Source organism: Actinomyces sp. oral taxon 180 str. F0310, assembly GCF_000185285.1.
In the GTDB taxonomy this organism is placed as follows: Bacteria; Actinomycetota; Actinomycetes; order Actinomycetales; family Actinomycetaceae; genus Pauljensenia.
In genome coordinates this window covers 1065015-1122164 of sequence record NZ_GL622194.1, presented here as the reverse complement: position 1 = coordinate 1122164, position 57150 = coordinate 1065015, and the positions used below count along the sequence as shown (strand labels likewise).

50 protein-coding genes and 5 tRNA genes (1 of these 55 cut by a window edge) are annotated in these 57150 nt (G+C 66.7%); 48 read left to right on the top strand and 7 right to left on the bottom strand.

The window, feature by feature from the left end; translation table 11 throughout:
* On the top strand, positions 1 to 1388 hold the 3' portion of the coding sequence (locus HMPREF9006_RS04870; RefSeq protein WP_009212444.1) for an FAD-dependent oxidoreductase. Its footprint begins 124 nt before the window's first position; the window shows 1388 of its 1512 coding nt (coding positions 125–1512); its start codon lies off the left edge, out of view; its stop codon occupies positions 1386 to 1388.
* Positions 1389 to 1526: 138 nt separating this feature from the next.
* Positions 1527 to 2402, top strand: coding sequence for a zinc metalloprotease HtpX (htpX, locus tag HMPREF9006_RS04865; protein ID WP_009212443.1), 876 nt, complete (start codon positions 1527 to 1529; stop codon positions 2400 to 2402).
* A 44-nt stretch (positions 2403 to 2446) separates the two neighbouring features.
* Here the strand turns inward: htpX and HMPREF9006_RS04860 are convergent, their stop codons facing one another.
* On the bottom strand, positions 2447 to 2950 hold the full coding sequence (locus tag HMPREF9006_RS04860; RefSeq protein WP_009212442.1) for a YajQ family cyclic di-GMP-binding protein: 504 nt from the start codon (positions 2948 to 2950) through the stop codon (positions 2447 to 2449).
* 99 nt (positions 2951 to 3049) lie between these two features.
* On the opposite strand from HMPREF9006_RS04860, the gene HMPREF9006_RS04855 reads away from it, so the two are divergent.
* From HMPREF9006_RS04855 to HMPREF9006_RS04835, 5 genes are all read left to right on the top strand, one after another.
* Positions 3050 to 3131 (top strand) — tRNA-Tyr (locus tag HMPREF9006_RS04855).
* A 95-nt stretch (positions 3132 to 3226) separates the two neighbouring features.
* A tRNA-Thr gene (locus HMPREF9006_RS04850) sits at positions 3227 to 3299 on the top strand.
* 27 nt (positions 3300 to 3326) lie between these two features.
* Positions 3327 to 3403: transfer RNA gene (locus HMPREF9006_RS04845), tRNA-Met, on the top strand.
* Between the two features lie 52 nt (positions 3404 to 3455).
* Positions 3456 to 3626 carry a 50S ribosomal protein L33 gene (gene rpmG / locus HMPREF9006_RS04840; RefSeq protein WP_003792256.1) on the top strand — a complete coding sequence of 57 codons (171 nt, stop codon included), beginning with the start codon at positions 3456 to 3458 and terminating at the stop codon, positions 3624 to 3626.
* 87 nt (positions 3627 to 3713) lie between these two features.
* The gene (locus HMPREF9006_RS04835) at positions 3714 to 4748 is read left to right on the top strand and encodes a sialidase family protein (RefSeq protein WP_009212441.1); all 1035 of its coding nucleotides are present in this window, start codon (positions 3714 to 3716) and stop codon (positions 4746 to 4748) included.
* A gap of 15 nt (positions 4749 to 4763) precedes the next feature.
* Here the strand turns inward: HMPREF9006_RS04835 and HMPREF9006_RS04830 are convergent, their stop codons facing one another.
* Positions 4764 to 5423 (bottom strand): FadR/GntR family transcriptional regulator, encoded by a 660-nt coding sequence (locus HMPREF9006_RS04830; RefSeq protein ID WP_232209831.1) that lies wholly within the window; start codon positions 5421 to 5423, stop codon positions 4764 to 4766.
* Positions 5424 to 5595: 172 nt separating this feature from the next.
* Between HMPREF9006_RS04830 and HMPREF9006_RS04825 the strand changes: the two genes are divergently transcribed.
* From HMPREF9006_RS04825 to HMPREF9006_RS10570, 10 genes are all read left to right on the top strand, one after another.
* Positions 5596 to 7164 (top strand): ABC transporter substrate-binding protein, encoded by a 1569-nt coding sequence (locus HMPREF9006_RS04825; RefSeq protein WP_009212439.1) that lies wholly within the window; start codon positions 5596 to 5598, stop codon positions 7162 to 7164.
* 118 nt (positions 7165 to 7282) lie between these two features.
* Complete coding sequence (locus HMPREF9006_RS04820; RefSeq protein WP_009212438.1) at positions 7283 to 8236, top strand: ABC transporter permease; 954 nt, start codon at positions 7283 to 7285, stop codon at positions 8234 to 8236.
* Between the two features lie 3 nt (positions 8237 to 8239).
* On the top strand, positions 8240 to 10297 hold the full coding sequence (locus HMPREF9006_RS04815; protein WP_009212437.1) for a dipeptide/oligopeptide/nickel ABC transporter permease/ATP-binding protein: 2058 nt from the start codon (positions 8240 to 8242) through the stop codon (positions 10295 to 10297).
* Positions 10294 to 11112 (top strand): ABC transporter ATP-binding protein, encoded by an 819-nt coding sequence (locus HMPREF9006_RS04810; RefSeq protein ID WP_009212436.1) that lies wholly within the window; start codon positions 10294 to 10296, stop codon positions 11110 to 11112. Before HMPREF9006_RS04815 ends, HMPREF9006_RS04810 begins: the two co-directional genes overlap by 4 nt.
* Before the next feature lie 2 nt (positions 11113 to 11114).
* Entirely contained in the window at positions 11115 to 12032 is a 918-nt protein-coding gene (locus HMPREF9006_RS04805) for a dihydrodipicolinate synthase family protein (RefSeq protein ID WP_009212435.1), read from the top strand.
* Between the two features lie 105 nt (positions 12033 to 12137).
* On the top strand, positions 12138 to 13058 hold the full coding sequence (locus HMPREF9006_RS04800; protein ID WP_009212434.1) for an ROK family protein: 921 nt from the start codon (positions 12138 to 12140) through the stop codon (positions 13056 to 13058).
* A 9-nt stretch (positions 13059 to 13067) separates the two neighbouring features.
* Positions 13068 to 13742 carry an N-acetylmannosamine-6-phosphate 2-epimerase gene (locus HMPREF9006_RS04795; protein WP_009212433.1) on the top strand — a complete coding sequence of 225 codons (675 nt, stop codon included), beginning with the start codon at positions 13068 to 13070 and terminating at the stop codon, positions 13740 to 13742.
* A gap of 93 nt (positions 13743 to 13835) precedes the next feature.
* Positions 13836 to 15077 carry an MFS transporter gene (locus HMPREF9006_RS04790; RefSeq protein ID WP_009212432.1) on the top strand — a complete coding sequence of 414 codons (1242 nt, stop codon included), beginning with the start codon at positions 13836 to 13838 and terminating at the stop codon, positions 15075 to 15077.
* Between the two features lie 10 nt (positions 15078 to 15087).
* Positions 15088 to 16176 (top strand): UDP-N-acetylmuramate dehydrogenase, encoded by a 1089-nt coding sequence (locus HMPREF9006_RS04785; RefSeq protein ID WP_009212431.1) that lies wholly within the window; start codon positions 15088 to 15090, stop codon positions 16174 to 16176.
* Between the two features lie 369 nt (positions 16177 to 16545).
* Positions 16546 to 16719, top strand: coding sequence for a hypothetical protein (locus tag HMPREF9006_RS10570; RefSeq protein ID WP_009212430.1), 174 nt, complete (start codon positions 16546 to 16548; stop codon positions 16717 to 16719).
* Between the two features lie 574 nt (positions 16720 to 17293).
* On the opposite strand, the gene HMPREF9006_RS04775 is transcribed toward HMPREF9006_RS10570, so the two are convergent.
* The 3 genes from HMPREF9006_RS04775 to HMPREF9006_RS04765 are packed head-to-tail and all read right to left on the bottom strand — an operon-like array spanning position 17294 to position 20388.
* Positions 17294 to 18373, bottom strand: coding sequence for an adenosine deaminase (locus HMPREF9006_RS04775; protein WP_034231120.1), 1080 nt, complete (start codon positions 18371 to 18373; stop codon positions 17294 to 17296).
* Between the two features lie 3 nt (positions 18374 to 18376).
* Positions 18377 to 19183: an alpha/beta hydrolase gene (locus HMPREF9006_RS04770; protein ID WP_009212428.1), complete on the bottom strand. Its 807-nt coding sequence runs from the start codon at positions 19181 to 19183 to the stop codon at positions 18377 to 18379.
* Entirely contained in the window at positions 19183 to 20388 is a 1206-nt protein-coding gene (locus HMPREF9006_RS04765) for a pyridoxal phosphate-dependent aminotransferase (protein WP_009212427.1), read from the bottom strand. Before HMPREF9006_RS04765 ends, HMPREF9006_RS04770 begins: the two co-directional genes overlap by 1 nt.
* Before the next feature lie 180 nt (positions 20389 to 20568).
* Here HMPREF9006_RS04765 and HMPREF9006_RS04760 point away from each other — a divergent pair.
* The 31 genes from HMPREF9006_RS04760 to HMPREF9006_RS04610 all read left to right on the top strand — a co-directional run bounded on the left by HMPREF9006_RS04760 (position 20569) and on the right by HMPREF9006_RS04610 (position 55127).
* A tRNA-Trp gene (locus tag HMPREF9006_RS04760) sits at positions 20569 to 20641 on the top strand.
* A gap of 34 nt (positions 20642 to 20675) precedes the next feature.
* Positions 20676 to 20972 (top strand): preprotein translocase subunit SecE, encoded by a 297-nt coding sequence (secE, locus tag HMPREF9006_RS04755; RefSeq protein WP_009212426.1) that lies wholly within the window; start codon positions 20676 to 20678, stop codon positions 20970 to 20972.
* 76 nt (positions 20973 to 21048) lie between these two features.
* Entirely contained in the window at positions 21049 to 21843 is a 795-nt protein-coding gene (gene nusG, locus HMPREF9006_RS04750; RefSeq protein WP_009212425.1) for a transcription termination/antitermination protein NusG, read from the top strand.
* Positions 21844 to 22004: 161 nt separating this feature from the next.
* Complete coding sequence (rplK, locus tag HMPREF9006_RS04745; RefSeq protein ID WP_009212424.1) at positions 22005 to 22436, top strand: 50S ribosomal protein L11; 432 nt, start codon at positions 22005 to 22007, stop codon at positions 22434 to 22436.
* Between the two features lie 68 nt (positions 22437 to 22504).
* The gene (gene rplA, locus HMPREF9006_RS04740; RefSeq protein ID WP_009212423.1) at positions 22505 to 23212 is read left to right on the top strand and encodes a 50S ribosomal protein L1; all 708 of its coding nucleotides are present in this window, start codon (positions 22505 to 22507) and stop codon (positions 23210 to 23212) included.
* A gap of 195 nt (positions 23213 to 23407) precedes the next feature.
* Positions 23408 to 24007 carry an MptD family putative ECF transporter S component gene (locus HMPREF9006_RS04735; RefSeq protein WP_009212422.1) on the top strand — a complete coding sequence of 200 codons (600 nt, stop codon included), beginning with the start codon at positions 23408 to 23410 and terminating at the stop codon, positions 24005 to 24007.
* Positions 24000 to 24776, top strand: a complete 777-nt coding sequence (locus HMPREF9006_RS04730) for an energy-coupling factor transporter transmembrane component T family protein (RefSeq protein ID WP_009212421.1) — start codon at positions 24000 to 24002, stop codon at positions 24774 to 24776. The genes HMPREF9006_RS04735 and HMPREF9006_RS04730 overlap by 8 nt, the downstream gene beginning before the upstream one ends.
* Positions 24773 to 26230, top strand: coding sequence for an ABC transporter ATP-binding protein (locus tag HMPREF9006_RS04725; RefSeq protein ID WP_009212420.1), 1458 nt, complete (start codon positions 24773 to 24775; stop codon positions 26228 to 26230). The genes HMPREF9006_RS04730 and HMPREF9006_RS04725 overlap by 4 nt, the downstream gene beginning before the upstream one ends.
* Positions 26227 to 28047, top strand: a complete 1821-nt coding sequence (locus HMPREF9006_RS04720) for an ABC transporter ATP-binding protein (RefSeq protein ID WP_009212419.1) — start codon at positions 26227 to 26229, stop codon at positions 28045 to 28047. Before HMPREF9006_RS04725 ends, HMPREF9006_RS04720 begins: the two co-directional genes overlap by 4 nt.
* Before the next feature lies 1 nt (position 28048).
* Complete coding sequence (locus HMPREF9006_RS04715; RefSeq protein WP_009212418.1) at positions 28049 to 29812, top strand: ABC transporter ATP-binding protein; 1764 nt, start codon at positions 28049 to 28051, stop codon at positions 29810 to 29812.
* Positions 29813 to 30097: 285 nt separating this feature from the next.
* Positions 30098 to 30619, top strand: coding sequence for a 50S ribosomal protein L10 (rplJ, locus tag HMPREF9006_RS04710; protein WP_009212417.1), 522 nt, complete (start codon positions 30098 to 30100; stop codon positions 30617 to 30619).
* Positions 30620 to 30711: 92 nt separating this feature from the next.
* On the top strand, positions 30712 to 31092 hold the full coding sequence (gene rplL, locus HMPREF9006_RS04705; protein ID WP_003792291.1) for a 50S ribosomal protein L7/L12: 381 nt from the start codon (positions 30712 to 30714) through the stop codon (positions 31090 to 31092).
* A gap of 873 nt (positions 31093 to 31965) precedes the next feature.
* The gene (locus tag HMPREF9006_RS04700; protein WP_009212414.1) at positions 31966 to 32760 is read left to right on the top strand and encodes a MerR family transcriptional regulator; all 795 of its coding nucleotides are present in this window, start codon (positions 31966 to 31968) and stop codon (positions 32758 to 32760) included.
* 232 nt (positions 32761 to 32992) lie between these two features.
* Positions 32993 to 33064, top strand: a tRNA-Asn gene (locus HMPREF9006_RS04695).
* 443 nt (positions 33065 to 33507) lie between these two features.
* Positions 33508 to 34458: a glycerophosphodiester phosphodiesterase gene (locus tag HMPREF9006_RS04690; RefSeq protein WP_009212413.1), complete on the top strand. Its 951-nt coding sequence runs from the start codon at positions 33508 to 33510 to the stop codon at positions 34456 to 34458.
* Between the two features lie 22 nt (positions 34459 to 34480).
* The gene (locus HMPREF9006_RS04685) at positions 34481 to 34837 is read left to right on the top strand and encodes an MGMT family protein (protein ID WP_009212412.1); all 357 of its coding nucleotides are present in this window, start codon (positions 34481 to 34483) and stop codon (positions 34835 to 34837) included.
* Positions 34838 to 35025: 188 nt separating this feature from the next.
* Positions 35026 to 36543: a sugar ABC transporter ATP-binding protein gene (locus HMPREF9006_RS04680; protein ID WP_009212411.1), complete on the top strand. Its 1518-nt coding sequence runs from the start codon at positions 35026 to 35028 to the stop codon at positions 36541 to 36543.
* Entirely contained in the window at positions 36540 to 37550 is a 1011-nt protein-coding gene (locus HMPREF9006_RS04675) for an ABC transporter permease (protein WP_009212410.1), read from the top strand. The genes HMPREF9006_RS04680 and HMPREF9006_RS04675 overlap by 4 nt, the downstream gene beginning before the upstream one ends.
* Positions 37551 to 37643: 93 nt before the next feature.
* On the top strand, positions 37644 to 38708 hold the full coding sequence (locus tag HMPREF9006_RS04670) for an ABC transporter substrate-binding protein (RefSeq protein WP_009212409.1): 1065 nt from the start codon (positions 37644 to 37646) through the stop codon (positions 38706 to 38708).
* A gap of 184 nt (positions 38709 to 38892) precedes the next feature.
* Positions 38893 to 40656 (top strand): L-fucose isomerase, encoded by a 1764-nt coding sequence (locus tag HMPREF9006_RS04665; RefSeq protein ID WP_009212408.1) that lies wholly within the window; start codon positions 38893 to 38895, stop codon positions 40654 to 40656.
* Between the two features lie 163 nt (positions 40657 to 40819).
* Positions 40820 to 42229: a rhamnulokinase gene (locus HMPREF9006_RS04660; RefSeq protein WP_009212407.1), complete on the top strand. Its 1410-nt coding sequence runs from the start codon at positions 40820 to 40822 to the stop codon at positions 42227 to 42229.
* On the top strand, positions 42204 to 43199 hold the full coding sequence (locus tag HMPREF9006_RS04655; protein WP_009212406.1) for a LacI family DNA-binding transcriptional regulator: 996 nt from the start codon (positions 42204 to 42206) through the stop codon (positions 43197 to 43199). Before HMPREF9006_RS04660 ends, HMPREF9006_RS04655 begins: the two co-directional genes overlap by 26 nt.
* 12 nt (positions 43200 to 43211) lie before the next feature.
* Positions 43212 to 43643, top strand: coding sequence for an RbsD/FucU family protein (locus tag HMPREF9006_RS04650; RefSeq protein ID WP_009212405.1), 432 nt, complete (start codon positions 43212 to 43214; stop codon positions 43641 to 43643).
* A gap of 330 nt (positions 43644 to 43973) precedes the next feature.
* Complete coding sequence (locus tag HMPREF9006_RS04645) at positions 43974 to 44723, top strand: DeoR/GlpR family DNA-binding transcription regulator (protein ID WP_009212404.1); 750 nt, start codon at positions 43974 to 43976, stop codon at positions 44721 to 44723.
* A gap of 10 nt (positions 44724 to 44733) precedes the next feature.
* Positions 44734 to 46083 (top strand): dihydrolipoamide acetyltransferase family protein, encoded by a 1350-nt coding sequence (locus tag HMPREF9006_RS04640; protein WP_009212403.1) that lies wholly within the window; start codon positions 44734 to 44736, stop codon positions 46081 to 46083.
* 15 nt (positions 46084 to 46098) lie between these two features.
* A complete protein-coding gene (gene lpdA, locus HMPREF9006_RS04635) occupies positions 46099 to 47466 on the top strand; it encodes a dihydrolipoyl dehydrogenase (RefSeq protein WP_009212402.1) in 1368 nt (455 codons plus the stop codon).
* A 31-nt stretch (positions 47467 to 47497) separates the two neighbouring features.
* Positions 47498 to 49951 (top strand): alpha-ketoacid dehydrogenase subunit alpha/beta, encoded by a 2454-nt coding sequence (locus tag HMPREF9006_RS04630; protein WP_009212401.1) that lies wholly within the window; start codon positions 47498 to 47500, stop codon positions 49949 to 49951.
* Between the two features lie 171 nt (positions 49952 to 50122).
* The gene (locus HMPREF9006_RS04625) at positions 50123 to 51430 is read left to right on the top strand and encodes a PHP domain-containing protein (protein WP_232209830.1); all 1308 of its coding nucleotides are present in this window, start codon (positions 50123 to 50125) and stop codon (positions 51428 to 51430) included.
* 27 nt (positions 51431 to 51457) lie between these two features.
* Positions 51458 to 52480: an SDR family NAD(P)-dependent oxidoreductase gene (locus HMPREF9006_RS04620; protein WP_009212399.1), complete on the top strand. Its 1023-nt coding sequence runs from the start codon at positions 51458 to 51460 to the stop codon at positions 52478 to 52480.
* 102 nt (positions 52481 to 52582) lie between these two features.
* Positions 52583 to 54184 (top strand): alcohol dehydrogenase catalytic domain-containing protein, encoded by a 1602-nt coding sequence (locus tag HMPREF9006_RS04615; RefSeq protein ID WP_009212398.1) that lies wholly within the window; start codon positions 52583 to 52585, stop codon positions 54182 to 54184.
* A 115-nt stretch (positions 54185 to 54299) separates the two neighbouring features.
* Entirely contained in the window at positions 54300 to 55127 is an 828-nt protein-coding gene (locus tag HMPREF9006_RS04610) for a hypothetical protein (RefSeq protein ID WP_009212397.1), read from the top strand.
* A gap of 93 nt (positions 55128 to 55220) precedes the next feature.
* Here the strand turns inward: HMPREF9006_RS04610 and HMPREF9006_RS04605 are convergent, their stop codons facing one another.
* Together HMPREF9006_RS04605 and HMPREF9006_RS10825 are read right to left on the bottom strand one after the other, a co-directional pair.
* Positions 55221 to 56690, bottom strand: a complete 1470-nt coding sequence (locus tag HMPREF9006_RS04605; protein WP_009212396.1) for an alanine/glycine:cation symporter family protein — start codon at positions 56688 to 56690, stop codon at positions 55221 to 55223.
* Between the two features lie 256 nt (positions 56691 to 56946).
* The coding region (locus tag HMPREF9006_RS10825) for a hypothetical protein (protein WP_232209829.1) at positions 56947 to 57150 on the bottom strand (204 nt) is incomplete at its 5' end.

Genomic DNA, 57150 nt, shown 5'->3' with positions numbered 1-57150 from the left:
GGCTGGTGCGCTACGGCGTCGCGCCGGATCACCCGCGCATTAAGCAGATCATCGTCGCGCTCTACAAGATCTTGCAACGCGGTGACATTCGGCTGCTCGGCAACGTTGAGGTGGGCCGAGACGTGAGCCTTGACGACCTGCGCGACCACTACGACGCGATTGTGATCGCGACCGGTGCCGATCGCGATCATCCCCTGGATATTCCGGGCGTGGATCTGCCGGAGTCCTACGGTGCGGCGGACTTCGTGTCCTGGTACGACGGAAACCCGGACTATCCGCGCACGTGGCCGCTTCAGGCCCGGCAGGTGGCCGTCATCGGCGTGGGCAACGTGGCGCTGGACGTGTCGCGCGTGCTCGCCAAGCACGCCGAGGACATGCTCAAGACGGAGGTCCCCGCCAACGTCGCCCGCGCCCTGGCGGAGAACCCGATCACGGATGTTCACGTCTTTGGTCGGCGCGGCCCGGCGCAGGTGAAGTTCACGCCGCTGGAGCTGCGCGAGCTGGGCAAGGTGCCCGACGTGGACGTCATCGTGTCGGAGGAGGACTTCGACTTCGACGAGGGGTCCGAGGAGGCCCTGCGCGCCTCGAATCAGCAGCGTCAGGTCGTCAAGACCCTGACGAACTATGCGATGGCCGACGAGGAGGAGCACACCGCGTCGCGGCGCATCCACATTCACCTGTTCCAGTCGCCGGTCGAGATCGTCGCCGACGAGCGCGGGCACGTCAAGGCGCTGCGCACCGAGCGAACGGCCCTCAACGGCGACGGCAGCGTCTCGGGTACGGGCGTCATCACGACGTGGCCGGTGCAGGCCGTGTATCGCGCGGTTGGCTACTACTCCTCCCCGATCCCCGGACTTCCTTTCGACAGGCGAGCGGGCGTGGTGCCCAACGTCGAGGGGCGCGTCATTGAGGGAGAGACGACGAAGGACGAGTCCGCGGCCGTTGTTCCCGGCGTGTACGCCACCGGATGGATCAAGCGCGGTCCCGTCGGGCTGATCGGCTCGACCAAATCGGATGCGCAGCAGACGATCACGCACCTGGTGGAGGATGCGACGGCTGGTCGCCTGCACGCCAAGACCACGGCGGTCGGTCACGAGGCCATGGTCGCCCTGCTGGAGGAGCGCGGCGTGGAGTACACGACCTGGGAGGGGTGGGAGCTTCTGGACGCCTACGAGCAGGCGCTGGGGGAGAGCTTCGGCGAGCTTCCCGGCGGTCGCGGCAGGCGGGAGCGCATCAAGGTGGTCTCGCGCCGTGTCATGACCGACATTTCGCGTGGTGTTCCGGTAGACCCGGCCACCGCGGACCACATCGGGCAGATGGGTGAGATGGGAGTCCCCACGGCTCCCGAGCGCTTCGACGACTACACGGGACCCGGGCGCCGTATCTAGGGCGCGCACGCTGGCGGAGGGGGCGGGCGGAAATTGGCCGCCCCCTCGTGGCCGCCCGACAGTGCGTCGCCGCGCACTCACACCCGACCTTGTGCTCTCTCCCAGGAGGCTTCCAGGTGATCCCCGTAGGATCCTCCCATGGTGCATAGGAACTACCACAACGGTCTGAAGACGACGCTCCTGCTCGGAGGCATGTGGGCGCTTCTCTTGCTGATCGGCTCGCTGGTCGCAACGAGCACGGGTCGTGTCGTGTGGATCCTTGTCTTTGCGGGTCTCGGGCTGGCGCAGACCGCCTATGTGTTCTGGAACTCGGCGACCCTCGCGCTGCGGTCGATGGGCGCCTATCAGGTCAGCGAGGAGGAGCAGCCGGAACTGTATCGGATTGTTCGGGAGCTGGCGCAGCGGGCCGATCAGCCGATGCCGACCATATGGGTCGCGCCCTCGCTGACGCCCAATGCCTTCGCCACGGGCCGCGACCCCAGCAACGCCGCCGTGTGCTGCACCGAGGGGATCCTCGCGATCCTGGGCGAGAGGGAGTTGCGCGGCGTCCTTGGGCACGAGCTGATGCACGTCTACAACCGGGACATTCTCACCACGTCGGTCGCGGCGGCGATGGGTGGCCTCATCACGGCTATCGCCCAGGTGATGCTCTTCGTCGGCGGCGGTTCCCGTCGCGAGGGAGGGGCCCTGGGTTTTCTCGGAATGATCGCGATGAGCCTGCTGGCCCCGATCGCGTCGACCCTCATCCAGCTGTCCCTGTCGCGCACCCGAGAGTTCGACGCGGACGAGGACGGCGCGATGCTGACTCAGGATCCCCTCGCGCTCGCCTCGGCCCTGCGCAAGCTCGAGATGGCGACGGATCGGCACCCGATGGAAGACACGCCGCGCACGCGCAACGTCGCCGCGATGATGATTGCCAACCCCTTCCGCGGCGCCTCCGTTGCGCGGGTCCTCTCGACGCACCCGCCGATCGAGGAACGCATCGCGCGGCTCGAGAAGATCGCCGGCTACTAGGGGCGGCGCCCCCGCACGGTTCTCCCGGTCTGGGCGCCTCGTCTCTAGCGGTAGTTGACGAATTGAAGGGCGACGTCCAGCTCCTCGCCCTTGGGGCCCTTAAGGAGCGCGATGACGGCCTGGAGGTCGTCGCGCGACTTGGAGGACACGCGCAGTTCGTCGCCCTGGATCTGGGCCTTGACTCCCTTGGGTCCCTCCTCGCGGATGAGCTTGGAGATCTTCTTGGCGCTCTCCTGCGGGATGCCCTCCTTGAGGGGGCAGGCGAGCTTGTAGAGCTTTCCGGATGCCTTGGGTTCGCGGTCCTTGTAGTCGAGGACCTTCAGGGAGAGGCCGCGTCGGATCAGCTTGGACTGCAGCACGTCGAGGATCGCGAGAACGCGCGAGGCCGAGTTCGCCTCCATGGTGATCGTGTCCCCGCTGAGGGTGATCGCCGCGTCGACGCCTCGAAAGTCGTAGCGGTTGGCGATCTCCTTGGCGGTCTGGTTGACGGCGTTGTCGACCTCTTGGCGGTCGAGCTTGGAGACGACGTCGAAGGAGGAGTCGGCCATGAGAGTCACCTTTCGTTGATATTTCGCCAGTCGGCCTTCCGATTGGCGTTGGAAGCTATTTTAGTGCTATTCTTTCACGGCACCGCGAGAGCGGCGCGCGGCAGGTTACCAAAGCGGCCAAATGGATCTGACTGTAAATCAGACGCTTCGTGCTTCGGGGGTTCGAATCCCTCACCTGCCACAGACTCGCTGGTTCCAGTGAGTGACGCCTGTGATGTCATTCTCAGGCTCCGGGATTGCCTCGGCACGCGGAGATGGGATAGGCTTTCCGGCGTTGCCCCGATAGCTCAGTAGGCAGAGCGTCTCCATGGTAAGGAGAAGGTCAAGGGTTCGATTCCCTTTCGGGGCTCCGGTTGCGGACTCGTCCGCTTCCGGCGGCGGGGTAGCTCAGCTGGTCAGAGCGCACGACTCATAATCGTGAGGTCGCGGGTTCGAGCCCCGCCCCCGCTACCAACTCTTTATCCGACAGGTCGCATAGCGACGAAACTAAGCGAGGGAAACAACCGTGGCAAGCAAGTCCCAGGACGTTCGCCCCAAGATCACTCTGGCCTGCTCGGAGTGCAAGGAGCGCAACTACATCACCAAGAAGAACCGTCGTAACACGCCGGATCGTCTCGAGCTGGCGAAGTACTGCCCGCGCTGCCACAAGTCGACGGCGCACCGCGAGACCCGCTGACCGCTTCTCGTCTCAAGACCCCGAGGAACTGTTGTTCCCCGGGGTTCTTTGTCTGTGCGCCGTCCCGCCCTGTCCTATCATGGTCGAATGATCGCACGTGTTGAAGCCCGCAGGATCGTCGCTCCCCTCGGCGAGGGCGAGGCGCGCATCCCCGCTCTGGCTCGCCTGGGGGACGCAAGGACGGTGCTGTTCTACGACGAGCGGCCCGCTCCCGCCAGCGGAGAGGGTTCCGACTTCAACGGGCTGACCATGGCCTCGGACCTGCCCAACCCGAACCGGATCAGGTGGATGGAGCGCCGCGGGAGCGGGCTGTGGTCTGAGGCGCGCCCGCTGCCGCAGGGGGCGCCCCCGGTGTCCTCGGACGCGTGCGTGGGCGTGGACGGTGACGGGCTCGTACACCTCGCCTTCGCCTCGTCGGAGGGTGCCGTGGGCTACATGGACTCGCGCCGCCGCGGTGAGCGCCTGCGCGCCTGGTGGGCGTGGGGGAGGGGGCCGGAGGAGCTGGCCTACGCTGACGTGACCAATGCGCTCTACGAGGCGACGGGCGCGGACGCCCTCTTTGCGACGTCGGGGGCAACCGCGACGGTTGACGGGGCGGTCGCCCTACCCTATGTCGTGCGCGTCGGAAGCGAGACGCACGTGCGCGTCGTTGGCGCGCGCGGCGGCCGGTTGGAGTGGGTGTCGGATCCGCTCGCGGGTGGGGACGGTGTCCTCCTGGATGAGACGACCGTGAGCGTGTGGGACGGGCGTCTCGTTGCCTGCTGCCGGATTCAGGGCTTCGAGGGGCGCGGCTCGGGAGCGCGCTACCTCGCGTGGGGTGACGGGCAGAGCTGGGAGGGTGGGCGCCTGTGGGAGCTCGAGGACCCGGGGTGCAACGCGCGCCTCGTCCGTGACCTCCTCGTGCATCCGCATTCGCGTCGCGCCCGCCGCGCCGGCGCCCTCGTGCGGCTCGCGCCCCCGTGGGAGGAGGGCATGAGCGCCGAGGTGCTCGCCTCCTTCGGCGAGGGCGGCTTCGGCTATAGCGACATGGCCCTGGCCGGGCGCGAGCTGCTCGTGGTCTTCGAGCGCGACCGGGGCCTGTGGGAGGCGACGCTGCCGACCTCCGGCGTGCTCGGTGAGTGAGCCCGGCGGGAGGGGTCAGCGGCCCTCGATGATTGCCAAGAGCGGGGCGTAGTGCGCGTTGACCGCCTCGACGTAGGCGCCGACCTCGCCGGCCTCGCAGGCGCGCAGGATCGCGGCGTGTGCGTCGGCGGCGTCCTCCATCTCCTGGCGCGACGCGGCCGCCAGCTGCGGGGTGACGTTTTGATGCACCAGCCACATGGCGGCGACCAGCTGATGCATGAGGTCGTTGTTCAGGTAGGCCAGCAGGCCCGAGTGGAAGGCAATGTCCTGATCCAGGTAGGTGGCGCCCTCGCGCGCCTGCGAGGTCATGACGTCCACGAGCTCCCACAGGTGCGGGTTCGTGGTTCCTTTCATGGCGCGCGTGAGGGGCAGGGCGATCCCCAGGTCGAGGGCGTGGCGCGTTTCGACGATGGAGTGCAGGGATTGGATGCCGTTGGCCGCGTCGAGGGAGGCGCGCAGGATGAGGGTTTCGACCAGCGGCTGCATCGACATGTTGCCCACGTAGGATCCGGATCCCTGGCGGACCGTCACGATGTCGAGCGCCTCGAGCCGGCGTAGAGCCTCGCGCACTGAGGAACGTGACACACCCAGGTCGGTGCACAGGGCGGACTCGGTCGGGAGACGGTCTCCGGAGTGTAGCCCGTGGCGCAGCATGTAGGACTTGATTGCGTCCATCGTTACCGAGGATCGCGTATCAATTGGTGTTGGTTCGATCTTATTGCGATCGGACGTTGCGGAATATTGAGCTGTTATCGCTTGCACAGATTTGTCTGACAACATATGATCAGTATAGCGAGCGGAACAAAAGAACCGCACGTCCCAATTCTCGAAGATGAGGAGCGAGAACATGCGAATGAGCAAACACTTCGCAACCGGCGCCGCGCTGACCGCGGCCGCCGCCATGGTCCTGACCGCGTGCGGCGGCGGGTCCTCCACCTCGAACGGCTCCGGCGGTGCCGATGCCTCCGGCGGTCCCAAGGGGACCGTCACGGCCGGCGTCGCCTACGAGACCACCGACTACGGGCCGATCACCACCTCGGCGCTCGGCATGGGAGCGAACTGGCAGGTCCTCGAGGGCCTGTACCGCTTCAACATGGCCGACTACTCCGTCAGCCCCGCGCTGGCCGCCGGCGACCCCGTGAAGGTCTCCGACACCGAGTACGAGGTGAGCCTGCGCGAGGGCGCGAAGTTCTCCGACGGCACCCCCGTGACCGCCGCCGACGTCGTCAGCTCCTACGAGCGCGCCACCTCCGAAAAGTCCATCTACCGCCAGTTCTTCACCTTCGTCGACTCCGTGAGCGCGAAGGACGACACGACGGTCACCATCACCCTCAAGCACCCCTTCGCCAACCTCAAGGAGCGCTTCGTCAACGTCCGCGTTGTCCCCTCCTCCATGGACGAGGACTCCCTGAAGGCCAAGCCGGTCGGCTCGGGCCCCTACAAGTACGAGACGATCACGGCCACCGAGATCACCGCCGTCCCCAACGAGAACTACACCGGTAACGAGCCGGCCAAGGTTGCCACCCTGAAGTGGCAGGCCCTCAAGGACGACTCGGCCCGCCTCGCCGCCGCGATCGGCGGAACGATCGACGTCATGGAGGCCGTGCCCGCCTCGACTCAGGACCAGCTCAAGAACGTCGGCTGGAACGTCGAGTCCAAGCCCGGCTACGGCAACCCCTTCATGATGTTCAACACGCGCAAGGCCCCCTTCGACAAGCCCGAGGTGCGCCGCGCGTTCCTGAAGGCCATCGACAAGCAGAAGCTGATCAGCTCCGCGCTCGACGGCCAGGCCGTCGAGGCCACCTCCTTCCTGCCCGAGGCCAACCCCGCCTACAAGAAGCCCGCAACCGACCTGTCCTACGACAAGGCGGCCGCGACCAAGCTCCTGAGCGACGCCGGCGTCTCCGGCCTGGAGATCAACCTCGTGACGACGGACCACCCGTGGGTCCTCAACCTGGTTCCCCAGATCAAGTCCGACCTCGAGGCGCTCGGCGTGAAGGTCAACCACACGCAGATGGCTTCCTCCGACCTGTACTCCAACGTCGCCGACGTGGACAGCCCCACCTACGACGTCATCCTCGCCCCCGGTGATCCCTCGGTCTTCGGCGTGGATCCGGGCATCATCATCTCCTGGTGGAACGGCGACAACGTGTGGACCAAGAAGCGCGACGGCTGGCAGGAGTCCGATCCCGAGTCCTTCGCCAAGCTGCAGTCCATCATGGACGAGGCCGTCCAGCTCGAGGGCGACGCCGCCAAGGCCAAGTGGGGCGAGGCACAGGACCTTCTCGCCGAGAAGACCGTCCTGTACCCCCTCGTCTTCCGCAACATGATCACCGGATCCAACCCGAAGAAGGTGGATGGTTTCCAGGCGATCTCCTCCACCGGCCTGCAGCTGCTCGGTGTGAGCGCAAAGTAAGGCCCGCAGGGCCCGGATCGAAAGGAGGGGTGGAGCGCCCACCCGTGAGGCAGACGCCACAGTGGGGCGCCACCCCTCCTTTCCCTTTGCCAAAATCCGCTGAAATGGAGGTCTCGCAGTGAATAACCTTCTGCGTCTCATCGGACGACGACTGGTGGCCCTGCCGATCATGGTGGTCGGCGTGTCCTTCCTCGTCTTCTTCATCATGTCGCTGTCTCCCATCGACCCGGCCTACTCGGCCCTCGGCGAGACCGCGACCCCCGAAGCCCTCGAAGAGTACCGGGCACAGCACGGACTCAACGACTCCTTCTTCGTTCAATACGGCCGCTACCTGTGGAACATGCTCCACGGCGACCTCGGCACCTACGGTGTCGGAACTTCCAACCACGTCAGTGATCTGGTCGCGCAGGCCCTGCCCGTCACCCTTCAGCTGACCTTCCTGGGCCTGCTCTTCGCGGTCCTGCTCTCCTTCCCCCTCGGCGTCCTCGCCGCCCTGTACCGCGACCGCTGGCCCGACCAGGTCATCCGCGTCATCTCGGTCATCGGCATCGGTACCCCCTCCTTCTGGCTGGCAGCCCTGCTGGTCCTCGGGTTCGTCGGCACCCTGCCCGTTTCGGGCCCGCTGCCCGCACTCACCGAAGACCCCGGCGGATGGTTCCTGCGCATGCTCCTTCCCTCCATCGCTCTGGCGGTGCCCGTCGTCGGTCAGATGACCCGCGTCGTGCGCACGTCGATGGTCGAGGAACTGGACCGCGACTACGTGCGCACCGCCATCGGTGGGGGCATCCCGAAGCGAGTCGTCGTCGCGCGCAACGTCCTGCGTAACGCGCTCATCACCCCCGTCACCGTGCTCGGCCTGCGCATCGGCTACCTGATGGGCGGCGCGGTCGTCATCGAAATCATCTTCTCCATTGATGGAATGGGCAAGGCGGTCCTCCTGAAGGGCATCCAGGAGAACTGGGTGACCCTCGTTCAGGGCGGGGCGCTCGTCGTCGCCATCGCCTTCATCGTCGTCAACATCATCGTCGACATGCTCTACCTGCTCATCAATCCGCGAATTAGGTCGGTGTGAGGCATGAATCAGAAAGAAAAGCTCACTCGGGTCACCGCGAAGGGCGCGCGCTTCTCTCGCATCGCCGCCATGTCGCTGGGCTCCAAGATTGCGATGGTCATCCTGGCGCTCGTCGTCCTCGTCTCGATCCTGGCACCCCTGATCTCCCCCTATGCTCCCGATGACATCTCGGACAAGTGGCTCTCTCCCTCCGCCGCCCACCTCTTCGGCACCGACCACGTCGGCCGCGACATCCTTGCCCGCGTCCTGTACGGCGGCCGCTTCTCGCTGCTGATCGGCCTGTGCTCCACCATCGTCGCCCTGTTCTTCGGCGCGATCATCGGCTCTATCGCCGCGGTCGTGCGCAAGAGCCTTTCCGAGGCGATCATGCGAGTCATGGACATCGTCATGGCGGTGCCCGGCATCGCCATGGCGGCCGTCTCCGTGCTGGTCTTCGGCCGCACGCTGTCCAAGTCGGGAAATACGACCGGCCTCGTGTTCGTCATCATCTGCTCGATTGCCTTCGTCTACATCCCGCAGCTGTCGCGCGTCGTGCGCGCGAACGTGATGGCGGCGTACGGCGAGGACTACGTGCGCGCGGTCATCGTCTCCGGCGCGCGCGCCCCGTGGATCCTCATCAAGCACGTCATGCGCAACACGGCGGCCCCCGTCCTCGTGTTCGCCACCGTCCTCGTCGCCGACGCGATCATCCTCGAGGCGTCCCTGACCTTCATCGGCTCGGGCCTCCAGGCAACCACGGTCGCCACGTGGGGCAACGTCCTGTCCGAGGCATCCTCGAACCTGTCGATTCTGGGAGGCAAGTGGTGGACGGCCTTCTTCCCGGGCCTGTTCATCATGATCACGGTCCTGTGCCTGAACATCCTCTCCGAGGGCATCACCGACGCCATGGTCGCAGCCCCCTCCTCGGGTGCCGTCGCCCAAGTCGACAAGGACTCCGACCGCGAGGCCGACAAGCTCCTGCTTGACCCGCGCCGCGCCTACGCTGAGCAGGCCGAGTCCCTGCAGGCGCGCCTCGACGACCTCCAGGCCGTCGAAGGCAAGCGGATGGACCGATTCGAAGCCGCCTTCGACGAGGCCCCGCTGCTGGAGGTCAAGGACCTGTGCATCGAGTTTGAGCGTCACGGTGAGGTCAACGTCGTCGATCACGTGTCCTTCAAGGTTCGCCCGGGCGAGACGATGGGCCTCGTCGGAGAATCCGGCTGCGGTAAGTCGATCACCGCGCTGACCATCATGGGCCTCATCGACCCGAAGGCCACGATCACCGGCGAGATCCTCTACCAGGGCGAGGACCTCCTGTCCAAGTCCATCGAGGAACGCCGTGCGATGCTGGGCCACGAGATGGCGATGATCTACCAGGACGCCCTGTCGTCCCTGAACCCCGCGATGCTGATCAAGGCGCAGATGAAGCAGCTGACCAGCAGGGGAGGCACGCGCAGCGCGGAGGAACTCCTGGACCTCGTGGGCCTGGATCCCAAGCGCACCCTGGAGTCCTACCCGCACGAACTCTCGGGCGGCCAGCGTCAGCGCGTTCTCATCGCCATGGCCCTGACCCGCGACCCGAAGCTCATCATCGCGGACGAGCCGACCACCGCCCTGGACGTCACCGTCCAGAAGCAGGTCATCGCCCTGCTCAACGAGCTGCGCGAGAAGCTGGGCTTCGCGATGATCTTCGTATCCCACGACCTGGCGCTCGTCGCCGAGGTCGCCCACCACATCACCGTGATGTACGCCGGTCAGGTCATCGAGCAGGCGCCCACCAAGGAGCTGCTCACCCACCCGACGCACGAGTACACGCGCGGCCTGCTGGGCGCCGTGCTCTCCATCGAGTCTGGTTCCGGGCGGCTCCACCAGGTTCCCGGTACGGTGCCTTCGCCGCGTGACTTCCCCAAGGGAGACCGCTTCGCCCCCAGGTCCTCGCATCCCGACTACGGATTGGACATCCGGCCGGTCCTCACACCCGTGGGTCCCGAGCACGTCTACGCGGCCCTGCCGCCCCGCGACCAGGACGGCGAGAGCGCCGAGGCCGCGAAGGAAACGAACGGTCAGGAGGAAACCCGATGAGCGCCGACACCCCGATCATCGAACTCAAGGACGTTGAGGTGACCTTCACCTCGAGGACCGGTTCCCTGTTCAAGCCCAACAAGGTCCACGCCGTGCGCGGCGTCAACATGCGCATCGAGCGCGGGCAGACGCTCGGCATCGTCGGAGAGTCCGGCTGCGGCAAGTCCACGACCGCGAACGTCATGTGCGGCCTGCAGATGCCGACGAAGGGCCAGGTGTTCTTCGCCGGCGAGGAGGTCACGAAGCGAAGCGCGGACGCCCGCAAGCGCATCGGACGAGTGGTCTCCGTGGTCTTCCAGGACCCGGCGACCGCCCTGAACCCGCGCATGCACGTGCAGGATCAGCTGGCCGACCCGCTGCGCGTCCACGGCATCGGCGACGAGGCCTCGCGTGCCAAGCGCGTGCGCGAGCTCATCGCCCTGGTCGGCCTGCCCTCCAGCGCCCTCGATGCGCTGCCCGGCCAGCTCTCGGGCGGCCAGCGCCAGCGCGTGGCGATCGCCCGCGCGCTGTCCATCGGTCCCGACGCGATCATCGCCGACGAACCCACCAGCGCACTCGACGTGTCGGTGCGCGCACAGATCCTGAACCTGCTGACGGACCTGAAGAAGGACCTCGGCCTGGCGATGGTGTTCATCTCGCACGACATCCAGACGGTTCGCTACGTGTCGGATCGCATCGCCGTCATGAATGGCGGAAAGGTCGTGGAGGAAGGCCCTGCCGCGCAGCTGCTCGCCGACCCGAAAGATCCATACACCCGCAAGCTCCTGGGCGCCGCGCCCTCGCTGCTGCATCCCACCCTCGAAGGAGAGAAGTAATTATGTCCTCGAAGATCCGTGGCGTCGTCCCGCCCCTGGCCATTCCGCTCAAGGACGGCGAACTCGACGTCCCCTCGCTCGAGCGCCACATCAACCGCTTGATCGAGGCCGGCCTCGACGGGTTGTTCGTGTCCGGCTCCACCGGCGAGGTCGCCTTCTCGACCGCGGCTCGTCGCGCCCAGATCCAGCGCGAAGCCGTGCGCATCGTCGACGGCCGCATCCCGCTCCTCGTCGGCGTCATCGACACCGAGACCGAGCGCGTCATCGAGAACATCAAGGCCGTGGAAGAGATCGGCGGCGCCACCGGCGTCGTCGCGACCGCCCCGTTCTACGCCCTCGGCGGCGAGACCGAGGTCGAGCGCCACTTCCGTCTCCTCAAAGAGAACACCAGCCTCGAGCTGTGGGCGTACGACATCCCCGTGTGCGTGCACACGAAGCTCTCGCCCGACCTGCTCATGCGCCTGGGACGCGACGGCATCATCGACGGCGTCAAGGACTCCTCCGGCGACGACGTCGCGTTCCGCTGGCTGTGCCTGGCGAACGAGGCCGCCGGGCACCCCCTCCAGCTGCTCACCGGCCACGAGGTCGTCGTCGACGGCGCCTACATGTCCGGCGCGGACGGAAGCGTGCCCGGCCTGGCCAACGTGGACCCCGAGGGCTACGTGCGCCAGTGGCAGGCCTACGAGCGCCGCGACTGGGAGACCGTGCGCACAGAGCAGGACCGCCTCGCGGACCTCATGCGCATCGTCCAGGTGAAGGGCGTGGTGGGCTTCGGCGCCGGCGTCGGTGCCTTCAAGGCCGCCCTGCACCTGCTCGGCGTCTTCGATTCGCCCGAGATGCCGCGCCCGGTTGCCGCCCTCAAGGGTGACAACGTCGAGCACGTTGCCTCCGTCCTGCGCGGAGTCGGCCTGCTCTCCTGATACGTCGACGAGGCCGGGGATCTCCGTTCCGCACCCCTGGCGCCTTCGGGCGCGCCCCCGGCCTCGTCGGCTTCTTTCTTCCCCTGACTTTTCGTAAGGATCCTCATGACTACGCTCCTTGCCCTCGACATCGGTGGAACCAAGGTCGGGTGGGGCATCGTCGAGGCCGGTGACACCTACGAGGTCACCGAGCGCGGATCGATCCCCACCGACGCGATGCGCGGCGGAGAGGACGTGGCGGCGCGTGTCTGCCAGCTCGCCTCGTCCGTGGCCGCCTCTCACCCCCGCGTCACGGGCGTCGCCGTCGCCAGCGCCGGCGTCGTCGACCCGGCCGCCGGCGCCATCGTCTCCGCGACCGGAACCATGCCCGGGTGGGGAGGCACCCCCCTCGGCGCAATGCTCGCGGAGGCAACCGGCCTGAACGTGCGCGTCCTCAACGACGTGCACGCCCACGGCCTCGGGGAGGCGACGCTGGGAGCCGGACGCCCCTACCGCAGCGTCCTCTCCATCGCGGTCGGCACCGGGATCGGCGGAGCCTTCGTCGAAGACGGCCGCGTCGCCTTCGGGGCGAGGGGCATCGCCGGGCACGTCGGCCACATCCACCACCACTTCGCCCCCGACATGACGTGCTCGTGCGGGCGCAAGGGCCACATTGAGTCCTTCTGCTCCGGCTCGGGCATCACCGCCTGGTACGGCTCGCTGCGCGGCGAGTCCGACCCCGCGGTCGACGGCGGGCGCGCCCTGCAAGAACTCGCCGACGGCGGCAACGCTCTCGCCGCCTCGTGCTTCGCGCGCTCTGCATACGCCCTCGGCGAGGCGACGGCGTCGCTTGTCAACTGCACGGATCCGGCCGCCGTCATCCTCTCGGGGTCGATGACCCGCTCCGGGGACATCTGGTGGGACGCCCTGCGCGAAGGCTTCGCCGCTAGCGCGATGACGCCCGTCGCCGACACACCCATCCTCGTTGGCTCCCTCGGCGGCGACGCGCCGCTGCTCGGGGCCGTTTCGTTCTTTCTGCACGCATAGGAGTTCACCATGCACCCGCTCATTGCTTCCCTGAAGGGCAAGCTCGTCGTCTCCGTCCAGGCCTACCCGGGCGAGCCCATGCGCCACCCCGAGACGATGGCGCAGATCGCGCGCGCCGCCGAGATCGGCGGCGCCGCGGCCATCCGCTGCCAGGGCCTGTCCGACATTTCCGCCATCAAGGGCCGCGTCGACGTTCCCGTCATCGGCCTGTGGAAGGAAGGTCACGAGGGCGTGTACATCACCCCCTCGCTGCGCCACGCGCGCGCGTGCGTCATGGCCGGGGCCGACATCGTTGCCCTGGATGCAACGGGCCGTCCCCGTCTCGATGGCCTGAGCTTCGCGCAGACCGTTGCCGCCCTGCGCCAGGACGGCACGCTCGTCATGGCCGACTGCGGTTCCTTCGAGGACGCCCAGCGCGCCGTCGACGCGGGCGTGGACATCGTCTCCACGACCCTGGCCGGCTACACGGGCGACCGCGTCAAGACCGACGGCCCCGACCTGGAACTCCTGCGCGAGGTCGTCGCCGCGTTCGGCGACGTTCCCGTGATCTGCGAGGGCCGCGTCCACACGCCCGAGCAGGCCGCCGCCGCCGTTGAGGCCGGCGCCTTCGCCGTCATCGTGGGCACCGCGATCACGCACCCCACGTCGATCACGACCTGGTTTAAGGCGGCCGTGGAGGGCTGATTCCTCTCCTGGTGCGATAGTGCGCGGGCGGGGTGACGAACACCCGCCCGCGCACCGTTTTGCGCGCCACGCGGGGAGCGTATATTACCCAGCATGCCTGTCTCAACCGCCCGCGCTCACGCCTCCCTGCGCGCCACCTGCGTCGTCTACGTGTGCCTTGGTTTCGGCACCTCCGCGTGGCTCTCGCGCCTGCCCGACGTGCGCGATAACCTCGGGCTGACCCCGGCGACGATCGGGACGATGCTGCTCATCGCCTCCCTCGGCTCGCTGCTGACACTGCCAACCTCCGGCCCGATCGTCACCACGATCGGCGCGCGTGCCTCCGGGCGCATCGGCGTGGCGATCTGGGCGATGGGCATTGGCTGCGCGGGTGTGGGCGCGCTCAACGTGTCGATCCTGCTGGCCACCGCCGGCCTCGTCATGATTGCGGCCGGCAACGGCCTGTGGGGGGCGACCATGAACATTGAGGCCGGCCTCGTTCAGGCGGCCGTGCGCCGCACCGTCGTTCCCGTCATCCAGGCGATGTACGCGGTCGGCATGCTCGGCGGTGCCCTGCTCGGGGCGCTTGCCGCCCAGCTGGGTCTGCCTCTGGGTGCCCACCTCTTCGGCCTGGCCGTCCTCGAGCTGATCGCCTGCGGCAGCGCCGTCGGCTTCTACCTGACGAAGGAGGAGGTCGCGGCCCTCGCGCCCGTTCAGGACAGCGGCGAGGGGGAGAAGGCCTCGTCCGAGAAGCCGAAGGGCCTGACCCGGATCGCGTGGCGCGAGAAGCAGACCGTCCTCATTGCCCTCATGGTCATGAGCGCGGGTCTCATGGAGGGCGCGCCCAACGATTGGCTCAACCTGTCCATGGTGGACGGCTACGGCTACTCGACGGCGGCGGCCTCGGCGGCCTTCGCGTTCTTCCTCCTCATGATGACGATCGTTCGCTTCGCCTCCCCACGCCTCGAGGCGCGCCTGGGATCGCCGAGGCTGCTGCGCATCACCTTCAGCGCCGCTGTTGTCGGCCTGCTGCTCGTGGCTTTCGCGCCTCACCACGGCCTCGCGCTCGCGGGCATCGCGCTGTGGGGTATCGGCTCGGCCCTCGGCTTCCCGTTGGGCATTTCCGCGCTGTCCGTCGACCCCGTGATGACACCCGCGCGTGTTTCCGTCCTCTCGACGGTCAACTACGGCGCGGCTCTCATCGGCCCGCCCCTGCTGGGCCTCATCGCCGACCACGTCGGCTACCATCGGGCGCTGGCCTTCGTCGCTGTGCCCGTCCTCCTCGCGATCGTCCTGGCCGGGCAGGTGCCCGACCGGCGCGGAATCAAGCGCACGGACCTGGTGTTTGGTGACTAGGCTTGGGGGTATGACGACCCTTGCTGACCTGACGACCCTGCGCGTGGGCGGGCGCATCTCCCGTCTCGTGACCGCGACCTCCCCCGACGAGCTGGTTGAAGCGGTGCGCGGCGCCGACGAAGCCGGTGCACGCCTCCTCGTGGTGGGGGGCGGGTCGAACCTGCTGGCCTCAGATGACCCCTTCGAGGGCACGGTTCTCACCGTGCGCCGCGCCGGAGAGGTTGCGTCCATCGTGCACGAGGCCTCGGACGGCTCCGTCATCGTTCGCGCGGCCGCGGGCGTGGTCTGGGACGAGTTCGTGTCCTGGACCCTGGCCGAGGGTCTTTCCGGCATTGAGGCGCTGTCCGGCATCCCTGGGACCGTGGGAGCCTCGCCCGTGCAGAACGTGGGAGCCTACGGCCACGAGGTCGCCGAAACCATCGAGAGCGTCGAAGCCTACGACCGGCGGACGGGCATTGTCGTGCGTCTCCTGCCCGGCGACCTCGGCTTCGCATACCGTTCCTCGGCCATCAAGCGCAGCGTCGGCGAGGAGGGCTTGAATGGTCGCCCGTGGGGTCCCACCGGCCGCTGGGTGGTCCTTTCCGTGGACTTCCGCCTCGAGCGCTCGCCCCTGAGCGCCCCCGTCATGTACGCCGAGCTGGCGCGTCGCCTCGGTGTCGAGGCCGGGTCACGCGGCGACGCGTCCCTGGTCCGCTCGACCGTCCTGGAGCTGCGCCGCGGCAAGGGCATGGTCCTGGACCCGGGCGACCACGACACGTGGAGCGCCGGTTCCTTCTTCACGAACCCGATCCTTCCCGAGGCCGTCGCCGCCTCCCTCCCCGAGGACGCGCCCCGTTTTAGTGCGGGGGAGGGCCTGGTCAAGACGAGTGCCGCCTGGCTCATCGACCACGCGGGCTGCGCTCGCGGCTTCCACCTGCCCGAGGCCGGGGACCCGCCGCGCGCGTCCCTGTCCACCAAGCACGTCCTGGCCCTGACGAACAGGGGCGGCGCGAGCGCCGCCGACATCGAGGCCCTGGCCCGCGCCGTGCGCGAGCGGGTAAGTGACGCGTTCGGCGTGACCCTGGTGCCCGAGCCGGTCGCGGTCGGCATCACCTGGTAGCTCCTCGGCGCACCCGCCTGTCGGTGCATGGGCCTACTTGCGCGGTGTTCCGGAGCGTGGGTCTACTTGCGCGGTGTTCCGGAGCGTGGGTGTGTCCGCCGGAGCTCTCTGCGAGCCGACAGAGGCTCCCCGCACGCACGTTAACCCACGAGGTGGCGGTGTGGGCCCACTTACTGCGCACGTTAACCCATTAGGTGGCACTTCGGCGCGGGTGCCCAGGCTCCACGAGGTGGGTTAAACTGCGCAGAGGTGGGTTAACGTGCCAGTCGCCGGGCAGTCACCGAGGGCTTGCGGATATAAACGAGCCGACCGTACGTTCGCGACAACCCGCGCGAAGCGATCCGGAGACTCGCGAGGCTCAGAGGCGACGTGAGCGACTACGTCAGAAGGTCGGTGGGCAACGCGCTTCGGGACATCGGTAGGAAGTTCCCCGAGATGATCGCAGCCGAACTGGAGACCTGGGACCTCGCAGGCGAGGGCGTCAGGCAGGTGCATCGTTTGGCGAGCAAGTTCATCGAACGTCCGGCTGGCGCGGAGGGGTAGCTTTCGTGGCGGGGCATGCGGGCAAGCCCGACGTGCAGGTAGCAATGCCGTTTCGCCGGCGTTCGCGGGGAGCGGGCAATGGGACGAGGCCGCGGCGACAGTGACGTGCCAGCCGTTCGCCGACGTTCGTGGGGAGGCAGCAGTTGTGCAACGGCCGCCGCGCCCAGCGCTCGCGGATAGGTTGACTCAGGTCCCGCAGGCAACCGCCCGCTTCTGCGCTGTCTCCGCCCTCGCGGATAGGTTGTCGCCATGCGGATAGGTTATTCGCATGCGGATAGCCTAATATCCTATCCGCGTGTTCATTACCTATCCGTGAGTGCATTTCCTATCCGCGTGGGGAACGGCCGCAGGAATCGGTTACGGTCCTCGTGCGGCATGAGTGTTTCCTAACTCGCTTGAGGGCTGACCTCCGCCGACGCGACGGCGCCAACAACCCGGCTGCCGCGTCCGGTAGGCCGCCGCATGCGGAGGAGCAGGCTCGCCGACGCCAGCAGGGGCTCGGTGGCGTTGGCCCAGGAGTGACGCGGGCACGCTCCACCGCAAGGCGAACACCCTCGTGCGCCCCGAGAACCACCTACGCCGCAGGCGCCGCGAGCCACGCGTCGATGTCGGCCTTCCAAGCCGCCTTGCGCGAGGGCGAGGCCAGCGACGCTTCGATAGAAGACCGCGCCAGGTCTGCCAGGGCCTCGTCGGACAGGCCGAACACGTCGCGCGCCACCTCGTACTGGGCGACCAGGCGCGAGCGGAACAGCAGCGGGTCGTCGGACGACAGGGCGACCATGGCACCTGCCGACAGCAGCGTGGGCAGCGGCACCTGAGAGAAATCCGTGTACACGCCCAGGTGCACGTTCGACGTGGGACATACCTCCAGGGCGATGCCCTCGTCGATGACGGCGCGCAGGAGCGCCGGATCTTCGCTGGTGCGCACCCCGTGCCCGAGGCGGGCCGGGGCCAGGGAGGCCACGACCTCGCGCACGGAGGAAGGCCCCAGGAGCTCGCCGCCGTGTGGGACACCGACGAGCCCAGCACGGCGCGCAATGCGGAACGCGGGAGCGAAGGAGGCCGTGGAACCCACGCGCTCGTCGTTTGAGAGGCCAAAGCCCACGACGTCTCCAGGGCCGTCGCCCGCGAACGACGCGGCCAGGCGCGCGAGGGTGCGCGCGTCCAACGGGTGCTTCATGCGCGACGCGGCGACGATCACCCCGATATCCACGCCGGTATCGTGCGAGGCCGAGCGGGCCTCGTCGATGATGATCTCGAGCGCGGGGGTGATGCCGCCGACGTAGGGGGCATAGCTGGTGGGGTCGGCCTGAATCTCCATGCGCACGGAGCCCTCGGCGGCGTCGTCTTCGGCTGCCTCGCGGACGAGACGGCGCATCGCGGCCTCGGAGCGCACGAGGTGGCGCGCGGAGTCGTAGGCGCGCTGGAAGCGGAACCAACCGCGCCCGTCGGCCGGCATGGATGCGGCGTCGATGTGCAGCAGGTGAGGGGGGAGGCGCACGCGCTGGGAGGCGGCCATATCGATCATCGTCGAGGGGCGCATGGCCCCCGTGAAGTGCAGGTGCAGGTGCGCCTTGGGCAAGGTTGCGAGGTCGCGCCTGCCCGGCGGCGTCGGGCGTGGGGCGGTGAGGTTTGGCACCGCGGGCGTCGCCACGGCTCAGTGCTCCCCGAGCCAGATGATGATGTCGCGGATCAGGCCGGGCCCCTCGGGTTCGTTGAGCAGCTCGTGGTAGGCGCCGTCAACGATGCGCAGGTGGATGTCGGCCCTCGGGTGGGCGGCGAGCGCGCCCCGCACGAGATCGCGCGAGCCCCGCAGGTCCGCCATGAGGTCGTGCGACCCGTGCATGACCAAGGTCGGAGTGCGCAGGCGGTCGGCGCGCCGCAGCACCTCGTCGCCCTGGAGGATCAAGGTCAGGCCCGTGAGGATGGGCACGCCCCCCACGTAGGTCAGCGGGTCGGCGTCGAAGGCGCGCTGAACCTCGGGGTCTCGAGACAGCGGGGAAACCGCCATGTCGGACGCCCCCTTGGCGACGATGAGGCCGGGGCGCAGCCTCGCGAGAGGCAGCAGCATGCGGGCACGGGCAGGGTCGACGTGGGGGAGGGGGCGCAGCGCCGGAGCGGAGAGCACCGTGCCGCGCAGCCGCGTCGGGTCAAGGATGGTCGAGGCCGCAGCGATGAGCCCGCCCATCGAGTGTCCGAACAGGAACAGGTCCGGCGTGCGGGCGTGCGCCAGTGCCTCGCGCCGGGCGTCGCCGAAGTCGCGGATGAGCGCGCCCACGTCCACGCGGGCGCGGGGCCCGTCTGAGGTCCCGTGGCCCGCGTGGTCGTAGAAGGCGACATCGTATCCCGCGCGGGTAAGGGCGGAGCGCAGGTGGGTGTAGCGCCCGGAGTGCTCCGCGTAGCCGTGGGAGAGGAGAACTGTCCCACGTGCGTCCTCGTCCGCGCGTTCGAAGGAGAGGCGCATCAGGCGAAGAGCTCCTGAACGCGGCCGATGCCCTCGACCAGGTCATCGTCTGACAAGGCGTAGGAGAAACGCAGGAAGCCGGAGCGCCCGAACGCCTCGCCGGGAACGGCAGCGACCTCAACCTCGTCGAGAATCAGGTCTGCGAGCTCCCCGGAGGTGTGGGCGACGCGACCGCGAATCTCCCTGCCGAGCAGGCGCTCGACGCTGGGGTAGGCGTAGAACGCTCCCTTGGGGGTGGGAACGTCGAAACCCTCGATCTGGCGCAGCATGTCGACGATCGTGCGGCGGCGGCGGTCGAAGGCGACGCGCATCTCGCTCACGGCGTCCAGGGACCCGGACACGGCGGCGCGTGCGGCCTCCTGCGCGATGTTGTTGACGTTCGAGGTCAGGTGCGACTGGAAGGACAGCGCGGCCTTGATGACGTCGGAGGGGCCGATCATCCAGCCCACTCGCCAGCCGGTCATCGCGTAGGTCTTGGCGACGCCGTTGAGGATGACGGCCTGGTCGGCCAGCTCCGGCACGAGCTTGACGATGTGCGCGCTTCGGGCATCCTCGTACAGCAGGTGCTCGTAGATCTCGTCGGAGATCACCCAGATGCCGTGCTCGAGGGCCCACCGCCCGATCGCGGTCAGCTCCTCGGGTGTGTAGACGCTTCCCGTCGGGTTGGACGGCGAGCACACCAGCAGGACCTTGGTGCGCGGCGTGCGCGCGGCCTCAAGCTGCTCAACGGTGACCTTGTAGTCGGACTCCGCTCCGGCGAATACCTCGACCGGGGTGGCTCCCGCGAGCTTGACCACCTCGGGATAGGTGGTCCAGTACGGCGTTGGCAGGATTGCCTCGTCGCCTGGGCCGAGCAGGGCGGCGAAGGCCTGGAACACGGCCTGCTTGCCGCCGTTGGTGACGACGATGTCGGAGGGCGAGACCTCGTAGCCGGAGTCGCGCAGGGTCTTGGCGGCGATTGCCTCGCGCAGGGCAGGCAGACCGGCGGCGGGAGTGTAGCGGTGCATCGCCGGATTACGAGCGGCCTTCACGGCGGCCTCGACGATGTAGTCCGGCGTGGCGAAGTCCGGTTCGCCTGCGCCAAAGCCGATGACGGGGCGTCCGGCGGCCTTGAGGGCCTTCGCCTTGGCGTCCACGGCCAGCGTCGCAGACGGAGTGATGGCGTTGAAACGATCAGAGACTCGGGTGCGAGGAGTTGTGGTCACCCCTCCATGGTCCCACGTCGGGCGCGACGGGGCTACGCGCACACGCAATGTGCGCGTGTTCTACCTCTCATGCGAGGCCTCGGAGCCGATTTCGTGGGCCGTGCGACGCGGGAGCGCGATCCTCCGGTGGACAAAACGCTTCCTTATCCACTAGTGTTCGTCAGGCAGGTTTTCCTGCGTAGGGCAGTGGCGCAATTGGTAGCGCACCGGTCTCCAAAACCGGCGGTTGTGGGTTCGAGTCCCGCCTGCCCTGCGGCTAAGGCTATTATTTTCGCAGGAGGATCCACATGGCTGAAGGTGTTGCATCGGGCGCCGAATCCTCGCGCCGAGATCGCACGAAGAGCGAGGCAACCCGCAAGCGCGGTGAGGCCGTCGGCGAGAATGCGAAGCGCCCCGGCTTCTTTGGTCGCATCTGGCTCTTCTTCAAGCAGGTCATTGACGAGATGAAGAAGGTGACCTATCCGACGGCTTCCGAGACCTGGACGTACTTCGTCGTCGTCGTTGTGTTTGTCGCCGCAATCATGCTTTTCGCTGGCCTACTCGACTTCGGATTCGGTAAGCTAAGTGCATTGATCTTCGGCTGAGACCGACGAACCCGCCCGCAGGAACCTGCAGGCGGGTTTCTTTCACGGTCCGGCCCCACTTCGTAGGAGGAACACCGTGAGCGACGAGAACTACACCGAGGAACAGACCCTCGAAGAGACCCAGGAAAAGGTCGAGCAGGAGACCGCTGATGCGCTGGCAGACGGAGCGGCTCGAGAAGTCGTCGACGAGGTGATCAACGAGGTCGCCGCAGAAGAATCCGGATCAGAAGAAGAATCCGGGGCGGAAGAGGAAGCCTCGGCCGAGGAAGAGGCCATCGCCAAGCTGCGTCGCAAGCTCTACATGTCTCCCGGCGACTGGTACGTGATTCACACGTACTCCGGCCACGAGCGCAAGGTGAAGGCCAACCTTGAGCAGCGCATCACGACCCAGAACATGGAGGACTACATCTTCGCCGTCGAGGTCCCGGACGAGTACGTCATGGAGTATCGCGGCACCGCGAAGAAGCGCGTTCGCCACGTCCGCATCCCCGGCTACGCGATCGTGTGCATGGACTTCAACGAGGCCTCCTACCGGGTCGTGAAGGAGACGCCCGCCGTCACAGGCTTCGTCGGCGACCAGCACAACCCCGTGCCGCTGTCCATTGACGAGGTCGTCATGCTCCTGACGCCCAACGTGCTGGAGGAGGCCGCCGAGGCCGTCAAGGATCAGCCCGCTCCCGTGCAGGCGGTCCAGACCCAGTACGAGGTCGGCGAGATCGTCACGGTCATCGACGGGCCCTTCGAGACCATGTCGGCCACGATCTCCGAGATCATGCCCGAGACGCAGAAGCTCAAGGTTCTCGTCACCATCTTCGAGCGCGAGACGCCGCTCGAGCTCGGCTTCGACCAGGTGGAGAAGCTCGAGCAGTGACATCACGCACCCGGACTTGGGATCAGGTCCGGAATCGCGTTATGATTCACTTTTGTGTGCGTTGGGCGTAGTGTGTCCGCTGGAACCCAGTGGGACGCCGCCCGTCGCGCCGACCTGACCGGCATCCGTCGGCCAGAACTTCAGTAGAAAGACCCGCATTCATGGCACCGAAGAAGAAGGTCACCGGCCTGATCAAGCTTCAGATCGCAGCCGGCGCCGCCACCCCCGCACCGCCCGTCGGCCCCGCGCTGGGCCAGCACGGCGTGAACATCGTCGAGTTCACCAAGGCGTACAACGCGGCCACCGAGTCTCAGCGTGGAAACATCATCCCCGTCGAGATCACCGTCTACGAGGATCGTTCTTTCACGTTCGTCCTCAAGACGCCGCCCGCCGCCGAGCTCATCAAGAAGGCCGCCGGCGTCCAGAAGGGTTCCGGCACCCCCAACACCGCCAAGGTTGGTTCGATCACCATGGCTCAGGCTCGCGAGATCGGCGAGTCCAAGATGGCTGACCTCAACGCCAACGACGTCGAGGCCGCCGCCAAGATCATCGCCGGCACCGCCCGCTCCATGGGCATCACCGTCGAAGGCTGACACCAACCACCCCCCCGTGGTAGGGCAGGCGCTGCCCGACACCCACGACTGCAAGGAGAAGAAGCAGAATGACCAAGCGCTCCAAGAGCTACCGCGCAGCGGCCGAGAAGGTCCACGCGGACGTGCTGTACACCCCCTTCGAGGCCATGAAGCTGGCCAAGGAGACCACCGTCACCAAGTTTGACTCGACCGTTGAGGTCGTCTTCCGACTGGGTGTCGATCCTCGCCAGGCGGACCAGATGGTCCGCGGCACCGTTTCCCTGCCGCACGGCACCGGCAAGACCGCCCGGGTCTTGGTCTTCGCCGTTGGTCCGCGCGCTCAGGAAGCGATCGACGCAGGCGCCGACGAGGTCGGCGGCGACGAGCTCATCGAGAAGGTCGCCAAGGGCTACACCGACTTCGATGTCGCCGTCGCCACCCCCGACCTGATGGGCAAGGTCGGCCGCCTCGGCCGCGTCCTCGGCCCCCGCGGCCTCATGCCGAACCCCAAGACGGGCACCGTGACCATGGATGTCGCGAAGGCCGTGAAGGAGATCAAGGGCGGTCGTATCGAGTTCCGCGTCGACAAGCACGCCAACCTGGCGTTCATCGTCGGCAAGGCCTCCTTCTCGGCCGAGCAGCTCACCGAGAACTACGCCGCCGTCCTGGATGAGGTTCTGCGCCTCAAGCCGTCCTCCTCCAAGGGCCGCTACCTGATCAAGGGCTCCGTCGCCACGACGATGGGCCCCGGCATCCCCGTGGATGTCACCAAGGTCAAGGACCTGCTGGACAAGTGAGCTTCTCTCGCTAGTCAGGCGATTCGGGTCCCCGTGCGCGATGGGCGCACGGGGACCCGGCATTTTAGCGGGGTCTGTGGCTTGATCGATCCGTGCCTGAATGCGAAATGAGGGACATAGGTCACATAACCTGGGCATTGAATAGGGTAACCTTAATTCGCTTCTATAAACCTATATTCGTGAAGGGTCGCGAAATTGTCTCAGGTTGCGGGGCTGGGTGTCACGAAGGCGCGCTCGGCCGTCACGATTGGTGCTTTTACCGCCGTCTACTTCGTTCTTATGTGGTGCTCGGGGATGCTGGGCTTCTTCGGGCCGGCATTCATGTTCGTCGGCTGGATCGTCGGCCTCCTCCTCAACGGGCCGGTCGTCCTCCTCATGCTGGTGCGTTCGCGCATGTTCGGCACGCTCACGATCATGGGAGGCGTCGTCGCTTTCCTCATGGTGGTGACCGGTCACGCATGGGTGACCGTGCCGGCGGCTCTCATCCTTGGCCTCCTGGGCGACCTCATTGCCCGCGGTGGCGGTTACGTGAGCGCCCCGCGAAACATCGCTGCGTACATGCTGTTTTCCCTGTGGATGATCGGTCCGCTCGCTCCGATCTTCTTCGCTCCGGACGCCTATTACGCGAATGTTGCCTCCCAGATGGGCCAGGACTACGCAAACGGCATGCGGGCGCTCTTTAGCCCCGCAGTCATTGGCGGGTGGGTCGTCGTCGCGATGATCGTCGCGTGCATCGGTGGAATCATCGGGCGCTTCCTGCTGCGCAAGCACTTTTCGAAGGCCGGCGTTGCCTGAGATCTCGCTCGCTGAGGACGCCCCAGGCGAGTCAGCGAGCAGGCTGGATCCGCGCACCAAGCTCCTCGCCCTCCTCGTCCTCAACGCGCTCGTCATGCGCGCGAGCCCCACATCCACGCTTCTGGTGGTGCAGCTGCTCGCGGTGCTTGCCCTCCTGTGGGAGGTGAGTGGCACCACCGCAGCGCGCACCGGGCTCGGGTGCCTCGTCTGCGACGCAATCAGCCTCGGCTCGCCCCTCCTCGTCGCGTGGCTCGAGGCCGTGGCCTCGCCGCGTGGCGTGGTCCTCGCGATCGGCACATGCAGTGCGATCGCGTTCTGGTTCGCGCGTTTCTTCGCGGGCTTTGGCCTCGCCCTCTACGTGTACCGCACGACGCGGATCGGCCAGATGAAGGCGGCGCTGCGTGCGCTTCACCTGCCGCGCGTGTTCGTCGACGCCCTCGCCGTCGCGTTCCGTGTGATCCCTACGGTTGGGGCGGAGGCGGTCGCCATTCGCGAGGCGATGGAGATGCGCGGCGTTGACCTCGGGATTCGCGGTGTTCTGCGTCACCCCCTCGTGATCGCCGAGCACTTCCTCGTCCCTCTGCTGTCCTCCATCGCGCGCGTGGCCGACGACCTGGCGGCTTCGAGCGTCATCCGAGGCCTGGGTGGACCCACGCCTCCCACCTCGCTGACGCGGCTGCGGGCCAGCGCCTGGGACGCGGCGACCCTCGTGTGCGTCGCCGGCGTACTCGCCATTGAGTTCAGCGCCTACCTCGGAGTACTCCCATGATTGACGTTGAATCCCTGTCGTTCTCCTACGTCAGCGAGTTGACGGGTGATCGCGTTGACGCGCTCGCCGGGGTCGACCTGTCCGCCCGGCCGGGCACCCTCACGCTCGTGTGCGGGTCCTCCGGCTGCGGGAAGTCGACGCTCATGCGGGCGCTCACCGGCCTCGTCCCGCAGATGACGCCGGGAGAACTGGAAGGCGCGGTGCGGATCAACGGGCGTGACCTTACCGAGGTTTCCCTGACCGAGGTCGGTCACCTGTGCTCCTCGGTCTTCCAGAACCCCCGCACCCAGTTCTTTTGCGACACCGTCGCCGAGGAACTGGCCTTCTGCGGGGAAAACTACGGCCGCGACCGCCGGGCCCTGATCGAGAGCAGCGAGCGCGCCGCCGACCTCATGGGCATCGTAGATTTGATGGACCGTAAGCTGTCCACCCTCTCGGGCGGCCAGCTGCAGAAGGTGGCGCTCGCCTGCGCCCTGGCATCCGGTGCCCCGGTCCTCCTCGCCGACGAACCGACATCTAACCTCGACCCCGAAGCCATTGCAGACGTGCGACGCGCCCTCGCGATCCTCAAAGGCCAGGGGATGACGATCCTCGTCGTCGAGCATCGCCTCCACTTCCTGCGTGGGCTCGCCGACCAGGTGCTCCTCATGGAGGGCGGAAGGATCACGCGTCGATGGACTGGCGAGGAGTTCTACTCGTTGGACGACGCGCAGCGGCGCTCGCTCGGCCTACGGACCCTCGTGGACCCTGGGCCTCCCGAGGCGTGGGTGCCTGTGCGGGACCCCGGGGACGCGGCCTCGCCTGATGGCCGTGCCCGTTTGTCCTGCCGGGACCTGAGCTTCTCCTATGGGAACGCTCGTGTGTTCGAGGGGTTTGACGTCGATTTTCCTGCAGGGCAGATCACCTGCATCGCGGGAGAGAACGGCGCCGGGAAAACGACCCTCGTGCGCGTGCTGTGCGGGCTGGCTGCTCCCGGTTCCGGGACGATCACCCTGGACGGCCAGGAGGTGACTCGCCGGCAGCGGCGCGCCGCGTGCGCTCTCGTCATGCAGGACACCGGACGCCAGCTGTTCTCCGACACGCTCGCAGGTGAACTGACGATCGGAGCGTCCGAGGCGAGCGGCGAAGCCGGGGAGCAGCTCCTGGCCGACTTCGACCTCGCGCACTTGGGAGAGCGGCATCCGCTGAGTCTGTCGGGAGGGCAAAAACAGCGCCTCGTCATTGCCGCCGCCCGGGCGACCGGGCGCCGAGTCGTCATCCTCGACGAACCCACGTCTGGGGTCGATGCCCGGCACCTCGACTCCATCACCTCCACCCTGCGCCGCGTCGCGGGCGAAGGCGCAGCCGTCATCGTCGTCACCCACGACGGTGAGTTCGCCTCAGCCTGCGCGGACCAACTCATCACGCTCACCCCTATGGGCACCAAGCGTGCTCGCGAAGGAGACCACCAATGAACGACACCGACGAGCGCGAGGACACCACTGCCTCGTCCCCACGTGACCCGCATGACGACGGAGCACGCATGGAAGACCCGCGCGCGGCCCACCTGGCGGGTCAGCGTGCCTTCAAAGAACTGACCGCACCCATCCGTGGATCCATGATGCTGTCCCGGGTGCTCGGTCTCATCTACGGTGCGCTCGCGGTTGCCCCCTACGTGGTCCTCGTCCAGCTTGGGGAAGTGCTGCTGGACGCGGCGCGCTCGGGCGTTGCCCCGGACCGCAGTGAGGTGATGACGCTGCTCATGTGGCTGACGGGTGCCTTCGGCGTGCGCTACGGGATCTATTTCGTCGCTCTGACCGTCACCCACTTCGCGGACGTGCGTTTCGGGCACATCGTGCGCTCGCGCATGGTGGGCGTCCTCGCCGCAGCGCCCCTCGCCTGGTTCACATCCACGAACTCGGGGGCCGTGCGCAAGGCCATTCAGGACGACACGCACGATGTGCACACGGTCATCGCGCACGCGCCCGTCGAATCCGCAGCTGCCGTGAGCGCGCCGGCATCCCTGCTCATCTACGCCTTCGTCGTCGACTGGCGACTCGGACTCCTGTCGATCGCCACGCTGCCCGTCTACGGACTCCTCAACGCGTGGATGATGCGAGGCATGGGGGAGAAGACCGCCGAGATGGACCGACACCTCTCCCGCGTCTCGTCCACGATGGTCGAATTCGTGTCCGGCATCAGCGTCGTCAAGGCGTTCGGGACCGTCGGGCGCTCGCACGAGCGATTCACACGGGCCGCCGAGGACTTCTCCCGTTTCTACGTCGACTGGTGCGGTCCGCTGCTGAAGGGTTCCGCGCTGGGGCAGGCGACCGTGTCCCCCTCCCTGATCCTGCTCATCTCCACGGCGGGCGGTTCGGCGCTCGCGGCCACGGGGATCGTGAGTCCGGTCCAGGTCATCACCTGCGCGCTCATCGCCCTCGTCATCCCGGCGGCCATCGAGGTTCTGGGGACGACGACGTGGGCCTACCAGATCGCCGGGGCTGCAGCGCTGCGCATCGTGGACCTGCTCTCCGTCGATCCGCTGCCCGCTAAGGGAAGTGCAGAGCCGCAGCGAGCTGACATCGAGATTGATGGCGTCTCCTTCTCCTACGGAGCGACCCTTGCGCTGGACGACGTGAGCCTGACGATCCCCGAGGGCTCGGTGACCGCCCTCGTGGGTTCCTCCGGCTCAGGAAAATCGACGCTCGCGACGCTGGTCGCGCGCTTCGCCGACCCGGACAGGGGGAGCGTGCGCATCGGCGGGATCGACGTGCGCGACATAGCCCCCGACGTTCTCTATCGGCACGTCTCCTTTGTCCTCCAGGATCCGCAGCTCCTCGATATCTCCGTGCGAGATAACATCGCGCTCGGCGTTCCGGGTGCCAGCGACGACGCGGTGTGGGAGGCCGCCGGGGCCGCTCGTATCGACGACTACGTGCGTTCTCTGCCCCGAGGCCTCGATGCCGTCATCGGGGAGGACGCGCATCCCTCTGGCGGCCAAGCTCAGCGAATCGCGATCGCTCGAGCCCTCCTCGTCGATGCCCCCATCCTTGTCCTCGACGAGGCCACGGCCTTCACCGACCCGGAGGCCGAAGCCGATATCCAGGCGGCGCTCACCCGCCTCGTTCAAGGCAAGACGGTCCTGGTCATCGCGCACCGTGCAGCATCCATTGCCGGCGTCGACCAGATTGCCATCCTCGAGGCAGGCCGCCTCATTGCGCTGGGCACGCCCAACCAGCTCGCCGACCACCCGTACATGCGTCGCATGAGCTCACCCGTGAAAGGACACTGACATGTTCGGTCTCATTACCCGCCTGCGCGAACCCCTCTCCGAGCAGGGGCGAGCCGACTTCGCCCAGGCAACCCTCCTGTCCTGCATCGTCGGCGCGGTGCGCGGCTTCTCCCTGGTCGCATTCATCCCGGCTGCGATCACCCTGACCTCGGGCAGCTCCGCGTGGGGTTTGCGCCTGGGATCGTGGCTCGTTGTGCTGGCCCTGTGCGCCCTTACCTCCTTTGTCGTCGAGTACCTCCTGGCCATGCGCTCCTATTCGGTGGCCTTCGACTTCCTGTCGAACATGCACCGAGCGATCGGCGACAAGGTTGCCTCCCTGCCGCTCGGCTCCTTCCGCGGCGACACCGCCGGAAAGACGTCGCGCCTCGTCTCGCGCGAACTCATGGTTCTGGGTGAGATCTTCGCGCACATGTATTCGCCCCTCATCGCCGCGATCGTCACCTCGCTGACGATGCTCGTCGGCATCACCGTGTTTTCGCCGGTCCTCGCACTGGTGTGCGTGGCCGCGATCCCGGTCGTCGGCGGAGGAGTGTGGGTGGCCCGACGATGCCTGCGGTCGGGGGCTGCAATGAAAGAGCCTCCCGCCCGCGAGCTGTCCCACCGCATCGTCGAATACGCGACCAAGCAGGGCGCCCTGCGCGCGTGCGGACGCGCCTCCTCCTACGAGCCCCTCCAGCAGGCCGAATCCGAGTACGGGGCGGTCGCGCGCCGCTCACTCATAAGGGAGACCCTCGGCCAGGTCGTCAACGGCATGGCCGCCCAGACCGTCGTCGTGACGCTTATCTGCGTGATCGGCTGGCTCGCCGTAGCCGGTACCGTCGGCCCGGTGGAAGCGGTCGTCTCCATTGGCCTTCTGCTGCGCTTCACGCAGATCCTCGTCGACATTGGTGCGCTCGCCTCCGCGTTCGAAACCCGGCGCCCCGTCCTGGACCTCAGCCATGAGATCCTCTCCGCACCCGAATTGCCGACGCCCGACGGTCGGCGATCCGCGAACGAGGCCCAGGCCTCGTCGGGCGCATCCGTTTCCCTCGAGGACGTCTCCTTCTCCTACGAGGCCGACCACCCGGTCCTGCAAGGCGTATCCTTCCGCGTGGACCCCGGAACCATGACCGCGATCGTCGGCCCCTCTGGCTGCGGCAAGACCACCATTGCGCGCCTCGTCGCGCGCTTCTACGACGTGGATGCGGGCAGTGTGCGCGTGGGAGGCGGCGACGTGCGCGACTGGGAGACCGCCGACCTGATGGCCCAGCTCTCCCTCGTGTTCCAGGATGTCTATCTCTTCGATGACACTCTCGAGGCCAACGTGCGCGTGGGCAACCCCCATGCCAGCCGTATGGACATCGAGGATGCGGCTCGTCTGAGCGGTGTCGATGACATCGTCCGGCGCCTACCCCTCGGCTGGGACACCCCCGTCGGGGAGGGTGGCCGCGCGCTGTCAGGAGGCGAACGCCAGCGCGTCTCCATTGCCCGCGCCCTCCTCAAGAATGCCCCGATCGTCCTGTTCGACGAGGCCACGAGCGCCCTCGACCCCGAGAATGAATCGCGCGTCACCGATGCGATGGCTGCCCTGCGGCGTGATGCCACCCTCATCGTCATAGCCCATAAGCTCGACACGATCACGGCCGCCGACCACATCGTGGTTCTCGACGACACCGGGCGCGTCGCCCAAATCGGCACGCACGAGGAGCTCTACGCCGAATCGGGCGGCCAATACCGGGTGTTCTGGGACGCGCGCTCGCGGGCAGCTGGATGGAAGCTCGTCTGATGCTCGTCGTGACCCGGCCTCGCGAGTACGATGGTGTGCCCAGCGGTGGATCGTGGGCGCGGCGAGTTTGTCCCGGCCTCGCCTGTGATGCTCGCCCCGTTGCTTGCATGGCCCTGCGCGCCCTGTTAAGCTAATTCTTGCCGAAGACCGTTGGTGTCCACGATAGTGGAGGAAAATCCAGCGCAGGTGAGTGAGCAGCACATTGCTGCAATCGAGCGTACGCCCGACACGATCCTGCGTGTCGGGTTTTTTCGTGCCTGCGGTCACGTATCTGGAAGGAGGACCATGGCGAAGTCCGACAAGGTGGCAGCAGTTGCCGAGCTCGTGGAGCGTTTCCGCGCAGCCGACGCTGTCCTGCTGACCGAGTACCGCGGCCTGACCGTTGGCCAGCTCAAGCAGCTGCGTCGCGGCCTGGGCGAGAACGCGACCTACGCCGTGGCAAAGAACACGCTGGCGCGGCTGGCAGCCAAGGAGGTCGGTCTCGACTTCTTGGCTGAGGACCTCAAGGGTCCCACAGCCATCGCTTTCGTCTCCGGTGAGCCCGTCGAGGCCGCCAAGGCGCTGCGTGATTTTGCTAAGGACAACCCCGCCCTCGTGCTGAAGTCCGGCGCGATGGACGGCGCTCCCCTGAGCGTCGAGGCTGTCAAGAAGCTTGCCGATCTCGAGTCCCGCGAGGTCCTGCTGGCCAAGGCCGCAGGCGTCCTCAAGGCCAAGATTGGTCAGGCGGCGTTCGCATTCAACGCTCTGCCCGTCAAGGCAGTGCGCACCATCGATGCTCTGCGCGAGAAGCAGAGCGAAGCGGCCTGACGAGACAGGCCATGTTCCACGCCGCCATCCGGGCTGCGTGAAACACCCCAACATTCTGCACTCGTGCAGGCCAATCAGGAAGGATGCCACTCATGGCTAAGCTCTCCAATGACGAGCTCATCGCAGCTTTCAAGGAAATGACCCTCATCGAGCTCTCCGACTTCGTGAAGCTCTTCGAGGAGACCTTCGACGTTGAGGCCGCTGCCCCCGCAGCCGTCGCCGTTGCCGCCCCGGCCGCCGACGCCCCCGCCGCCGAAGAGAAGGACGAGTTCGAGGTCGTCCTCGAGTCCGCTGGCGACAAGAAGATCGCGGTCGTCAAGGTCGTGAAGAACCTGGCCGGCCTGGGCCTGAAGGAAGCCAAGGACCTGGTTGACTCCGCGCCCTCCACCATCTTCCCCGCCGCGAAGAAGGAAGACGCCGAGAAGGCCAAGGCTGAGATCGAAGAGGCCGGCGGCAAGGTCACCCTCAAGTGACGTTCCCCGTCTGATTCTGTCAGACTCTCACCCCTCGTCGGGTGAGCACGCCCCGTCCCGCATCCGCGGGGCGGGGTTTGCGCGTGTGTGGCCGTGTGTTTGCTTGTGGTCTCGCTGCTGTTTCGGGCACCGCCATTGGGCGCTGCAGCCTGGCCTCGTGGCCCTCCCCGACGCGGTGGCGCCCGGTGGGGCTGGTCCGTGTCCCGGCCCGCCGATGTTCTCGGTGTCGCAAGCCGCTTCGTGGCGGTCGGATGCGTGAATATTCTTGCGGGGGCGAGGCGCGCACCTGATCGGGAGGATTCAACCCCTTCTGATCGGGTTGATTCTTCCCGATCGGGTTGAATCCTCTGAGGCGACCGGTCGCCTCTTCAGCCTTCGGGCATCCTTCACACCGATTGAAGCGTTGAGCCTTCTTGCACGCGCCTCCAGACGGTGGCTCGTTCTCACTGGTGTCATGCCTCCTTGCTGTCGTCATGCTGTTGGTTGCGTGTTCGCGGGGCGTTGAGGTGTGGATCGCGCGCTTCGCCGCCTCGTCAAGGTTGGTTGCGCGCTCGCCTGAAATCGGGACCGTGGTGCGTTGCAGCCCGCTGCATGCCCGGCGGGAGGCCTCCACCGTGGCGGAGCGCTGCGCGCCGCATCCCCGTTGGAAGACCGTGACCACGGGTGGGGGCCCACAGCTGCTGCAGGGGTGGCCGCCCTGGCGTGGTTGGAACCTCGTCGGTGCGGTGACGAGGGCGCAGGCGCCGGCATTGGGCGCGTGTCGACGCGGGGGGGGGTGGGCCCAACAGGAATGTCTGTGGCACGATGCATCTGTGCTGCACACGCACTCTTCCGTTTGACCATGACGCGACGTGAGGCTTCAGGATCATTTCCATGAGCGATGACAAGACTCTCTACACCGTCGGCGAAGTCGCCGAGCGATTCTCGCTGACGGTGCGAACGCTGCATCACTGGGAGGCGCAGGGCCTCCTGGCTCCCGCCGAGCGAAGCTGGTCGAACTACCGGCTCTACTCGGTCGAGGACTGCGCGCGCGTCCAGAGGATCATCATCTACCGAGCGACTGGGATGAAGCTGACGGACATCAAGGCGCTCCTCGATTCCGGAGAGTCGGGGGCCTCGCACCTGAAGCGGCAGCGGGAGAGCCTCATTGCTCAGCGTCGAGAGACGGACAAGATGATTGAAGCACTGGACATACTCTTGGAGGATGCAATGAACGATAACGCGCTCACCGTCGAAGAGATCGGGGAGATCCTGGACGACGCCGACTTTGCGGCCCACCAGGCTCGAGCCGAGGAATGCTACGGCGAGACCGACGACTGGAAGGAGTGGCACCGTCGTACCGCCTCGTGGCGGAAAGACGAGTGGCAGGCCAACGTCGAACGAATCCAGCAGATCGAATCGGACATGATCGAGGCCATTCGCGGTGGCGTTGCCACCGACAGCGACCGGGCCGCCGAGCTGGTTGACGCACACAGGGAGGCGCTGAGCGAGTACTTCCCTGTGAGCCCCGCGAAGCACTACCTGATCTCGCGGGCCTACCTGCGCGACGAGGGCTTCCGCTCCCACTACGACTCCCAGCAGGAGGGGTTCGCCCGGTGGCTGGCGACCGCGATCGAGCACGTTGCACGCGCGCGAGGCGTCGACACGGACAACCCGCAGTGGCGATGACGCGGACGTTGCCGCTCTGCGCGTGGCGAGCCCGCCGGACCCGCAGCGCCGAGTGAGGCGCGCGGGTCCGCCGCTTTGCAGGTCCGTGGAAGCCTCGCCAGGTAGCGGCGTGCGCGTGCCTGTTGGGACGGGGTCGGAGCGTAGCCGCCGACGTGATGTGCAGCATAAGGGGCGAGGTGCCTCCAAGTTGCCAGCCGCTTGGCGGCTCTGCTAGTATCTTCTCTTGTCGCAATCCTGCGTAGCTCAACGGCAGAGCATCCGACTGTTAATCGGACGGTTACTGGTTCGAATCCAGTCGCAGGAGCTTGTCGCCCCCGACCCGCAGGGTCGGGGGCTTTTACGTGCCCGCGCCGGGCTAGGCGAGCGCGCGGCCGACCGGGGCTTTTTCTACGTCCTTCCTGCGACACGCCGACGACACGCCGACGCAGGCTCCAACATGTAGAAATTCCCCCACTTCAACGCCGGTACGGTCTCAGAGTGGCCAGGCCCAGCCTTCCGGATGGTCCCTCGCCCCACAGCCCCTCGAATCCGTCCCGCCACACTGCCCGGGGCCAGCCGCAACCAGCATGCCTCGTCCGACAACTCAAGTGTTCTGCGAGCCGGGTTCTCGACTAACCGAGATAGTATCGATGGGGCAGACATCGCTCAGCGGAGCGCCGTCGAGGCGGGGTTGACTGCCCCGCGGGCTATCTCGACCGCAGCAAGGCCCCGCTCGCAAGCGTCACGACAACCGGAGGGCCCGTATCCATGGCAACCGACCCCACCATTGAAGCCGGAGCTGGCGGCATTGATACCCGCGCGAGGGCGATGAGCTCGCCGAGTGTGACCCCCGGGCAAAGGACGCAGAATTCCGCGGCGGCGCGTCCCGGTGGCGCAAACCCGGTGGTCGCGCTTGAGACCGGCGGCTCGGGCACAGGAGTGCACCCGCTCAGCGGCGGCGAGGCCTCGGCCCCCGTCCAGGCGGCAGGCGCCGACATGGTCGCAAGGCTCCTCGCCGGGCGACCGTTCTACATCAGTCACCGGATGGGAGGAAGCGAATACCCGGAGTTCACGCGCCGGGGGCTGGATGCCTCGCTCCGGGCGGGCTTCACGGCGCTGGAGGTCTCCGTGCGGCGCTGCGCGTCGGGGGAGTTCGTGGCGATCCACGATTGGACGACCGCGCGAACCGTGCGGGGAACCAACTATCAGATTTGGAAGACTCCGTGGTCGACGCTGCGCACGCTGCGTCAGGAAGCGGGGCCGTTCATGCGCTTGACGGACATCGTCGCGAGCATTCCAGCCACCGTCGTCCTCGCCATCGACCACAAGACGACCTCCTCCCAGGATCAGAAGAACAAGGGAGACCTGGCCTCCGAGAAGGCTCTCTTCGACTACCTGCACAGGGCATTTGGAGGTCATCCCGAGCGTCGCGTCCTGTGGAAGACCTTTGCCAAGGGGACGAGTGCGGCCAGAGCCAAGGCTCGCGGATATCGGACCATGGCCATGCTCTACCCAGCCGAGGTGGCGGGGGCGCGGCTTACCCAGTGGGATGTGCTCGGCATGGAATGGAACGCGGAAGCGCAGGTGTGGAAGACCCTGGCGGCGGCGAAGAGGCCGACGATTGCACACATCGTGACGAATGCCGGGCAGGTGAAGCGCGCCCTCGCTCGCGGAGCAACCGGCCTGATGGCCTCGTATCCGTCGAGGGTGCACCCGTAGCTGGTCCGCGACGAGGAAGCGAATGCGGGAGGAACTGGTCGAGGCCGTGCTCCGGGTCGTCGAGGCGATACCGCCGGGGCGGGCGGCGACCTACGGGATGATCGCTGCTGCTCTCGGCACTGGGCCGCGAGTCGTCGGCCTGATCATGCGCGACTGGGGAGGCGGCGTTCCGTGGTGGCGCGTCGTGAACGTTCACGGAACTTTTCCAACAACCATTCGTGTGCGGGGTGTTGACGAGTGGGAAAGAGAGGGGATCCCTCACGATCGGGTGAGGGGGAGGCTCGTGCTCAGCGCCTGCGTTGTTGAGCGGGAATGGCTCGATGGTGTCGCGCGCGAAGTCCTCGCTAATCTGCGAAATAGCGGGAAAATGTCAGGCTAGCGCGCGGGGCATCGAGTTACGATTTGGTTGCGGCGCGACTCTTTTGGCTCGCGCCGAGCCCCACAATGCTCTACTCTTGAAGAGACGCCAAAGAGGGCGGTCTTCCGGATTCGTTTCCGTTAGCGTTAACGAAAGCGGAGGAGCAAACTCCAGAAACAGAGAAGTTACTGGTACCCAAGGGGTGAGAAGTGACGAACTTACTAGAGCTCAAGGGGATCTCTAAGACATTCCCCGGCGTGAAGGCGCTGTCCGACGTGGACCTCGACCTTCGACCCGGCGAGGTCTTGGGCCTCTGCGGTGAGAACGGAGCGGGCAAGTCCACGCTCATGAAGGTCCTCACCGGTATCCACAAATCCGACCCGGGTGGCGAGATCTGGCTGCAGGGGGAGAAGGTCGACATTCAGTCGCCGGAGCACGCGCGTGAGCTCGGGCTGTCGATCATTCACCAGGAACTCAACATCGTTCCAGACCTGACCGTCGCCCAGAACCTCTACATTGGACGCCCCAAGACGTCCACGTGGACCTACGTCAACGACCGCAAGATGGTTCGCGATGCTCGCGAGCTGTTCGAGCGCCTCAACATGGACATCGACCCCACGGCGTACTGCCGGGACCTGCCGGTCGCGCGCCTGCAGATGGTTGAAATCGCCCGGGCGCTGTCGTTTGACTCCAAGATCCTTGTCATGGACGAGCCCACGGCGCCCCTGACGACAACCGAAACCGAGTCTCTCTTCAAGCTGGTGCGCGACTTCGTCTGCCCGATGACCGGCCTGATCTTCATCACCCACCGCATGCCCGAACTCACCGAGCTCACCGACCGCATCTCGGTCCTGCGCGACGGCAAGTACATCGGCACGGTGGAGACCGCCTCGACTCCCATGAGCGAGGTCGTCAAGATGATGGTCGGCCGCGAGGTCCCAGCCGACGCGCGCCCCACCACCAAGCCGCTGTCCGACGAGGCGGTCCTGCGCGTCGAGAACCTCTCGACGGTCAAGGTCGTCCACGACGTCTCCTTCGAGGTCAAGAAGGGCGAGATCTTCGGCTTCGCCGGCCTGGTTGGCGCGGGCCGCACGGAGGTCGCGCGCGCCCTCTTCGGCGCAGACCCGCACACGGCGGGCGACATCTACGTCCACGGCGAGAAGGTCAGGATCAAGAGCGCCTCGGACGCGGTGAGGTACGGCATCGGATACCTCTCCGAGGACCGCAAGCAGTACGGCCTCCTGCTGGATAAGGACATCTCGTTCAACACGGGGCTTGCCGCCATGGACCACTTCACGAAGGCCACCGTGGTGGCCACCAAGAAGCTGCGTCAGATCGCCCAGGATTACGTGAAGAAGCTGCGTACTCGCACCCCCAGCGTGGACGTGGAGCTGCGGAGCCTTTCGGGCGGCAATCAGCAGAAGGTCGTCGTCGCCAAGTGGCTCGAACGCGACTCGGACATTCTCATCTTTGACGAGCCGACGCGCGGCATTGACGTGGGTGCGAAGGACGAGATCTACACGCTGCTGGAGAACCTCGCGAAGCAGGGCAAGGCCATCATCGTGATCTCCTCGGAGCTGCCCGAGGTCCTGCGCCTGGCGAACCGCATCGCCGTCATGGCCCACGGCCGCATCATCGGCACCCTCACCAACGAGGAAGCCACCCAAGAAAACATCATGGAACTGGCCACCGTCGGTCAGGAAGAAGCGAACGGAGAACTTGCGTGAGCACCGTCGTCGACAACAAGGGACTGGAGGCGCCGTCGCCTGTTGCGGCCTTCCTGAAGAGGAACATGCAGCTGCTGCTGGTCACACTGGCGCTGCTGGTGGTCCTGGCATTCTTTAGCTTTGCAGTGCCCAACTTTGCGTTCGTCACTCGCGAGGTTTACCTGGGCATCGTCTTGCAGTCGGCCTACATTGGCGTCATGGCGCTCGGCGCTACCTTCGTGATCGCCACCTCGGGCATCGACCTTTCGGTTGGTACTGGCCTGAGCCTCGTCGCAGTCATGGCGGGCATCTTCCTCGCGGGAGACAAGATGAACCTGCCGCTGGGTGCGGGCCTGGTCCTCACCCTCCTGGTCGGCATGGCGATCGGCCTGGTCAACGGCCTGAACGTCTCGATCCTGGGCCTGCCGCCCTTCATCGCAACACTCGCCATGATGATGGTCGCCCGAGGCCTCGCGCTGATCATCTCCGACAAGGCCTCGATCTCCATCGCCAACCCCGGCTACAAGTTCATTGCCTCGGGCACGCCCATCCCTTACGTTGCCAACGCTGTCATCATCTTCGTGGTCCTCACGGTCCTGGCAACCTTCCTCATGAACAAGACCCTGCTGGGGCGCTACGCCCTCGCGATCGGCTCCAACGAGGAGGCCACGCGCCTGTCCGGCGTCAACGTCCGCCTGTGGAAGATCATCATCTACGTGGTCGCGGGTGCGTTCATGGCTATCGGCGCGATCCTGTACTCGGCTCGTAACGGCCTCGTCCAGCCTGCTGAGGGTGTGGGCATGGAGCTCAACGTCATCGCCGCGGCCGTCATCGGCGGTACCTCCCTGTCGGGTGGCCGTGCCTCGATCCCCGGCGCGCTCGTCGGCGCAATCCTCATGGAAACCCTCAAGAAGGGCCTGACGATGATGGGTATCGCCGCCGAATGGCAGTTCGTTGTCACCGGTATCGTCCTGCTCCTTGCGGTCGTTATCGACAACCTGCGTCGCATCCGCGAAAACGCAGCCTGATTCATTATTCGTCCCAATTACACCCGTGAACCGACGTCGGTTCACACTCACCAAGGGCGGGAATGACCCCGCCACCCCACGAAAGGAACACCAATGCGCCCCATCGGACGTATCGTCGCCGCCGCCGCCGTCGGCTCCATGGCCCTGGGCCTGGCTGCCTGCACGACGTCGACCGACTCGACCGCCACGAAGTCCGGCGACTCCAAGACCGGCCAGTCCTCGGGAGCCACGAAGGTTGACACCTCGGGCAACCAGCAGGATTGGGAGAAGGCCGCCGTGAAGGGAGACGGCACGAAGACCGTCTACCTGGTGTCCAAGGGCTTCCAGCACCGCTTCTGGCAGGCCGTGAAGGAAGGCGCCGAGCAGGCCGGTGACGAGCTGGGCTACAAGGTCAACTTCGTCGGCCCTCAGGACGAAACGAAGGTCACCGAGCAGACCGACCAGCTCAAGTCCGCGCTGGACTCCGGCCCGGCCGCCATCGGCTTTGCCGCCCTCGACTCCAAGGCCGCTGCGGACCTCCTCTCGGAGATCAACAGCAAGGGCATCCCGGTCGTCGCCTTCGACTCCGGTGTTGAGTCCGACATCCCCGTCACCACCGTCCAGACGGACAACAAGGCCGCCGCCGCCGAGGCCGCCAAGCACATGATCGAGCTGCTCAAGGGTAAGAAGGGCTCGGTCGGCATGGTATGCCACGACTCGACCTCCACCACGGGCAAGCAGCGCTGCGAGGGCTTCAAGGAGTACTTCAAGGCCAACGCCCCCGCGGACCTGAAGCTCCTCGACGAGCAGATCGCCGGTGAGGTTACCAAGGCAGCCGACACCTCGCTGTCCATCATCCAGGCCAACTCCGACATCGTCGGCATGTACGGCTCCAACGAGGCCGCGGCTTCGGGCATCGTCCAGGGTGTTGCTGAGTCCGGCAAGGACGTGACCGTCGTGGGCTTCGACTCCGGCAAGACCCAGATGGACGCCATCAAGTCCGGCACCGAGGCCGGCGCCGTCACCCAGTCGCCCGTCAAGATCGGCTACTACACGGTCAAGGCTGCCGTCGCCGCCCTCAACGGCGCTGAGCTGCCCAAGGTCATCGACTCGGGCTTCGCCTGGTACGACAAGTCCAACATCGACAACGCCGAGATCAAGGCGAACCTCTACGAGTGAGTGAGGCTCACGCGGGCACGAGGCCGGGGCTGACGACGACGTAGACGCCGGAGTCGGTGGCCCGACGCGGGTCCCGCCCAGTGGGGCGGGACCCGCGGACCCGGCGCCAACTAGTTCACAGGATCCGAGGGGGTGAGAACCCCCGCGCTATGACATCGACATCTTCAAGAGGGATGAAGGAACAATGACTGAACACCCCCGTATCGGAATCCGACCCACGATCGACGGGCGCCGCAAGGGCGTGCGCGAGGCGCTCGAAGAGCAGACCATGAACATGGCCAAGTCCGTCGCCGACCTCTTTACCTCCACGCTGCGCTACCCCGACGGCAGCCCCGTCGAGGTGGTCATCGCCGACACGACGATTGGCCGCGTCCACGAGGCGCAGGCCTGCGCCGCCAAGTTCCGCTCCAACAACGTGGGCCTGACCGTGACGGTGACCCCGTGCTGGTGCTACGGCACCGAAACCACCGACATGGATCCGGCGATGCCGCACGCCATCTGGGGCTTCAACGGCACCGAGCGTCCCGGAGCCGTCTACCTGGCCGCCGCACTCGCCGGTCACGCCCAGATCGGCATCCCCGCCTTCGGCATCTACGGGGAGCACGTGCAGGACGCGGATGACACCTCGATCCCCGAGGACGTGCGCACCCGCCTGCTGGACTACGCGACCGCCGGCCTGGCCGTCGCACAGATGAAGGGCGAGGCCTACCTGTCCATGGGCTCGGTGTCGATGGGCATCGCCGGCTCCGTCGTCAACCCCGATTTCTTCGGCGCCTACCTGGGCATGCGCAACGAGTACATCGACATGAGCGAGTTCACGCGCCGTATCGACGAGGGCATCTACGACCACGAGGAGTACGAACGGGCCTACAAGTGGATCCGTGAGAACTTCACGCAGGGCAAGGACTGGAACCCGCCGGAGTGGCAGTACCCCGACAAGCACGAGGACTGGTGGAAGTTCGTCACCAAGATGACGCTCATCGGCCGGGACCTCATGCACGGCAACCCGCGCCTGGCCGAGCTCGGCTTCGAGGAGGAGGCGGGTGGCCACGGCGCCATCGCCGCGGGCTTCCAGGGCCAGCGCCAGTGGACCGACCACTTCCCCAACGGCGACGTGCTCGAAACCATCCTGAACACGAACTTCGACTGGACCGGGATCCGCCAGCCCTCGGTGGTCGCCACGGAGAACGACTCCCTCAACGGCGCGTCCATGCTCTTCGGCTACCTGCTGACCAACACGCCGCAGATCTTCTCCGACGTGCGCACCTACTGGAGCCCGGAAGCCATTGAGAAGGCGACGGGCTGGAAGCCCGAGGGCTTGGCTGCAGCCGGCCTGCTCGACCTGCGCAACTCCGGTTCGACCACCCTCGACGGCGCCGGGAAGGCGCTGCGCGACGGCAAGCCCGTCATCAAGCCGTGGTACGAGCTGACGGAGGAGGACCGCGAGGCCACCCTCGAGGCCACGACCTTCCACCCGGCGTCGACCGGCTACTTCCGTGGCGGCGGCTTCTCCACCCACTTCCGCACCTCCGGCGGTATGCCCATGACCATGTGCCGCATCAACCTCGTGCGCGGCCTGGGCCCGGTCATGCAGATCGCCGAGGGCTACTCCGTGGAGCTGCCCGACGAGGTCGCCTTCACCATCGAAGAGCGCACCAACATCGAGTGGCCCACGACCTGGTTCGTCCCCAACCTCACGGGCGAGGGCGCGTTCAAGAGCGTCTACGACGTGATGAATAACTGGGGCGCGAACCACGGTGCCATCAGCTACGGCCACATCGGCGGCCAGCTGATCACGCTGGCGTCCATGCTGCGCATTCCGGTGAACATGCACAACGTGCCCGAGGAGCGGGTGTTCCGTCCCAAGGCGTGGTCGCTGTTCGGCACCGAGTCCCCGGAGGGCGCAGACTTCCGCGCCTGCCAGACCTTCGGACCGATGTACCGCTGAGATAGTTCCCGTTCGGGCTCGGGTGTCCTCTCTCCCCGAGCCCGAACGGGTCACCCGGCTCCGATCGATACCGGGCCGCGGCCCCGGCCTCGTCGATGAGGAAAGCCGCGTTCCACCCAACGATGGGTGACGCCGAGCGAGGGCGCACCACAGGAGACCTTCAATGACCACCGTACTTGCTGTTGACCTCGGATCCGCGTCCGGGCGAGTCCTCGCCGGAACGCTTCACGACGGACGCCTGGTCGTCACCGACATTCACCGCTTCAAGCACCAGGCCCAGCGCCGCGAGGATGGGACCCTCACCTGGGACGTGGCGACGATGGAGGCCGAAACGATCGTCGGCCTGAAGAAGGCCCTTGAGCGCTTCCCCGACGCCCGCACGGTGTCGATCGACACGTGGGGAGTTGATTGGGCGCCTCTCGATGAGGACGGAAGCCTGATCGGCGACGTGGTTGCCTACCGCGACGAGCGCACATCCCGGACGCTGGACAACTTCCGCAGCCGCATCGCCGACCGGGAGTTTTTTGACCTGACGGGCAACCAACCTGCCACCATCAACACGGCGAACCAGCTCTTTGCCTTCCTGCAGGAGAACCCGAGCGACGCCCGGCGCGTGCGCACCGCCTTGTTCCTGCCCGACTACTTCGCGTACCGACTCACCGGCGTCGTGGGATGGTCTCGCACGATCGCCTCCACGTCGGGCCTACTGACCCCGGGCGGCGCGGGCTTCAACGACGAGGTGTTCGCACGTCTGGGCATTCCGCGCGACTGGTTCGGCACGCTAGACGCGGACCGCACGGTCGTTGGCCCCTGCACCGTTGCCGGCCTCGAAACCCTCAGCGTCGTGCGAGGGGGCGCCCACGACTCGGCGTGCGCCGTGCACGGCCTGCCCATCGAGGAGGGTAAGCGCGCCTACTTCCTCTCGTGCGGATCCTGGTCGGTCCTCGGTGCCATCGAGGACGAACCCCTCATGAGCGACGCGGCCTTCGAACTCGGTATCACGAACGAGGGTCGCACCGACGGGGGAGTGCGCCCGCTGTTCAACATCACGGGCATGTGGATCCTCCAGGAGATCCAACGCCAGTGGGAGCGCGAAGGAACGCCCACGGACACGGACGAGCTGGTCGCCCAGGCCCGCGCCCTCCCGCCCGCCCCGGGCACCTTTGACCCGGACGAAGAGGCCTTCGCGACCCCCGGGGACATGCAGCGCAAGATCGATGAGGCGCTGGCGGCGCAGGGGGCGAGCCGTCCCGACTCGATGGCGGGATACGTGCGCGTCATCATCGAATCCTTCGCCCGCCGCTACGCGCGCGCGATCGGTGAGCTGACCCAGGCCACGGGGAGGGCTCCCGACCAGCTCAACCTCGTGGGGGGCGGAGCGCGCAACCGGCTATTGTGCGATCTGACGGCCCAGATCGCGGGAGTTACCGTCGTGCGCGGCCCCATCGAGGCCTCGACCTTCGGCTCTCTCCTCGCCCAACTCGAAACAATCGGCGCCTTGGCCGCCAACGAGCGCGCATCCGTCATCGCAGCAAGCGCACAGACCCATGTCCACACCCCGTCCCGCGATTAAGAAGGTCTCGCTCGCCGACATCGCGCGGCGCGCGGGGGTGTCCACCAACACCGTCTCGCGCGTCGTGCGCGGAGACCCCGAGGTGTCGGAGAAGACTCGCGCCCGCATCGCCAAGCTCGTCGACGAACTCGGCTACGTTCCCAACTACGCGGCGCGGGCGCTGGCGGCCAAGCGCACCAACGTGTTGCAGGTCGTGTTGGCGGCCCCGATGTTCCACGGGCACGGGCGTGTTCTCCTCTCGATCCTCAACGCCTCATCCCAGGCCGGGTATCACGTCTCCCTGTCCTACGCCTACGGGCCGGACGGCCAGCTCAGGAGCGACTTTGCCCCCTTCGACGTTGACGGGGTCATCATCCTGGGCGGGCAGGATCCCACGATAGACGTCGCCATTGAGGCCGGCGGGCGCTTTCCGACCGTTCTCGTGCTGACGAGCGAAAAGGGCCTCGATGGTATTTCGACGGTCGCGGTCGACAACGTGCGCGGGGCGCGCCTGGCAACCGAGCACCTCCTCGCCCAGGGGCTGACGGACGTCGTCCATATCGCCGGTCCGCTCGGATGGTCCGACGCGCAGATGCGCAGGCTCGGCTACGAGCAGGCGTGCGAGAGCTACGGGGTCACCCCGGCGGTCCTGCAGCCCGACTCGTGGGACTCGCGCGACGGCTACGACGTGATGCGCGCCGCCGGCCGTCTGCCCCAGGGGATCCAGACCGCCAACGATCAGCTCGCGCTGGGGGCCATGCGCTACATCTATGAGCGTGGGGGAGTGGTCCCTCGGGATGTGCGTGTCGTCGGCTTCGATGACATCGACGGCGCCGACTCCTACGCGCCGCCGCTCACGACGATCCACCAGCCCTTCGACAGGCTGGGGCGCACGGCGGTTCGCCTCGTGCGATCGCTCATGGGCGGTGGCCCCTCCCAGGACATCGTCATCGATCCCGAGCTGGTCATCCGGGCCAGCTCCCACCTATAGAAAGGCACGTTCATGCTCTACGGTCCCATGACTCACCCGCAGTTCCTGCGCGCCCTCGCCGCCGCCGGACACGGGTCGAAGATCCTGCTGGCGGACGCCAATTATCCTCACACGACGGGCGTATCGCAGCGCTGCGAGCTCGTGTCGCTGAACCTGGCTCCCGGCCTCCTGGATGTCCTCCAGGTCCTGGAGGTGCTCAAGCACACGATCCCGATCGAGCGAGCGGAGATCATGACCCCCGCCGCCGACGCCGAGCCGGTGGACATCCCCATTCACGGGGAGTTCCGCGAGGCGCTGCCGGGCGTGGAGTTTGGTGAACTCTCCCGCTTCGACTTCTATGACGCCGCGCGCGCCGAGGATGTGGGCATCATCGTGGCCACGGGAGAGCAGCGCCTGTATGGCAATCTGTTGCTCACGGTCGGGGTGCGTGCGCCGGGAGAGTAAAGCGTTCGTTGCGCGAGCTTCGGGGACTTTCCTCGCCGGTGACGAACACTTTCGTTTCATTTTCGTTTTGGCTGCGCTGGGAAGGTGGCAAACGCTCGAGCGAAGGTGGCGTGGGTGAGCGATCCGCACGGTCGCTCACCCGCGCATTTTCATGTCGATTGCAGGGAATGTGGCGCTCGCGCGCGTCGTGGCCCGCGTGTGTGTGCGCACACTATTGCGGGAGGTTCCTCCCCTTGAGCGTGAGGTTGCATACTTTCGTTTTAGTGACTATTCTGTCCTTAACGAAAGGCAAAGCGACAGAGATGTTGCTCATCCGCAAATGAGGTGCCCATGGGACGTGCAGAGGAACGCACGAACTACATCCTGGATCGCCTCGCCCGCGAGGGTGAGGTGAGCGTCGCTCAGCTTGCCTCGGATCTGGGGGTTTCCCCCGTCACCGTTCGCGCGTCGCTCAAGACCCTGGACGAGCAGGGGTACCTCGTGCGCACCCACGGGGGAGCCCGCCCCACCACCTTCCGCAACATTCACCTGCGCCAAAGCGACCGCGTCGAACAGAAGGAGCGCATCGCGCGGGCCGCGGCCGACATGATTCACGACGACGACCGCATCATGATCGAGGCGGGGACGACGTGCGCGCTCATCGTCAAGTACCTGACCGGCAAGCGCGGGGTCCAGGTCCTGACCAACTCCGTCCTCGTCTTCGCCAACGCCCGCTCCAACCCCAGCCTCAACATCACGCTGACGGGCGGGCACTTCCGCGCCGAGTCCGAGTCCCTGGTGGGGCCGGTCGCCGAGCGCGCCATCAATGACTTCAACGCGCGCGTCGCGTTCCTTGGAACCGACGGCTTCAGCGTTGATCGCGGCCTGACCACCCAACTCGTGGAGGGTGGACAGGTCGGCTCCATCATGCGCACCCGCGCGCAAGAGACGTGGCTGCTTGCCGACTCCTCGAAGTACGGGGAAGCCGGCTTTGTCAGCTTCATGGGGATCGACCAGGTCACCGGAATCATCACCGACGATGAGATCCCCGAAGAATCCATCAAGGAATTGGCCGAGCGCACGAAGCTGCGCATCGTCTAGGAGGAAATACATGGCCACCATCGTGGTGATGCCCCAGCTGGGCAACTCTGTTGAGTCGTGCATCATCGTCGAGTGGATGATCGCCGAGGGCGACACCGTCGCCGTCGACCAGACCCTCGCGTCCATCGAGACCGACAAGTCGACGATGGAGGTGCCCTCGACCGCTGAGGGAACCGTCCTGAAGCTCCTGTGGGAGGAAGGCGACGAGGTCCCCGTCAAGGATCCCCTCATCATCGTCGGAGCGCCCGGAGAAGACATCTCGGGCCTCGTCCCCGGAGGCGAGGGTGCCAGCGAGTCGGTCGAGGCTGCCGCCGCTCCCGGGCAGGCCGCCGCTGCCCCCGAGCAGGCCGCCCCCGCCTTCGCGACCGAGCGCGCCACGGGAGCCGTCTCTCCGCGCGCCCGTGCCCTGGCCGCCAGTTCCGGCGTGGACGCCTCGGCCATCGCCGAGGGGTCGGGTCCCCACGGGCGAGTCATCGAACGCGACGTTGCCGCCGCGATCGCGGCCGGCCCCACCCTGACCTCCGCCGCGCGCGCCGCGGGAGTGAGCGCCACGGAAGGCACCGGCATCGGAGGGCGCGTCAGCGTCGCGGACGCAAACCGGGCCCCCGAGGCGAGCGCGCCCGCCGCCGTTCCCGCCCCCGCTCCGGCCGCCGACTTCCCCGGGGCCTCCACCTCCTCCCCGCTCAAGGGAGTGCGCAAGGTGGTCGCCAAGCGCATGATGGAGTCCCTGACCACGACGGCTCAGCTCACGCTCAACACGAGCGCGAACGCTGCGGGCATCCTCGCCCTGCGCAAGAAGGTCAAGAACGCCGACGAGGCCCTCGGCCTGAACAAGATCACCCTCAACGACCTCGTCTGCTTCGCCGTGTCGCGCACCCTGCCCAAGTACCCGGTCTTCAACGCACACCTCGAGGATGGTGTCCTCACCGAGTTCGAGCAGGTCCACCTCGGCTTTGCGTGCGACACCCCGCGCGGCCTCCTGGTTCCCGTCATCCGCTCGGCGCAGTCCCTGGGCCTCAAGGCCTTCTCCGACGAGGCCAAGCGCCTCGCGGGCGCCGCGATCGACGGCACCCTGTCGCCCGATTACCTGGGGGGTGGAACCTTCACGGTGTCCAATATCGGATCCTTCGGAATCGAGACCTTCACCCCCGTCATCAACCTTCCCCAGACGGCGATCCTCGGCGTCGGCGCGATCACCCCGCGCCCGGTCCTCGCCCCCGACGGCGCCGTTGGCGTCCAGCAGCGCCTCAACCTGTCGCTGACGATCGACCACCAGGTCATTGACGGCGCGGACGGAGCGCGCTTCCTGCGCGACCTTGTCGCCGCCATCGAGAACATCGACGTGACCGTCCTGGCCTGAGAAAGAGGAACACACATGAGCGAGACACATTTCGACGTCATCGTCCTGGGGGCCGGCCCCGGCGGCTACCTGGCCGCCGAGCGCCTCGGCCACGCGGGCAAGAAGGTCGCCTTGGTGGAGGAGCAGTACCTGGGAGGCACCTGCCTGAACGTGGGCTGCATTCCCACCAAGACCCTGCTCAACGGCGCGAAGAACTACCTGCACGCCAAGGAAGCCAGCCAGTTCGGCGTGGACGCCCAGGGCGTGGCCGTCAACTGGGCGCAGATGCAGGCCTGGAAGGACCAGGTCGTGCGCGGCCTCGTCGCGGGCGTGGCCGCCACCGAGCGCAAGGCGGGAGTCACCGTCATCAATGGTCGAGGCCACCTCGATGCCCCCGGTCGCGTCACCGTTGAGGGAACGACCTACACCTCGGACCACGTCATCATCGCCACCGGCTCGGTCCCGGCCATGCCGCCGCTGCCCGGCACGCAGGACAACCCGGCACTCGTGGATTCGACGGGCATCCTGTCCCTGCCTGAGGTGCCCGAGCGCCTGGCGATCATCGGCGGAGGCGTCATCGGCGTCGAGTTTGCCTCCCTGTACGCCACCCTCGGCTCGCAGGTGACCGTCATCGAGATGGCCCCCGAGATCCTTCCCTTCATGGACGACGACCTCGCCGCCAAGGCGCGCGCCGCCATGACGGACGTGACCTTCGAACTGGGCTGCCGCGTCGAGTCCCTCGACGGGGGTACCGTCCACTACTCCAAGGGCGAGGAAAAGAAGCGCGTCGAAGCCGACGTCGTCCTCATGGCGGTTGGCCGCCGTCCCGCCACTGCGGGCTGGGGGGCCGAGGAAGCCGGTCTCGAGATCAACCGCGGCATCGTCGTCGACGACACGATGCGCACGAACCTGCCCAACGTGTGGGCCATCGGCGACGTCACCGGACGCTCGCTCCTGGCACACGCCGCCTACCGCATGGCGGAGATCGCCTCGGCGAACATTCTTGACCCTGCCGCCAAGAAGCGCGGCGAGGTCATGCGTTGGCACACCGTCCCGTGGGCCGTGTTCTCGATCCCCGAGGCTGCCGGCGTCGGTCTGACCGAGTCCGCCGCCAAGCGCGAAGGCCGCGAGGTCCTCGTCGCCAAGGTTCCCGCCCTCATGTCCGGGCGCTTCATCGCCGAGAACGGCTTCAAGGCTCCGGGCGAAGCGAAGATCCTCGTGGACCCAGACACGCATCAGGTCCTCGGCATCCACGTCCTGGGCGCCTACGCCGCCGAGATGATCTGGGGAGCGCAGGCCGTCCTCGAGATGGAGCTCACCGTCGAGGACCTGCGCCAGGTTGTCTTCCCTCACCCCACGGTCTCCGAAGTGATCCGCGAGGCCGCCTGGGCCGTCACGCTCTAACGAACCCCTACGTCAAGGAAGAGTAGAAAAAATGACTAAGTCTCTCATCATCGACCCCTCCGAGGTGCGTCGCCCGGGGCACGTGAAGTTCCCCGACATCCCGGTCAACCAGTACCGCTTCGACCGCGACACCGAGATCGCCCGCTACGGCAAGGACGGGTTGGTCCAGATGCTCCACGACATGATCGTCGTGCGCACCTTCGAGTCGATGCTCGACTCCATCAAGAAGACCGGCGCCTGGGAGGGCGTTGAGTACAACCATCGCGGCCCCGCCCACCTGGGCATCGGCCAGGAGAGCGCCTACGTCGGCCAGAGCTTCGTGCTCAGCCCACAGGACTTCATCTTCGGCTCCCACCGCTCTCACGGTGAGATCCTCGCCAAGTGCTACTCGGCCATGCACCAGATGGACGATGGTCAGCTTGAGGACATCATGAAGGGCTTCCTGGGCGGTGAGACCCTGTCCTACGCGGAAAAGATCGGCTACTCGGACACGAAGGACCTGACGGAGAACTTCATCCTCTTCGGCGCGCTCGCTGAGATCTTCGCCCGCAAGTCGGGCTTCAACCGCGGCCTTGGCGGATCGATGCACACCTTCTTCCTGCCGTTCGGCTCCTACCCGAACAACGCGATCGTGGGCGGAAGCGCCCCCATCGCCAACGGTGCCGCGCTCTTCAAGCGCATCAACCGCAAGCCCGGCATCGTCATCTCCAACGTCGGTGACGCCGCGCTGGCGTGCGGCCCCGTGTGGGAGGCCCTCAACTTCGCCTCGATGGATCAGTTCCGCTCCCTGTGGCGCGAGGAGGACGGCGGCAACCCGCCGATCCTATTCAACTTCTTCAACAACTTCTACGGCATGGGCGGCCAGACCTTCGGCGAGACCATGGGCTACGAGATCCTCGCTCGCGTAGGTGCGGCCCTGAACCCCGAGGCCATGCACGCCGAGCGCGTTGACGGACTCAACCCGCTCGCCGTCGCGGACGCGACCACTCGCAAGAAGAAGATCCTGGAGGAGGGCCGCGGCCCCGTCCTCATGGACACCATCACCTACCGCTTCTCCGGCCACTCCCCGTCGGACGCCTCCTCGTACCGCACGAAGGAAGAGGTCGACCTGTGGGAGCAGGTGGACTGCATCAAGGAGTACTCCGACCTCCTCATCTCCAACGGCTTGACCACGCGCGACGACATCGACTCCTACACGTCCTCCCTGACCGACAAGCTGGTCAAGGTCCTCAAGCTCGCCATTGACGACGAGGCCACCCCGCGCGTTGCCGACGGCTACATCGACTCCGTCATGTTCTCCAACGAGAAGGTCGAGTCCTTCGACGACGCGACACCCGAGATCGACCTGGAGGACAACCCGCGCGTGAAGGCCCTGGCCAAGAAGGTGCGCACCAGCGTTGACGAGAACGGGAAGCCCGTCTCGAAGATGCGCATGTACCAGTTCCGTGACGGCCTGTTCGAGGCGATGCTGCACCGCTTCCAGATCGATCCGACGATGGCCGCATGGGGCGAGGAGAACCGCGACTGGGGTGGCGCGTTCGCCGTCTACCGCGGCCTGACGGAGGCCCTGCCCTACCGTCGCCTCTTCAACTCGCCGATCGCCGAGGCCTCCATTGTCGGCGCGGGCGTCGGCTACGCGATGGCCGGCGGGCGTGCGGTCGTTGAGCTCATGTACTGCGACTTCCTGGGCCGCGCGGGCGACGAGGTCTTCAACCAGATGGCCAAGTGGCAGTCGATGAGTGCCGGCCTGCTCAAGATGCCTCTCGTCCTGCGCGTGTCCGTGGGAGCCAAGTACGGCGCTCAGCACAGCCAGGACTGGAGCGCGCTCACCGCCCACATCCCCGGCCTCAAGGTCTACTTCCCGACCACGCCCACGGACGCCAAGGGCATGCTGAACCTCGCGCTGTCGGGCACCGACCCCGTCGTCTTCTTCGAGTCCCAGAAGCTCTACGACAAGGGCGAGGACTTCGAACCCGGCGGCGTCCCGGAGGGCTACTACGAGACCAAAGAGGGCGAGCCCGCCATCCGCCGCGAGGGCAGCGACATCACGATCGCGGCATACGGCGCCACCGTCTACAAGGCGCTCGAGGCGGCGGACGTGCTGGCCGAGAAGTACGGGCTGAGCGCCGAGGTCATCGACCTGCGCTTCGTCGCCCCGCTGAACTACGACAAGCTCATCGCTTCCGTGAAGAAGACCGGCCGCCTGCTCCTGACCTCGGACGCGGTCGAGCGCGGATCCTTCCTCAACACGGTGGCAGCGAACGTGCAAACCCTGGCCTTCGACGCGCTCGACGCGCCCATCGCCGTGGTTGGCTCGCGCAACGGCATCACGCCCGGACCCGAGCTTGAGTCGTTCTTCTTCCCGCAGGTCTCGTGGATCCTCGATGCCATCCACGAGCGCATCCTGCCGCTGCCCGGACACGTGCCCACCACGAAGCACGCGACCGAGGCTGAGATCGCGCGTCTGAACCGCGCCGGTCTGTAGGGCCTTGGGGGCGGGCCGTCCCCCTTTCCGGCCCGCCCCCGCTCCCGGCTCGCACTCCTGATGCGAGCCCGGCGAGGCCGGGGCAATCTCCTCCTCACCTGTGCCCCGGCCTCGCCCACAATCGTGAGACAAGAGCTTTTTTCTCCACCCAACGAAGAGATGGCGGAATCCATGGACATCACCAACGACCCGGCTTCCACCCCGGCCCAGCGCATCGAGGCGCTGCGCGCGGTGGTCGCGAACGAGCACTTCCCGAGCTGGGTGCCCGAGTCAAATAACCACATTCACACGTGCTTCTCCTTTAGCCCCTACACCCCCACGCACGCCGCCCTCCTGGCTCGACGCGCGGGACTGAGGGTCGTCGGCTCCGTCGATCACGATTCCATCGGCGCGGCGGCCGAGATGAGCGAGGCGACCCGCATTCTGGGCATGGGTTCCGTTACCGGCTTCGAGATCCGCGCTCGCTTCGGCGAGGGCACCGCGCTCGCCCAGCGCAAGCTCAACAACCCCGATTCCGTGGGCGTCGCCTACATGACCGTCCAGGGCGTGCCCGCTCCGGCACGTGAGAAGGTCGCGCAGTGGCTGGCCCCCAAGCGCGCCGCCCGCCTCGAGCGCACGCTGGCGATGGCCGAGCGCGCCAACAAGATCCTCACCGACCTGAGCCTGGAGCCCTTCGACCCGCAGGTCGACATGGTAGGCATCTCGCAGTACGCAAACGGCGGCGGTATCACCGAGCGTCACCTGCTGGCCGCCATGGCCTCGGCCCTCATCCGCGGTTTCGGCCGCGGCCCCGCCCTGGTCCAGGGCCTGGACTCCATGGGCGTCGAAATCCCCGAGTCCCTCGCGCGCGTCCTGGCCGACTCCGACAACCCGCACCTCATGTACGACCTGCTGGGAGTCCTCAAGGCCAACTACCTGGACCGCATCTACATTCAGCCCACCGACGAACTGCCGAGCGCGGCCGAGGTCGTGGCCTTCGCCGACTCCATCGGAGCGATCGCCACCTACGCCTACCTGGGCGACGTGTCAGCCTCGCCGACGGGAGATAAGAAGGCCGAGAAATTCGAGGACGACTTCCTCGATGAGCTCTTCGAGTACATGGAGTCCATCGGCCTGCGCGCCGTCACCTACATGCCCCCGCGCAACACCTCCGAGCAGCTGGAGCGCATCCACGCGCTCGCGGCCGCCCACGGCATGCTCGAGATCTCAGGCGTGGACATCAACCAGCCCCGACAGCGCTTCACCTGCGAGGAGCTGCGCCGCGAAGAGTTCGCGGACCTCAACGAGGCCACGTGGGCCCTCGTCGCGCACGAGGCCCTGTCCTGCGTGGATCCCTCCCTGCACCTGCTGGGCCGCACGGGTCGCCTGACCCCCGAGGCGCTCGCCCAGCGTATCAGCCAGTACGCGCCCCTGGGTCGCGCGATTGCCGACGGCGAGGACGCCGCCGCGGTTGCCGCCCGGGCCACATCGATTAACTGACGATCATCGTCGAGAAAGAGAGACATCATGAGTAACGCCCCCGAGGTACGCGGCCTCTTCCTGAAGGCCCTCGGCCGCCCGGTCATCGTGGCACCCAGCGACGCCGAGCCGACCGTCACCTTCGACGGCCCGCTCACCGAGGTGTGCCCCTGTTCCCTGAAGGAGACGGAGCTTCCCGTCGTCGTGCGCGCTGGTGAAGAGACCTTCGAGGTTCGCGCCACCGCCACCGGCGAGCGGGCCATCAACGGCCGCGTCGCCCTCGTGACGGGTGGCGCCCAGGGATTCGGCGCGGAGATCGCGCGCGGCCTGGTGGACGCCGGATGCTTTGTGTACGTCGCCGACCTGAACGGTGAGGGCGCCGCAGCCAAGGCGGCCGAGCTCGGCGGCGAAGGCGTCGCCCACCCGATCACCGTCAACGTCGCCGACGAGGAGTCCGTCGCCGCGATGGCCGCCGAGATCGAGCGCGTCACCGGCGGCCTCGACCTGGTGGTCTCCAACGCGGGCATCGTGCGCGCCGGCTCCGTCCTCGAGCAGGACGCGGCCGCGTTCCGCCTGTCCACGGACATCAACTACGTGGCCTTCTTCCTGGTCACGAAGCACCTGGGCCAGCTCCTGGCACGCCAGCACTCGACCGCCCCCGAGTGGCTGACCGACATCATCCAGATCAACTCCAAGTCCGGCCTGGTGGGCTCGAACAAGAACGCCGCCTACGCGGGTTCGAAGTTCGGCGGTATCGGCCTGGTCCAGTCCTTCGCCCTCGAGATGGTTGCTCACGGTGTGAAGGTCAACGCGATCTGCCCCGGCAACTTCTACGACGGGCCGCTGTGGTCCGACCCGGACCGTGGCCTCTTCGTTCAGTACTTGAACTCCGGCAAGGTCCCCGGCGCCAAGACGGTCGCCGACGTCAAGGAGTTCTACGAGGCGAAGGTCCCCATGCGTCGCGGCGCCCAGGGCATTGACGTCCTGCGCGCGATCTTCTACATCGTTGAGCAGGAATACGAGACCGGCCAGGCCGTGCCCGTCACGGGCGGCCAGGTGATGCTCTCCTGATCACTCGCGAGGCCGGGGACCGTCAGTGGTTTCCTCCCGGGCTCCCCGGCCTCGTCCCCAGTCATCCCACGTCCAGTAGTTTTCCCAGTCAAGGAGTCAGTCATGACCGAGATTCCCTCCACCCAGTACGCGATTCAGATCGTCGGCAAGGAGGAGTTCGTCGTTAACCCGGCGAAGCCCGTTGATCCCGTTGGCCCGACGCAGATCATGCTCGAGGTTGAGGCCTGCGGCATTTGCTTCTCTGATACGAAGCTGCTCCACCAGTTCGATGGCCACCCGCGCAAGTCCGACGTGGTGGCGGGCATTGACCTGGACGCCCTGAAGGACATTCCGTCCTACCACCCGAACCAGGAGGCTGTGACGCCGGGCCACGAGCCCGTCGTCCGCGTCGTGCAGGTCGGCGAGGAGGTCACGCACTTCAAGGTCGGCGATCGTCTGCTGGTCCAGGCGGACTGGAAGCACCTGCGCACCGCGAAGTCGAACGGCGCTTTCGGCTACAACTTCGACGGCGCCCTCGAGGAGTACGTCGTCGTCGACGAGCGCTGCGTCGTGTCTCCGGACGGCGAAGAGTTCCTGATCCACGTGTCGGAGGGCCCGTCGGCCGCCGCCGTGGGCCTCATCGAGCCGTGGGCGACAGTCGAGGGCTCCTACGCGTGGGCGGAGCGCGATCACGTTGCTGACGGTGGGCGTCTGCTGGTCGTGGGCGAGGGCGACATCGACGCGCTGACCGCCGAGCACAAGCCCGCCGAGGTCGTGCGTGTTGCCGCCGACGCCATCGAGGGGACGCTGGGTGAGTTCGACGACGTCGTGTTCTTCGGCGCGGACGCCGACGCCATCGAGAAGGCTGCTCTGCTCATCGGCACCCGCGGCACGATGTGTGTCGTCCTCGGCGGTGAGACCATTTCTCGCAAGGTGTCGCTGGACATCGGCCGCGTCCACTACGATTTCATCCGCTTCTGCGGCACGACCGGATCGGACCCGCGCGAGGGCTACGCCTGGATTCCCGCCAACGGCGATCTGCGCGAGAACGACCGTTGCGTCTTCGTCGGCGCCGCCGGCCCGATGGGCGTCATGCACACGATGCGCGCCGTCACCTCGGGTGTTCCCGGCGTCAGCGTGGTCGGCACAGACCTGTCGGACGAGCGTCTGGCCAACCTGACGAAGGTTGTCGGCCCGACCGCGCAGAAGAACGGCGTGCCGCTGGACATCGTCAACACGGCCTCGACGCCCCTGGAGTACGGCTACACCTACGCCACGTGCCTCGTGCCCGTTCCGGCGCTGGTCTCCCAGGCCGTCGACCTGCTGGCCGAGGGTGGCATCCTGAACGCCTTCGCGGGAATCCCGGCCGGCACCTTCGGCGACTTCGACCTGCAGGGCATCATCGAGCGCCGAATCTTCATGCTGGGCACCTCCGGCTCGGACGTCTCCGACATGCGCACGGTCCTGCGCAAGATCGAGGACGGCATCATCGACACCACGATCTCCCTGTGGGCGATCACCGGCATGGCGGGCTTCGGCGACGCCATCAACGCGGTGATGGACCGCACCTCGGGCGGCAAGATCATGGTCTTCCCGATGATGCACGACCTGGGCCTGACCCCCGTGTCCGAGCTCGCCGAGAAGCTGCCGACGGTCGCCGCGAAGCTCGACGCCGCCGGCCTGTGGACCAAGGAAGCCGAGGAGGCGCTGCTCGCCACCCGCTGAGCGTTCCGCCTCGCCCTTCGCCCCGGCCTCGTTTGACACTCGGACGAGGCCGGGGCCTTCGCGTTTCTGCGATAATGAAGGTGCAAGCGTTGCAGGGTAGAACGAGGAGGTTCCCATGACAATCGACGATCACGCCTCGCAGGAGCGCTACGTGGCGCTGTACGCCTGGCTGTGCGGGCAGATGTCCCCGCGCGCGCCGCACGCGGCGGACCTCTTTGAGCAGGACAGGGAGTGCCTCTACGACGCGTTCCTCTCCGTGCTCGTTGGTACGAGGCTGGGGTTCGCGGACTACGACGATAATCAAGCCCATCACGGGCTCTACGCCTTCGACTTTTTCGTCGGAGACCTCGAGGCGCCGTCTTGTCGTGCGGGAGTAGATGGAGCGAGGGGATCCGGAGTAGCAGGGGAGTCTGCCGCGGCAGCCGCCACCCCGGCGATGTGCCACGCCATCGTCGACACGTGGCTCGGGGACACGAGCGCACGTATCCCGTTCGTGGCCTCTGTGATCGCTTCCGTGGCCACCCTCGAGCTCGTCGCCGATGTGCGCGTCGACGAGTGCGTCTTTGAGTGTGACCTGCCGCCGGAGTATGCGCGCTGCACCGCGAACATGCCGTGGGAGGACGGGAGCCTGCCAATCGGCGCGCTGGATTTGTCCCTGGTTGCCCCTGGTCCACTCATCTACGTGGAGGCGGGCGCACGCTACGCGAGGCAGCCCCTGTCCTGCTCGGGCTTCGACGAGGCCTTGGCCTCGTGTGTGCAGATGGGGCTGGCCGTGGAGTCCTCCATGGCCTCCGGCGCCGGAGTGGCTGCCGCTCTGCGCGCCCCGCACGGGGGCCCTGAGATGCTCGGGTGGGCTGCCGACACAGTGGCTCGAGCCCTGTCGGCCTGCGGGCACACCGGGGGAGTGCAGATCCGAACGCGCTTCGCTCACGCGCCGGCGTAGCAACCGCCCGCCGCGCCGTCGCGCATAACGAAGCCCCGGCCTCGTCCGTTCATTCAGACGAGGCCGGGGCAAGTCTGCTGGGGGAGAGGCCCCTTACGCGTTGGTCTTCTCGGCGCCGACGGGGGCGTCGTCCTTCCAGAAGTCAAGCTCATCGGGGTTCAGACCGATCGAGGACGCCTTGAAGTGCGGCTCGAGGCCGGCCTTGCGCTGGGCGACATAATCGTTGGCACAGCGGATGGCCTGGTTGCCCAGAATGACGATGACGGGCAGGTTGATCAGAGCCATGAGCCCCATCAGGATGTCGCCAAGGTTCCACGCGACCTCGAACTTGAGGAGAGCGCCAGCGAAGACGAGTAGCGCAGCGACACTACGAAAGACGGTGAGCATCCAGTGCTTCATGTGTACGTTGCGCAGCAGGAAGCGGAAGTTGACCTCTGCGTAGTAGAAGTTACCAACCAGCGTCGTGAACGCGAAGAGGAAGAGCGCGACCGAGACGAAGACCTGCGCGACGCTCTGGCCGAGAACCGTTGCCATCGCGTCCTTCACGACGGGAGCGCCCGTGACGCCACCATCAGTTCCAACGCCCGAGGACAGGACGACGAATGCAGTGAGCGTACAGATGATCATGGTGTCGATGAAGACGGACAGCATCTGAACGAGGCCCTGCTTGGCCGGGTGCGACACGGAAGCGGAGGCGGCGGCGTTCGGAGCGGAACCGACACCGGCCTCGTTGGAGTACAGACCACGCTTGATCCCGTACATCATCGCCGAACCGGTGAAAGCGCCGAAGATCGCCGGGAAATCGAAAGCATTAGAGAAGATCGCAGAGAACATAGCCGGGATGTTCTGGTAGTTGAGCACGACCACGATCAGGCCGACGCCCAGGTAAATGATCGCCATCACCGGAACCAGGAAGCCCGTCACGTCGGTCAGGCGGCGCGTGCCACCGAAGATGGAGGCGGCCATGAGAACCGCGAGAATGGCACCGATGATCCAGGGAGTCCACTCGTTGGCCCAGCTATACCCGGTGAAGGCATCTGCGACGTTAAACGAAGCAAGAAGGTTAAAGCCACCCATGTAGGTGATGATCAAAACGACGGCAAACAGGGCAGCCAGCCAGTTCTGCTTCAGTGCCGTCTGAATGTAGTAGGCGGGGCCACCGTAGGAGTGCTGAGGTCCCTGCTTCTTGTAAATCTGCGCGAGAGTCGATTCGATGAAGGCGGAGGCGCCACCCAGCGTCGCAATGACCCACATCCAGAAAACGGCGCCGGCGCCGCCCAGTGTCACCGCGGTGGCAACGCCCGCAATGTTGCCGACGCCCACACGCGAGGCCGTGGAGACCATCAGAGCGCGGAACGAGGAAACCTCGCCTTCCTCGTGCGGAGGCTCGGTCACGACGCGGATCGCTTCCTTGAAGAGCCGCAGAGGCAGCGCGCGCGTGCGGACGAAGAAGTACAGGCCGACGCCAATGAGAAGGGCGACGAGCAGGTACGTGTACATGAAGCCCGAGATCGTATCCAGGGTGCCGGCGAGATCGAAGGCCGGACGCAGGGTTCCATTCATCGTTGTTCCTAGCGTTGATGGATGTTCGTGGACGCGGCGAGGCCGCGCTGATGGGACTGAGTATAGCGTCTCGGTCAACGGAGGGTAAAGACTTTGCTAAGAAATGTGATAGTTTCTGCCGTCGGTGCAGCTTGCGGGTGGCTGAGGCTGGGATCGTGACGAATAGGGAACCTCGATTGAGAGCGCTGGAGCACACTTTCGCTCAATCCATGTGGTCTGGGACATGAAATTGCGCGATTCTGGGCGGGGTTCGGTCTCAAACATCGTTCGATTCGGCTAAATTCTGCGGAAAAGTGTGTGAAGGGCTATTCGGTACGCACGATTTGACGATGTCGAGCAACCTGCGTATTATTTTTCCTGTTGCGCCGAACGGCAGCGAGCGAAGCGAGATGCTCAGATCGCGGAAACATGGCGCGAAACGCCTTTCGAAAGCATGCGGCACATCCGTGTGTGCTTGATC

What these genes read in the sequence shown, in the direction of transcription:
- htpX (WP_009212443.1), top strand. Translation starts at nt 1,527, where the DNA reads ATGGTGCATAGGAACTACCACAACGGTCTGAAGACGACGCTCCTGCTC.
- HMPREF9006_RS04685 (WP_009212412.1), top strand. Translation starts at nt 34,481, where the DNA reads ATGCGGGAGGAACTGGTCGAGGCCGTGCTCCGGGTCGTCGAGGCGATA.
- lpdA (WP_009212402.1), top strand. Translation starts at nt 46,099, where the DNA reads ATGAGCGAGACACATTTCGACGTCATCGTCCTGGGGGCCGGCCCCGGC.
- HMPREF9006_RS04640 (WP_009212403.1), top strand. Translation starts at nt 44,734, where the DNA reads ATGGCCACCATCGTGGTGATGCCCCAGCTGGGCAACTCTGTTGAGTCG.
- rplK (WP_009212424.1), top strand. Translation starts at nt 22,005, where the DNA reads ATGGCACCGAAGAAGAAGGTCACCGGCCTGATCAAGCTTCAGATCGCA.
- HMPREF9006_RS04860 (WP_009212442.1), bottom strand. Translation starts at nt 2,950, where the DNA reads ATGGCCGACTCCTCCTTCGACGTCGTCTCCAAGCTCGACCGCCAAGAG.
- HMPREF9006_RS04835 (WP_009212441.1), top strand. Translation starts at nt 3,714, where the DNA reads ATGATCGCACGTGTTGAAGCCCGCAGGATCGTCGCTCCCCTCGGCGAG.
- HMPREF9006_RS04720 (WP_009212419.1), top strand. Translation starts at nt 26,227, where the DNA reads ATGAACGACACCGACGAGCGCGAGGACACCACTGCCTCGTCCCCACGT.
- HMPREF9006_RS04660 (WP_009212407.1), top strand. Translation starts at nt 40,820, where the DNA reads ATGACCACCGTACTTGCTGTTGACCTCGGATCCGCGTCCGGGCGAGTC.
- HMPREF9006_RS04605 (WP_009212396.1), bottom strand. Translation starts at nt 56,690, where the DNA reads ATGAATGGAACCCTGCGTCCGGCCTTCGATCTCGCCGGCACCCTGGAT.
- HMPREF9006_RS04625 (WP_232209830.1), top strand. Translation starts at nt 50,123, where the DNA reads ATGGACATCACCAACGACCCGGCTTCCACCCCGGCCCAGCGCATCGAG.
- HMPREF9006_RS04770 (WP_009212428.1), bottom strand. Translation starts at nt 19,183, where the DNA reads ATGCGCCTCTCCTTCGAACGCGCGGACGAGGACGCACGTGGGACAGTT.
- HMPREF9006_RS04790 (WP_009212432.1), top strand. Translation starts at nt 13,836, where the DNA reads ATGCCTGTCTCAACCGCCCGCGCTCACGCCTCCCTGCGCGCCACCTGC.
- HMPREF9006_RS04665 (WP_009212408.1), top strand. Translation starts at nt 38,893, where the DNA reads ATGACTGAACACCCCCGTATCGGAATCCGACCCACGATCGACGGGCGC.
- HMPREF9006_RS04795 (WP_009212433.1), top strand. Translation starts at nt 13,068, where the DNA reads ATGCACCCGCTCATTGCTTCCCTGAAGGGCAAGCTCGTCGTCTCCGTC.
- HMPREF9006_RS04785 (WP_009212431.1), top strand. Translation starts at nt 15,088, where the DNA reads ATGACGACCCTTGCTGACCTGACGACCCTGCGCGTGGGCGGGCGCATC.
- HMPREF9006_RS04610 (WP_009212397.1), top strand. Translation starts at nt 54,300, where the DNA reads ATGACAATCGACGATCACGCCTCGCAGGAGCGCTACGTGGCGCTGTAC.
- HMPREF9006_RS04650 (WP_009212405.1), top strand. Translation starts at nt 43,212, where the DNA reads ATGCTCTACGGTCCCATGACTCACCCGCAGTTCCTGCGCGCCCTCGCC.
- HMPREF9006_RS04800 (WP_009212434.1), top strand. Translation starts at nt 12,138, where the DNA reads ATGACTACGCTCCTTGCCCTCGACATCGGTGGAACCAAGGTCGGGTGG.
- rplJ (WP_009212417.1), top strand. Translation starts at nt 30,098, where the DNA reads ATGGCGAAGTCCGACAAGGTGGCAGCAGTTGCCGAGCTCGTGGAGCGT.
- HMPREF9006_RS04620 (WP_009212399.1), top strand. Translation starts at nt 51,458, where the DNA reads ATGAGTAACGCCCCCGAGGTACGCGGCCTCTTCCTGAAGGCCCTCGGC.
- HMPREF9006_RS04810 (WP_009212436.1), top strand. Translation starts at nt 10,294, where the DNA reads ATGAGCGCCGACACCCCGATCATCGAACTCAAGGACGTTGAGGTGACC.
- HMPREF9006_RS04615 (WP_009212398.1), top strand. Translation starts at nt 52,583, where the DNA reads ATGACCGAGATTCCCTCCACCCAGTACGCGATTCAGATCGTCGGCAAG.
- HMPREF9006_RS04825 (WP_009212439.1), top strand. Translation starts at nt 5,596, where the DNA reads ATGCGAATGAGCAAACACTTCGCAACCGGCGCCGCGCTGACCGCGGCC.
- HMPREF9006_RS04670 (WP_009212409.1), top strand. Translation starts at nt 37,644, where the DNA reads ATGCGCCCCATCGGACGTATCGTCGCCGCCGCCGCCGTCGGCTCCATG.
- HMPREF9006_RS04830 (WP_232209831.1), bottom strand. Translation starts at nt 5,423, where the DNA reads ATGGACGCAATCAAGTCCTACATGCTGCGCCACGGGCTACACTCCGGA.
- HMPREF9006_RS04690 (WP_009212413.1), top strand. Translation starts at nt 33,508, where the DNA reads ATGGCAACCGACCCCACCATTGAAGCCGGAGCTGGCGGCATTGATACC.
- HMPREF9006_RS04700 (WP_009212414.1), top strand. Translation starts at nt 31,966, where the DNA reads ATGAGCGATGACAAGACTCTCTACACCGTCGGCGAAGTCGCCGAGCGA.
- HMPREF9006_RS04655 (WP_009212406.1), top strand. Translation starts at nt 42,204, where the DNA reads ATGTCCACACCCCGTCCCGCGATTAAGAAGGTCTCGCTCGCCGACATC.
- rplA (WP_009212423.1), top strand. Translation starts at nt 22,505, where the DNA reads ATGACCAAGCGCTCCAAGAGCTACCGCGCAGCGGCCGAGAAGGTCCAC.
- HMPREF9006_RS04645 (WP_009212404.1), top strand. Translation starts at nt 43,974, where the DNA reads ATGGGACGTGCAGAGGAACGCACGAACTACATCCTGGATCGCCTCGCC.
- HMPREF9006_RS04805 (WP_009212435.1), top strand. Translation starts at nt 11,115, where the DNA reads ATGTCCTCGAAGATCCGTGGCGTCGTCCCGCCCCTGGCCATTCCGCTC.
- HMPREF9006_RS04725 (WP_009212420.1), top strand. Translation starts at nt 24,773, where the DNA reads ATGATTGACGTTGAATCCCTGTCGTTCTCCTACGTCAGCGAGTTGACG.
- HMPREF9006_RS04815 (WP_009212437.1), top strand. Translation starts at nt 8,240, where the DNA reads ATGAATCAGAAAGAAAAGCTCACTCGGGTCACCGCGAAGGGCGCGCGC.
- secE (WP_009212426.1), top strand. Translation starts at nt 20,676, where the DNA reads ATGGCTGAAGGTGTTGCATCGGGCGCCGAATCCTCGCGCCGAGATCGC.
- HMPREF9006_RS04715 (WP_009212418.1), top strand. Translation starts at nt 28,049, where the DNA reads ATGTTCGGTCTCATTACCCGCCTGCGCGAACCCCTCTCCGAGCAGGGG.
- rplL (WP_003792291.1), top strand. Translation starts at nt 30,712, where the DNA reads ATGGCTAAGCTCTCCAATGACGAGCTCATCGCAGCTTTCAAGGAAATG.
- HMPREF9006_RS04630 (WP_009212401.1), top strand. Translation starts at nt 47,498, where the DNA reads ATGACTAAGTCTCTCATCATCGACCCCTCCGAGGTGCGTCGCCCGGGG.